Genomic DNA, 57,326 nt, shown 5'->3' with positions numbered 1-57,326 from the left:
GACGACATCTCGGGACGCTTCGTACGGGAGCACATGGCGCGACCGGGGGCGGAGACGGCGCTGGACGCCGCTCTCCGGCTGGACACGCACGTCATGCTCGTCGACGACCCCGTCAAGCGGGTCGACAACATGACGATGGCCTGGGGCCTGGAGGCCCGCGTGCCGTTCCTGGACCACGAACTGGTCGAGCTGGCGGCGGCCTGCCCGCCGGAACTCAAACTGGCCGACGGCGGCAAGGGCGTGCTGAAGGAGGCGGGCCGGAAGCTGCTGCCCCACGAGGTCGTCGACCGCCCCAAGGGCTACTTCCCCGTGCCGGCCATCCGGCACATGGCGGGTCCCGTCCTCCGCCGCGTGCGGGAGGCACTTCACGCGCCGGAGGCAAGGCGACGCGGGGTGTACCGGGACGCCTACGTGGCGGAACTCCTCAGGGCGCCCGACGAGCACCGGACCAGGCGGGGCGCGAACGCGCTGTGGCAGATCGCTGTGCTGGAGATATGGCTGCAGACCCACGGAATCAGGTGACCGACGACCGGGGCGCGCGGGCGGTGCACGGCCCGGCCGCCGTCATCCGCTCCGGACCACCGGGTCCGACCGGTCCGGTCCCCGTCCGGTCCCCGGACAGCCGTACCGGGGACCTTCTCGACGCTGCCCGTGCCGCCGCCCCCGCACCGGTGCCGCTGCCCGAGGCGGGCGGCCCGCGAGACGCGGTGACACGGCTGCGCGCGCACGGCTGCTGGTACCCGTCCGCGAACGCCGACGGCGGCGAGACGGCCTTCATCTGTGACCGAGGGGGCGTCCCCCAGCTGTGGGCCGGGCCCGTCCACGGCGACGAGGTGCGGCTGCTCGACTCCTCACCGGACCCGGTCAAGGAGGTCTCCTGGTCACCGGACGGCCGCTGGATCGCCTACACGACGGCGCCGGGCGGCGGTGAGCACTCACGGGTGCTCTGCGTGCGGCCCGACGGCACCGGCCGCCGCATCCTGGCGGGTGCCGATCCGGCCAGTTCCGCCTATCTGGGCTGCTGGGCGCACGACGGCTCGGCCGTCGCCGTCACGGTCGCGGCTCCGGCCGCCGCCTACGGGGGCCTCGCGAGGCAGGCGCTGACGGACTCCGGCCCGGCGGACGACGGGCTCGCCGGGATGCGCCCCGGGGCCGACTGGGCGGAGCGGGACGGCCACGCCACGCTCCTCGGCCCGCCCGCGTACGACGCCGCCTCGGGGACGGCGCCGGACGGGACCCCCACCGGCAGCACGGCTCCGGCGGCCCGGCCCGACGGCGGCCTGTCGGTCTACCTGATCGATCCCGACGGTCTGGCCTCGCCGGTCCTGCTCACCACCGAGACCCACGCCGCATCGCTGCGCGCCTGCGACCTCAGCCCTGACGGCGGCCTCGCGCTGCTGCGCCGGGGGCCGCGCGGACGGCGCGAGGCGGTCGTCCTGCGCACCGCCGACTCGGTGACCACCCTCGTCGTGCCGGTCGCCGACGGCGACCCGTGGATCGGCCGGTTCTCCCCGGACGCGCGGACGCTGTGGCTGCGCAGCAACGACGACCGTGAGTACGCGGCACTCCTCGCGGTGGCCCTGGACGCCGACGGCCGGCCGCATACCGTGTCGGTCGCGGCGGAGCGCGCGGGAAGCGACCTGGAACTCTTCGCCCTCGCTCACGACGGCCGCACCGCCGCGCTCGCCTGGAACGTGCGAGGCGCGAGCGAACTGGAACTCGTCGAGACCTTCCCGAGGGGACGGACCCCGGGCCCGACGGGGCAGGTCCCGGGCGTGACGGGGCAGGTCCCGGGCGTGACGGGGCAGGTCCCGGGCGTGACGGGGCAGGTCCCGGGCCTGACGGGGCAGGTCCCGGGCCTGACGGGGCAGGCCCCGGGCCTGACGGGGCAGGTCCCGGGCGTGACGGGGCAGGTCCCGGGCCTGACGGGGCAGGCCCCGGGCCTGACGGGGCGGACCCCGGACGTGACGGGGCGGACCCCGGACGGCACGGGTCCGGCGAGGGCCTTGCCCCTGCCCCACGAGGTCGTCACCCGTGTGACCGCCGCCGGTGCCGGGCGCCTGCTGCTCGCGCTGTCGGGGTCGCAGCGCCGCCCGGGTCTGTGGTGGGCCCACGAGGGCGTGTCGCTGCTGCGCACCCCGTGGTCCTCCCAGGACGAGGACGCCGTCCCGCCGGGCCGCCCACCGGTCCGCCCCGTCCCCGTCCGCCTGACCGCGCGGGACGGGCTGCCCCTGAGCGGCTGGTACTACCGGGCGCCGGGGCGCGCCCCCGACGAACCGGCCCCCTGTGTGATCCACCTGCACGGTGGCCCGGAGGAACAGGAACGCCCGGTGTTCAACCCGCTCTACCACGAGCTGGTCGGGCGTGGCCTGGACGTCTTCGCACCCGACGTCCGGGGCTCCCTGGGACACGGCCGCTCGTTCGTCGACGCCGACCTGGGCGCGGGCCGCTTCGCCGCCCTCGACGACGTCGCGGACTGCGCGGTCCACGCGGTCACCGCGGGCCCCGCCGATCCGACGCGGCTCGCGGTCATGGGCCGCTCGTACGGCGGTTACCTCACGTTCGCCTCCCTGGTGTGGCACCCGGACCTGTTCCGCACCGGGGTCGCGGTCTGCGGCATGTCCGACTTCCTCACCTTCTTCGCCGGTACCGAGCCGTGGATCGCGGAATCGGCGGCGCACAAGTACGGTCACCCGGAGCGCGACCGTGAGCTGCTGCGAGCCCTGTCGCCGATGAGCCGCATCGACGCGCTGCGCGTCCCGCTGCTGGCCGTCCACGGCGAACACGACACCAACGTGCCGCCGGGGGAGTCCCAGCAGTTCGTTCGGGCCGCGCGGGAACGGGGCGTCCACGCGGAACTGCTGACCCTGCGCGACGAGGGGCACGACTTCCTGCGTGCGGACAACCGGCGCCTGTTCCGCCGCGCCGCGGCCGACTGGATGCAACGGCACCTCCACGCGTGAGCCCACCGCCTCGTCAGGGGTGAGCGCAGGGCTCCTGAACGAGGCCGCGCTGGGCGCCGTATCTGAGCACGCGGGCCGCGCGGACGCCCTGGCCCGCGGGACGGAAGGAGAGCCAGGTGCCGACACCGCCCGACCCCGAACAGCCGCCGCCCGGACCGGTCCTGGAGCCCGTCCGGGTCGTGCGCCTGCGCCGCTTCGACGCCCTCGCGGAACTCATGCGGGAGATCCGGCCCGATCCGGTGACCCACGAGGACGACACCCAGGAACTCCCGCCCGTACCCGCCCCGGTCGCCCGCCCCTCGGCCGCCCCCGGACCGCACGCGGGCCGGGGTCCGCGCCGGGCCACGGTGGCCGCGGCCGTCGTGGCGGCGGCCCTCGCCGGCTTCGGCTGTGCCCTGCTCCTGCCCGGCCGTCAGCAGGCCGCCGTCACCGCCCGCCCGGCCCCGCCGGCCACGACCGCACCGCCGGCCGGTGCACCAGGCGGCCCCTCGCACCCCACCGCGTCCGCCGAACCGACGACCCCCACCACCGCGCCCGACCCCGACGGCCCCGGCACCCTCCGTCAGGGCGACACCGGGCCCGACGTCGCCGACCTGCAACAACGCCTGCTGCGCGTCCCGGACGTCTATCGCGACGGCTCCACCAGCGGCACCTACGACACCACGCTCACCGAGGCCGTGGCCCGCTTCCAGCTCTGGTACGGCGTCAGTGGTGACGAGACGGGTGTCTACGGCAACGACACGCGCCGCGCGCTGGAGTCCCGCACGGGCTCCGGCGACGATTCATGAGCGGCACACCGGGCACACGAGGACCACCGCGCGGCCCGCGCGGGCCGGCACCGGGCGGCGGACAGGAGCGAACGGCATGGCGGACGAGAGCGGCACGCGGGGCGGCCGGGCGCGACCGGACCTGGACGGCTTCTTCGACCGGCTCGACCCGGACATGTGCGTGGTGACCGCCGCGGCGAGCGGCAGGCGCGCCGGATGCCTGGTCGGCTTCGCCTCACAGTGCTCCGTCCAGCCGCCCCGGTTCGCCGTGTGGCTGTCCAAGGTCAACCAGACATACCGGGTCGCCCGCGCCGCGCAGTTCCTCGCCGTCCACCTGCTCACCCGCGACCAGCGGGACCTGGCGGAACTCTTCGGCGGCGAGACGGGCGACGAGGTCGACAAGTTCGCGGGGCTCGCCTGGCGGGAGGGGCACGGCGGCGCCGCCGTCCTGGAGGACACGGCGGCCTGGTTCGTCGGTGCCATCCTGCAGCGCACCGACGGCGGCGACCACGTCGGCTTCGTGCTCGACCCCGTCGAGTGGGGCGAGGGCCGCGGCGGGTCCCTGCTGCGCCTCTCCGACGCCGTCACCATCGACGCCGGCCACCCCGTGGACTGAGCACGGCCGCCCCTGGACCGAGGGGACACCAGCCGTCAGCCCTCCGCGGGCTCCGCCGCCTCCTGCACCTCTTCCAGGGGCATCCGGATGTCGAGCACACACACGTCGTCGCGCCGCTCGTCCGCCAGCATCGTCGCGAGCAGCGCGTCCAGCGAGCCGGACTCGCCGCGGCCGTGGGCGCGGACCGCCTCGGCCAGCCGGGCGAAGCCCGCGTCCAGGCCCTCGCCGGGGCGTTCGACCAGGCCGTCGGTGTAGAGCAGCAGCCGGTCACCGGGTTCCAGCCGCAGCTCCCGCGACTCGTAGGCGGGGGCGGCCGTCGCGCCGAGCAGCATGCCGCCGGGCCGGTCGAGGAAGCGGACCTCGCCCCGGCGCACCAGCAGCGGCGGGGGGTGTCCCGCCTGCGCCCAGGCGAGGACCTGCTGGTCGGGGTCGTAGCGGGCGAGGACCATGGTGGCGGTCATCTGGCTGTCGCGGGAGTGCAGCAGCAGCTGGTTGAGCCGCGCCAGCGCCCCGGTGAGCGAGGAGCCGGTGCTGACCATGCCCTTCGCGGTGAACCTGAGCTGGGCCATGGTGGCCACGGCGTCGATGCCGTGGCCCGCCACGTCACCCACCACGAACAGCGCGTCGTAGTCGGGCAGTTCGATGGCGCTGAACCAGTCCCCGCCGACGTGGATGCCGGCCTGCGCGGGCAGGTAGGCGACCTCGACGCGCAGCCCGGCCAGCCGCACCGGCTTGCTGGGCTGCGGCAGCAGGGCGTGCTGGAGCCGGGCCGCCAGTGCCCGTTCGGCCTGGAGGATGCCGCGCTGGAGCAGCATCGCGCGCTCGCTCTCCACCAGCGCGAGTTCCGCGCTGCGCTGCGCGGTGAGGTCCTGGACGAACCCGTGCACCTCCACCGGGGTGCCGTCGGCCGCCATGACGGCCTCGGCGACCATCCGCAGATGCCGGACCCCCTCCGGCGTCTCGACACGGAACGGCACGTCGAACGGGTGCCCGTGGGAGACGAGTTCGGCGATCGCATGGGCCAGCGGCCCCGTGTCGTCGGGCAGCACCAGGTCGGGCAGCTCCTCCAGGCGGACCGGCCGCTGCCCGGGGTGCAGGCCGAGCACGGTGTACGTCTGCGTCGCCCAGGAGGTTTCCTGGGTGATCAGGTTCCAGTTCGCCCAGCCCAGGTTGCCGAGCCGCTGCACGTCGGCCAGGCGCTGCTCCTGGCGTTCCACCGGGTCGTGCCGCAGCCAGGTCACCACCAGGCGCTCGCCCAGCGGGGCGGCCCGCACCGTGTAGATAGCGGTCACGGGCACCTCGCCGACCACGTCCTGGTAGGCGAACGGCTCGCCCTCGAAGGGAACTCCGGTTTCGAGGGCCTGCAGATAGCCCCGCCACAGCGGTTCGCCCGCGACCGACGGATAGCTCTCCAGGACACGCCTGCCGACCATGTCCCGGCCGGTGCGGCCGAACACGTCGACCGCCTCCGGGGTGGCGGCGTCGATGAGGTAGTCCTCCACCTCGCCGGAGGGGGCGCGCAGCGGGCTCAGCAGGATCGCCGCGCCCGGCAGCGCGTCGAACACCGCCTGCACGGTCTGGGAGATGTCCGCGGGCGCGCCGCCGCGCGGGTTGTCGAAGGCCCGCAGCCGGCCCGCGCACAGCCGGGCCACGGCCCGCAGCAGCTCCCGGTCGCGCCCCGCGAACGGCTCGGGGCGCCTGCGCAGCACCCCGAGGGCGACGTACGCGGTGTCCCCGGCCGGCACGGGCAGCCAGGCCCGGGTGAGCCACCGCTCCGGCGGATCGCCGATGAGCAGGTACCGGGTGCGGTCCAGGGCGACGTCCTCCAGCCAGCGCGGCTCCCCGGACTCCAGGGCGTCCAGCGCCGCCACGCTGGTCACCGGGGGGAGCTGGCGCCACTGGGCGGCGAGGGTGGGGTCGATGCCGGCGTACCCGATCAGTCCGAGCCCGCCCTCGGGCAGCCGCTCGTACAGCATCACCGCGTCGGCGCCCGCCTCGGTCGCGAGGTGGTCCAGCAGGCATCCGGCCAGCTCGTGCGGCGAGCCGACCCGGAGCAGGTCGCGGCCGATGTGTCCGAGGACGCCGGTCAGGTCCGTGGTGCCGGCGGGCACGCTCTCCCAGGGGCGTACGGCGGCGGCCGGGGCGGGCGGCGTCGCGGGCTGCTGCCGGGGCGGCAGGGCGCCCAGGGTGAGCCAGCACTGTTCGAGGAGGGTGCGGTTGCCGTCCTTGGCGCGCTGGACCAGCTCCTGGTGGGCGGCGTCCGGGGTACAGGAGGTGACGGCCATCAGTACGCCCTTGGCCCGCTCCAGGACCGCGGAGGTGGCGGCCAGGTCCCGCAGCCGTTCCATTTCGGCGCGCTGCCGGGCCACGACCTTGGCCAGCGCCGCGAGGTCGGCGCTGGTTCCGCGGTCCACCGGGGGCAGGGGCTCGCTCGTCACGCGATGAGCATTGCACATCCGTGCCCGTTCGATCACTCGTCTGCCGGGTCGGGATTCACACGACCGGTGGACAGGATCGACGGCTGGGAAACGGCTGGGAAACGGCGGGGAGGCGCCCGGGCCGAGGCAGGGCGAGGGAGTGGTGAGGGGGCGCCCCGGCCAGGTCAGCGGGCCGTGCCGCGGGCGGCCAGCGCCTCGCTGACCACGCGGACGCTGCGCGCGATGTGCTGCAACTGCAACACCTCCGCCGCGTACAGCTTGATCGTGTGCTCGATCACCGATTCGGGCAGTCCGAGCACGGGCAGTTCGGCCCGCGCGGTCTGCAGGGCGGTCCGCGCTACCCGGATCTCCTGCTGCACCTGGAGCTGCGCGTGCCGGGCCAGCAGCACCGGGTGCCGGATGAGGGCCGGGTAGCTGGCGTAGCGCGCGGGGATCAGCTCGCGCAGCCACCTGGTGGCCGAGCGCTCCCAGTCGTACGAGCCCGGCGTCTTGACCTGACAGGGCCAGTCTGGGCTGATGCGCGTGCTGGTCAGGGGCATCTTCATCGCTTCCGGTGTGCGGTGTCGGAGGGTGGCCGACGGGTTCGGGGCGGCCCCGGTCTAGGGGATGACCGGGGCCGCCACGGGCGCGCCGCGCAGACGGCGCACCCCGGTACACCCCGGGCGCCGGCGTGGGTAGGGACGGCGGCGGAGGGTGTCCGTGCGCGGGCCCCGGACGAGCGGGGGAGCCCGCCGAGCAGTATTTATATATGCCGACTACTTTGCAAGACGTATGAAAACATTCATGCGCGTTATGCGGTGAATCGTCCCCGTCCACGGCGCGGATGACCGCAAGATCTTCACGGATGCCCGGAGCCGGCGGAAGGATCGGCCGTACGGGGCTCGGTTCAGTCCTTGAGGAAGAACTGGTGCGCGTCGGAGAGCTGTTCGTACTTCTCCAGCCGGGCCTGGGTGCGCTCGGGATCGGCGTCGGTCATGGCCTGCAACAGCGCCGCGGCCAGCACACCGGGCGCGGCGTAGGAGTCGAACACCAGCCGGGAACCGGTGCCGGTGGCGAAGGTGACGTCGGCCTCGTCGGCCAGCGGCCCGAGCGCCAGGTCCGTCACCAGGGCGACCTTCAGACCCGCGCCGCGCGCCACCCGGACGGCGTGCAGCGTCTCCTGGGAGTGCCGGGGCATGGCGAACGCCAGCACCCAGCTACCGCCCGCCTCGCGGGACTGGAGCAGCGCGTCGTAGGCCACGCTGCCGCCGCGGGTCACCAGCCGCACGTCCGGGTGGATGCGGCGGGCCGCGTAGCCGAAGTACTCGGCGAGCGACACCGAGATCCGCAGGCCCAGCACGGTCAGCGGGGTGGAGCGGGACAGCTCGCGGCCGACGTGGATCACCCGGTCGGGGTCGGCGAAGTCCCGCCGCAGGTTCTCCAGGTTCTCGATCTCGGCGTCCACGGCCGCCTGCAGCTCGTTGGCCCGGTCCTCCTCGCCGGGCCCGCCGGCGAGGCTGCTCAGCGCGATCGACTGGAGCTTCTCCCGCAGCGCCGGGTAGCCGCTGAAGCCGACGGCGGCGGCGAAGCGGGTGACGGAGGGCTGGCTGACCCCCACCCGGTCGGCGAGCTCGGTGATCGACAGGAACGCGGCCTCGGTGATGTGCTCGATCAGGTACTGGGCGATGCGCCGCTGCCCCGGCGACAGACGCGGGCCGTCGAAGAGCTCCCTCAGCCGCGAGGTCGGGGCGGCCTCGGCCGCGGGCACCGCCTTGCCCGACGTGATCGCTGATGCCTGTGCGCGTGCCTGCTGCGGCGAGGGCACCGGTCGGCCTCCTTTGTCTGCCACGAGGACTCAACATAGCTCACCGACCGTCGTGACCAGGGGGTTGAGAAACCGGGCTCACCGCCGGTACAGGCCGATGGAATGGCCCACTTCGCCGATCGGCCGGCTGCTCGCCAGCAGCTGCGCGAGCCGGCCGCGCGCCTTGGCGGCGGCGGAGTCCGACACCACCAGCAGCCCGTGCACCCGCTCCGGCGGCACCGTGCGCGGATCCGTCGCGTGGATGCCGTAGTACGCCGGGACGCCGCTGCCCTTGTACACCAGCCACACCCGCTCGCCCGGGTACCGCTCCCGGAGCCGGTCGGCGAGCCGGCCCAGGTCCTGGCCCCAGTCCACGTTCGAGTCGTGCAGCAGCCGGTGGGTGCGCGCCGGACCGCCGAACGCCTCGTTGGCGTACGGCAGGTAGTACGGGAACGTCCGCAGCGAACCCACCGCCACCCACAGCACCAGGGCACCGGCCAGGAGCCCGCGCCACCGCCACCGGAGGGTGAGCACACAGGCCGCCGCCACCGCGAGGAACACCGGTACGAACAGCGCGTACCGGGTGCCCAAGTCCCGCGCCCCCGTCATCGCCGCCGCGAGCAGCACCAGCGGCGGCAGCAGCAGGTACGGCGCCGCGGGACGCAGCCGCCGTACCGCCACCACCGCGACGGCACCGGCCGCGCCCAGCGCCAGCAGCCCCAGCGGGGTCTTCACCAGCAGCGCGGCCGGCAGGTAGTACCAGAGCGAGCCGGTGTACAGGCGCCCGAACAGATACCCCTGCCAGGGCTGCTCCTCCAGCCCGAACTGCACCCGCATCCCCGCCCGGTACGCCGGCGGCACCGGCAGCAGCTCCACCAGCCGCGCCCGCGGCCCGTGCACGCCCGGCACCGGCTCGGCGGGCGCGAACCGCAACCGAGGGTCGACGACGAGATACGCGGCCCACACGACGGCGACGGCCACGACCGCGACGACGACGGCGGCCACCAGCGCCGACACCGCCGGCCGCCGCGCCCCGAGCCCGGGCAGGGGCCACCGCCCCGGGAGCCGCGCGGACCGGTGGGCGGTCAGGGCGGACAGCGCCGCCAGCGCCATCAGCACCGGTACCACGGGCAGGGCGCTCATCTTGGTCGCCGCGGCCGCGCCGAGCGCCGCCCCCGCGAGCGGCAGGTACAGCACGGGGCGGTGCCGGGCCCGCCATGCCAGCCAGGCCGAGGTCAGCACGCATCCGGCCGCCGGCAGGTCCAGCGTGGCCAGGGAACCGTGCGCGATCACGTCGGGCGAGAACGCGTACAGGGCGAGCGCGACCAGGCCGCCCGCCGTACCCGTCAGGTCCCGGGCGAAGGCGAACACCACCAGCCCGCACAGCAGCGTCACCGCGATCACCGGCAGCCGCGCCCACAGCATCAGCCGCCAGGGGTCGTTGCCCGACGCGTACAGCAGGTGCCGGCCCACCTGCCCCTGATCGCCGGTGTACGAGGGGTCGTAGCGCGGGTCCGCCACCGCCACCCCGGCCGCGATCAGCAGTTTCCCGAGCGGCGGATGCTCGGGGTTGTACCGCACCCGGTGCTCGCGCAGGTAGTCGGTCGCCGTGGCCACGTACACCGGCTCGTCGATGGTGGGGGTCTGCCGCACCGCCGTGGTGACCATCGCCGCGGCCATCTGCCCGAGGAGCAGGACGACCAGGACCGGCGGCAGCCACCGCCGCTGCCGGCGCAGCCGGGCCCACCGCCCGGACGGCCCCTGCCGTACCGGGACCGCGGCGGGAGCGGCGGGGGTGAGGACCAAGTGCTGTTCGCGCGCCATCATCCGTCCCGCGGCGGAAGGGGCCGTGCGGGGGCGGGCGGGCCCAGGGGCCTGATCATGGCCCTACCGTCGCACCGCCGCCCCCACGGCCGTCACCGCCGCACGAGTCGCACCGACAGACCTTCTGCCGTGTACACGGGTACGGCCCGCAGCCGGTCGGAGTTCACCTCGATCCGCTCGAACCGCCCGGCCAGCCGGGGCGCGGCGAGGACCGGCAGCGTGCTGCCCGCGGCCGGCGGCCGTTCGGCGTCCAGCCGCAGCGCCAGCGCGGCCGCGCCGCCGAGGACGGCCCGGTGCCCGACGGTCAGCGGTGCCTTGCCGCCGGCCCGCACGGTGACCTCCAGCGTGCCCGCGTCCTGGGCCCAGGCGCCGCGCACCCGCAGCCGCCCCGCCACCCGCAGCGTGCCGCCCGTCACCCGCACGTGCCCGTGCCCGAGCGCGTCCTCGGAGCCGGCCACCAGCACGCCCCCGGCCAGCACGGTCCCGCCCGTGTACCGGTTGCGGCCGGTCAGCGTCAGCGTGCCCGTGCCCCGCTTGGTCAGTCCGCCGCGCCCGCCGATGTCGTTGCGCCAGCTGTCGGCCGCCGAGAAACCGCCGCCCGCGGCGTCCATGGTGACGGTGACACCCGCGTCGAAGGCGCCGTACCCGTCCGCCGCGGCGAACAGGTCCAGCCGCCCCCACTGCTCGAACCCGTCGAGCAGCGCGTACCCGGAGGGCAGCGCGGTGGTGCGGAGCACCTCGCGGCGCTGGTCCGCGGTCAGGTACGGCAGCCGGGTCTCCAGCAGCACCTCCGCGCCCTTCGGCACGGTCAGCGGCAGATCGCGGCCCTGCCGGGGCAGGACGTACGTCAGCCGGTGCCGCACCGCCCGCCGGTTGGCGTCCCGGTCGGCGTACGGGTCGCCGGCCGGGTGGGCGTAGGCGTACAGGGAGTCGGCGGTCGTCCCGGTCCGCTTCGTGAGGTAGGCCAGGGCCTGGGCGCGGGCGGCGGCCTTCAGCCCGGCGTTGGCCGGGTCGGCGAGCGTGGCCGCGGCGAGCGCGGTGGCCATGATCCGGCCGCCGATGACGTCGACCGTGTGGTGCATGCCGGCCACGATCCGGGTGTGGCTCAGCTCGAACGCCCGCGTCACCAGCTCCTGGAACCGCTCGGGTACGGCGTACGCGTACGCCAGCGCGGCCAGGTGGAAGGCGTTGGTGTGACCGCTGGGGAAGCCGCCGTCGTCGGCCGGCGAGGTGCCGCGCTGGCGCAGCAGCTGCGGGGCCACGGCGACGGGGGAGTCGTACACCGGGAAGCCGAAGGCGTCCGTCCGGCCGGTGTCGACGACCTCGCTGTCCTCGGTCAGCCGCCAGGGCCGCGGGTACTGGTGGGCGTACTTGGCCGGGTTGCCGGAGGCGTACGGGCCGCGCACGGTGTCGACCAGTTCCGCGACCTTGCCCAGCGCCGAGTCGTGCGCGCCCGCGCCGAGGGCCGATCCCGCCGGTGCGTCCGCCGGAACGGCGTCGCTGACGGTGGTCGCCGGGATGCCGTCGGGCGCGCTCGTGATCGAGGTGACCGCCTTCGCGCCCGTCCGGTAGGGGCCGGCCAGCGGGCCCAGGCCGTCGATCAGGGCGTAGCTCTGGTGCCGGCGGTCGTGGACGAACGCCTCCTTGGCCTGCGCGTCGGTGCGTTCGGCCGTGACCTGGGCGCAGTAGCGCATGTCGGCGCGCAGGATCCCGGGGGACAGCGGGGTGCCGCTGTCCCAGGCGGAGCCGGTCTTCCACAGCCGGCCGAAGCCGCCGAGGACGCGGACGACCGCGTTGGTCTCGGGCGTCAGGTTGGCGAGCGTGTTCGTCCGGTAGTCGTCCACGAACGCGGCCGGCGCGGTCGCGGCCTCGGCGGCGGCCGCCGGCAGCCGGACGGCGACGGCCGGCGCGGCGAGCACCCCCGCCGACGCGGCCAGCGAGGTCGTGAGGAACCCGCGCCGGTTCAGTACGGGGGAGCGGTGCCCGGCGGATGACGGCATGCCTGTGCCTCTCGGAAACGGTCCGCGGGAAGGTCCCCGCCGATGTGCGGAGTTGTGCGATCCCGCGAGAAATGCAGACCGGGATGGTGAACGGGTGCATGTCTAGGGCCGGTTCGTGTCCCGCCGGGGAGGCTTCGGTGGCCGGTGCGTGTGCGGAGGGTGAACGCGCGGGCGGGGGCTCACAGGATCGAACGCGACCGGGCCACCACCCCACCGGCCGGCGGCGGTACGTCAGCTCACGGGAAGCAGCACACCGGCCGGTACCACCAGGTCAGCCCACCGCCGGGTCGTCGCCACCAGGTCGGCGTTGCGCTGGTCCGAGCCCAGCACCCAGGCCACGGCCGCCGCGTGCTCCTTGCCGAACTCCTCGTGCCGGGCGACCAGCCGTCGGATCCGCTCGTCCTCGGCGATCTCGCAGAACCACACCTCGTCCAGGCACGGCCGCACCCGCGCCCACGAACCCTCCCGCAGCAGCAGGTAGTTCCCCTCGGTCACCACCAGCCGGGCCTCCGGCGGCACCGGGATCGCGCCCGCGAGCGGCTGCTCCAGCACCCGCTCGAACCCCGGCGCGTACACCACCTCGTCGGTCTCCTCGCGCAGCCGCCGCAGCAGCGCCGCGTACCCGGCCGCGTCGAAGGTGTCCGGCGCGCCCTTGCGGTCCCGGCGGCCCAGACGGTCCAGTTCGGCGTCCGCGAGATGGAAACCGTCCATCGGCACGTGCGCCGCCCACGGCGGCCCCTCGCCGTTCAGCGCGTCCACCAGGCGCTCGGCCAGCGTCGTCTTGCCCGAGCCGGGGCTGCCCGCGATGCCGAGCAGGGCACGCCGGCCGTCCCGGGGCAGGGCGCGGGCACGGGCGAGGAGGTCGTCGAAGGTCAGTGGCACACAGAGAGTGTGACATCCCCCGTCCGCCAGGAGTGTGGCGTGCGCCACCCACTGGACGGCCGCTTCGCGGGGAACAGTCCGGATATGACTCAGCTCGGTCTGCCCGACACCATCCAGGCCTGTCTCTTCGACCTCGACGGGGTCGTCACCAAGACCGCCGTCGTGCACGCGGCGGCCTGGAAGGAGACGTTCGACGCCTTCCTGCGTGACTACGAGGGGGAACAGGGACGGCCGTTCGACGCCGTCACCGACTACGACGAGTACGTCGACGGCCGCCCCCGCGCCGACGGCGTCCGCGCCTTCCTCGCCTCACGCGGCATCCAGCTCCCCGAAGGCGGCCCGGACGACCCGCCGGACGCCCGCACCGTGCACGGTCTCGGCAACCGCAAGAACGACCTGCTGCTGGAGAAGATCCGCACCGGCGGGGTCGAGGCCTACGAGGGCACCCTGCGGTATCTGGAAGCGGTCCGCGACGCGGGGCTGCGCACCGCGATCGTCTCCTCCAGCGCCAACTGCCGGGACGTGCTGCGCGCGGTCGGCGCCGAGCACTTCTTCGACGTACGGATCGACGGCGTGGTCGCGGCCGAGCGGAACCTGCCGGGCAAGCCGCACCCCGACACCTTCCTCGCCGCCGCCCGGGACCTCGGCGTCGAGGCGTCCCGCGCGGCCGTCTTCGAGGACGCGCTGGCCGGCATGGACGCCGGCCGGGCGGGCGGCTTCGGCCACGTCGTCGGCGTGGACCGGGTGGGCCAGACCGACGCGCTGTACGCGCACGGCGCCGACATCGTCGTCAAGGACCTGGCCGAACTGGGAGGCAAGCAGTGATCACCGACCGCTCCTACGGCGTCGAACCGTGGGCCGTCCGGGAGACCGCCCTCGACCTCGACGTCCTCGCCCAGAGCGAGTCGGTGTTCGCCCTGTCCAACGGGCACGTCGGCTGGCGCGGCAACCTGGACGAGGGCGAGCCGCACGGCCTGCCCGGCAGCTACCTCAACGGGGTGCACGAGGTGCACCCGCTGCCGTACGCGGAGGCCGGCTACGGCTACCCGGAGTCCGGGCAGACCGTCATCAACGTCACCAACGGCAAGGTCATCCGGCTGCTGGTGGACGACGAGCCCTTCGACCTGCGCTACGGCCGGCTCGTCGCCCACGAACGCGTCCTGGACCTGCGCCGCGGCGTGCTGGAGCGGACCTGCGAGTGGACCTCCCCGGCCGGCTCCACGGTCCGGGTGCGCTCCACCCGGCTGGTCTCGCTGACCCAGCGGGCCGTGGCCGCCGTCGCGTACGAGGTGGAGGCCGTCGGCAGCCGCAGCCGGGTGGTGATCCAGTCCGAGCTGGTCGCCAACGAGAGCCTGCCCGACCCCGACGGCGACCCGCGCGCGGCGAAGGCGCTGAAGTCCCCGCTGGAACAGGAGGACGGCTTCGCCTCCGGCAACCGGCTCCGGCTGGTGCACCGCACCCGGCGCAGCGGTCTGCGGGTCGCCGTGGCCGCCGACCACGTCGTCACCGGACCCGAACGCACCACCAGTCGCAGCGAGAGCGGCATCGACGTGGCCCGGCTGACCGTCACCTCCGTGCTGGAACCCGGACAGACCCTGCGGATGGAGAAGCTGGTCGCCCACGGCTGGTCCGGCACCCGGTCGCTGCCCGCGATGGCCGACCAGGTCGACGCCGCGCTCGCCGCCGCCGGACACGACGGCTGGCAGGGCCTGCTCGACGACCAGCGGGCCTGCCTGGACGACTTCTGGGCCCGCGCCGACGTCGAGGTGGAGGGCGACGAGGAGATCCAGCAGGCCGTCCGGTTCGCGCTGTTCCACGTCCTCCAGGCCGGCGCCCGCGCCGAGCAGCGCGCCATCCCCGCCAAGGGGCTCACCGGCTCCGGCTACGACGGGCACGCCTTCTGGGACACCGAGATGTTCGTGCTGCCCGTGCTCACCCACACCGCCCCCCAGGCCGTCGCCGAGGCCCTGCGCTGGCGGTACAACACCCTGGACGAGGCCCGCGAACGCGCGGCCCAACTCGGGCTCGCCGGCGCCGCGTTCCCCTGGCGGACCATCGCCGGCCCGGAGGGCTCCGCGTACTGGCCGGCCGGCACCGCCGCCTTCCACGTCAACGCCGGCATAGCCGACGCGGTCGTCCGGTACGTCGAGGCCACCGGCGACACCGCCTTCGAGCGGGAGACCGGCGTGGAACTGCTGGTGGAGACGGCCCGGTTGTGGCGGTCGCTCGGCCACCACGACACCCACGGGGTCTTCCACCTCGACGGCGTCACCGGCCCCGACGAGTACAGCGCGGTCGCCGACGACAACACCTACACCAACCTGATGGCCCGGCAGAACCTGCGCGCCGCCGCCGACGCCGTCGAACGCCACCCGGACCAGGCGCGGCGGCTCGGGGTGGACGAGGAGGAGAGCGCGGCCTGGCGGGACGCCGCCGACGCCATGCACATCCCCTACAACGCCGAACTCGGCGTCCACGAACAGCACGCCGGTTTCACCCGCTACCAGCGCTGGGACTTCCAGGGCACCCGCCCCGACCAGTACCCGCTGCTGCTCCACTTCCCCTACTTCGACCTCTACCGCAAGCAGGTCGTCAAACAGGCCGACCTGGTGCTGGCCATGTACACCTGTGCCGACTACTTCGAGCAGGAGCACGACGAGGAGCAGATCGCCCGGAACTTCGCCTACTACGAACCGCTGACCGTCCGCGACTCCTCCCTGTCCGCCTGCTGCCAGGCCGTCATCGCCGCCCGGACCGGCCACCTGGACCTCGCCTACGCCTACACCGCCGAGGCCGCGCTGATGGACCTCCAGGACCTGGAGCACAACACGCGGGACGGGCTGCACATCGCCTCCCTCGCCGGCACCTGGATGGCCCTGGTCGCGGGCTTCGGCGGCCTGCGGCACGCCGGCGACCGGCTGCGGTTCGCCCCGCGCCTGCCCGAACGGCTGCGCCGCCTCGCCTTCAACGTCCAGTTCCGCGGGCGCCGGCTGCGCGTCGACATCGGCGCGGACAAGGTGACGTACGCGCTCCTGGACGGCCCACCGCTGACGCTCCGCCACCACGGTGAGCCGCTCACGGTCAGCACCGACGGCCCGGCCGTCCGCGCGGTACCACCGGCACCGCGCCGCCCCACACCGGAACAGCCGATGCACCGGGGGCCGGGCGGCGGGGAAGGGGGCGCTTTCGGGGGCTGAGCGGCGGTCCGGCCGGGGCGGGACGGGGCGGGGCGGGGGAGGCCAGGGAGCCGGGCGGGGCGGCGAGGGGGCCGGCTGGTGGGTGAGTGCTGTCGGGCACGGGGCGCCGGCCCGGGGGAGGGGGCTGGGCGCCGACGGGGGACCGGGCGCCGGACGGGGGCCGGATGCCGGTGGTGGCCTGGGCTCCGTGCTGGATGGCGGCCGGTTGTCCCCGGGTGTCGTGGGGTGTGCTGGGCATCGGTCACGGGCGCGGAGCGCCGCCGTGCCGGGCCCGCGTCCCTCAGTCGAGCACCCCGGACAGCAGACGCAGCAGGTCGCCGGTCGCGTCGGCGGCGAGCAGGGCCGGGAGGGCGCCGAGGGCGAGGACGGCCAGGGCCGCGGACCACAGACGCGGGGGCGGGTTCGTCTGGAGGGCCGCGATCCGGCGGGTGACGGCCCGGTCGGTGAACTGAAGGGCGCAGCCCACGCGCTCCCGGCCCGCGCTGAGCGCGGCCCGGGCCAGCGCCCGCGCGGTCACCCGCCGGTCCCCGACGACGGCCGCCGCCCGCTCGTCGGCCCACCGCTCCACGAGGAAGGTGACCGCCGCGCGCACCGGTCCCAGCAGCGGATCGGCCGCCGCAGCGAGCGTGACCGCCGACACCAACACCCCGTGCCGGTGGGTGAGATGGGCCCGCTCATGGGCGAGGAGCACCCGTCGCTCCGCGGGGCCCAGCGCACTCAGCATCGCGGAGGTGACCAGGATCCGGCCCGGCCGTCCCGGGATCGCGAACGCCCGCGGCACCTCCGAGGCGGCGACGATCAGCTCGGTGTCCGCCGGGTGCCCCGCGCCGAGCCGCCGTAGCGCGCGCCGCGTGCACCGCTCGGCGCGCACGGCCCGGTGGACGCGCACGGCGACGGCCGCCAGTGCCAGACAGGCGGCGAGCCCGATCACCGTGGGCACCGGGTCGGTCAGCGGGTGCCCGTCCTCGCGGGCCTCCCGGATCACCGGCGGCGCGTCCCCGAGCAGCGCGGCGGCCAGCAGGAGGAGCGACCAGGTGGTGGACGCCGCCGTCAGCACGGCGGCCGAGGCCAGCACGCGCGCGGCGAGCGCCGGCGCGGCCCGGCGGGCGAGCACGGGAGCGACGGCCGACAGCAGTAGCGACAGCGCCAGCGGGGCGTACACGTCGAAGATCATGCGCCGAACCTCATGAGCCGCGCCTCACGCGCCGTCCCCGGCGAGCAGCGCGCGCAGCGCCCGTTCCTCCTCGGCGCTCAGCCCGGTCACGAACTGCTGGAGCGCGGCGATCGGGTCCGGCCCCCGGTCCAGGGCCTCGTGCATCGCCTCGGCGGTCAGCTCGGCCGCGTTCTTGGCCGGCCGGTACGCGCCGCGCCGCCCGTCGGCGTCCCGGAGCACCAGCCCCTTGTCGTACAGCCGTTTGAGGATCGTGTGGACCGTGTTGTACGCGAGCCCGCCACCGATCTCGTGCTGGATCTCCACCGGGGTCAGCGGTCGCTCGGTGGCCCAGAGGGCGGCCAGTACCTCGCTCTCCAGCGCCCCGGCGCTGCGCCGCTCCGCCCTGCCGCGGGACCCTGTGCCAGCCATGCCCCAACCTTACAGCGCGTAGGGCCGTCGGCCGGATGGCCCTGCCTGCGGGCGCGGGCAGATCATTCGCGTTAGTTTGTCCGTGTTTTCCCCTACTCCCGTCTCCGGCCCTACAGGCCGTAGGGTGGCAGTGGGCCCTACGGGCTGTAGGGGGCGGGGACGGAGGGGTGGACATGGCCGGCAGCGCGCACGCGACAGTCGACGCGGCGAGCCGCGAGCACGCGCGCCGCGCGTCCGCCGGCTCCGGTCGCGCCGTCTGGCCGACGGCGGCCGTCGCCGCGGCCTTCACTCTGGCCCAACTGGTCCTCGTGCGCCCCGGTCTGGGGCTCGGCTGGGACGAGACGGTGTACGTCAGCCAGGTCAGCGGACACGCTCCCGCCTCCTTCTTCAGCGCACCCCGCGCCCGGGGCGTCTCCCTGCTGGTCGCCCCGGTGGCGGCGTGGTCGTCGTCCACGGCCCTGTTGCGGATCTACCTCGCCCTCCTCTCCGGTCTGGCCCTGTTCCTGGCCCTGCGCGCCTGGCGGGGACTGTTCCCCGTCCGGGTCCTCGCCTTCGGCGGCGCCCTGTTCGCCTCCCTCTGGGTGACCCTGTTCTACGGCCCGCAGGCCATGCCCAACTACTGGGTCGCCGTCGCCGCCCTCGCCGCCGTCGCCTGCTTCCTGCGCGCCCCCACCGACCGGGGCGCCCTGTGGGGCCTGGCGGGGAGCGCGGCGCTGATGGCGTGGATGCGGCCGGTGGACGCGGTCTGGGCGACCCTGCCGCTGCTCGCCCTCGGCCTGGCGCGCCGCCGCTGGAGGGCGCTGGTCGTGCTCCTGGCCGGGCTCGCCGCAGGCGCCGCCGAGTGGGTGATCGAGGCGTACGCGAGCTACGGCGGTCTGGCGCGCCGGCTGTCCGACGGCTCGGCGATCCAGGGCGGCCTGGGCCGGCACTTCGCCGTCGTCGACCAACTGCGCAGCCTGGGCGGGCGCACGCTGTGCCGGCCGTGCACCGGCGCCCTGCCGCATCCGCTGGTCACGCTCTGGTGGTTCACGCTGCCCGTGCTGGCCGTCCTCGCGCTGGTCGTCGCCCGGCGCGGACGGCGCCCGGCGGCCACGCTGCTGCCGCTCGTCTGCGCGGCGACCGCCGCGTTCCCCTACCTGTTCCTGATCGGCTACGCGGCACCCCGCTTCCTGCTCCCCGCCTACGCCCTCCTCGCGATCCCGGTCGCCGACGCGCTGGCCCACCTGACCACGAGGCCGCGCCACCCGGCCCGGCGCCCCGCGCCACGCCTGCCGCCGCGTCCGGCCCAGCACGTGCCGGAGCGCCCCGCCCGGAGTTCCGCCTCGCGCCTGAACCCAGACCCGAACCACCGCCCGCCCCTGGACTCGCCCCCTGCCCCGGCCGACTCCCGGCCCGTGGACCCGGCTCGTGCCCCGGCCGACTCCCGGCCCGTGGACCCGGCTCGTGCCCCGGCCGACTCCCGGCCCGTGGATCCGGCCCGTGCCTGGGCCGACTCCCGGCCCGTGGACCCGGCTCGTGCCTGGGCCGAGCCCCGGCCCGTGGATCCGGCCCGTGCCTGGGCCGAGCCCCGGCCCGTGGACCCGGCCCGTGCCCCGGCCGAGCCCCGGCCCGTGGACCCGGCCCGTGCCCCGGCGGACTCCCGGAGCCTGAATCCGACCCCCGCCCCCGCTCCCCACCCGTTCCCCGATCCCCCCTCGCGTCCGGCCCCGGACCGGTCCCGTTGGCCGGGCCCGCCGGCCGGCCGGCTCCCCTCACCCCAGCCGGCCCGGCGCCCCCTGGCCCTCCTGCTGGTCTGCGTCGGTCTCGCCGTCCACCTCGCCGTGCAACTCGTCGTCCTCCTGCATGTGGTCGGCGCGGCCACCGCCGCGCATGACGCCTGGGGGCGCACCGCGGCCGAGATGGGACGCCGCGGGGTGCGGCCGCCCTGTCTGGTCACCGGGCACGAGGCCATCCCCGTCGCCTTCGCCGCCGGCTGCTCCTCCGCCGCGACCGCCGGACCCAACGCCAACATCACCGAGGACGGCATCACCCGGACGGCGCGGCGGGCGCCGGTCGCCACGCTGGTGCCGGCCGGGTCCGCGCCGCCCCGGTACGCCCGGGACTGGCCGTCCGTGCCCGTCGGCGCGGTCCGGCTCTACTACGCCGTACCGGGCGCCGCCTCATGACCTCCCCGGCCGGGCTCACCGCCTCCCTCGGCCGCCGGCGCGCCCGCTGGCAGGCCGGCGTCTGTCTCGCCGTACTGCTCGGCGCGCTGTACCTGGCCCACCGGCACTGGCCCGCGGTCGAGAGCGGCGCCGGGCGGCTGGCGGTCGCCGACCAGGGCTGGCTGCTGGTCGGGGCCGCCGCGGCCACGGGCACCTGGGCGGCCTCCGCGCTGGCCCAGCAGGGCGCCGTCGTACCGCGGTTGCCCGGACCCCGCCTGGTCGCCGCGCAGTTCGCCGCCTCCGCCGCCAACCACCTGCTGCCCGCGGGGCTCGGCGCGGGCGCGGTGAACCTGCGGTTCCTGACGCGCTGCGGGCTCCCGGCCGGCCGCTCGGCCGGCGCGCTCGCCGTCAAGGCCGGCGCGGGCGCCGCCGTCCGTCTGGCGCTGATCGCGGCGCTCGCCCCGGCCTGCCCCGGGCTGCTGCGCCTCCCGCACGTCTCCCCGACGGCGGTCGCCGTCGTCCTGGGTGTCCTCGTCCTCGCGGCGGCCCCGCTCGCCACCCCCTGGTGGCCGCGCTGCCGGCGAGCCCTCGCCGGCCTGGTGGCCGACATCCGCGCGCTGCACGCCTGCCCGGCCCGCGCCGCTGCCCTGTGGGGCGGCTCCCTGGCCTTCGCCGGGCTGCACGCGCTGGTCCTGATCGCCGTCACCCGGGCCGTCGGTCTGCCGCTCGCGCCGCTCCAGGTGGCCCTGCTGTACCTCGCGGCGAGCAGCGCCGCCGCCCTGCTGCCCTCCCCGGGCGGCCTCGGCTCGCTGGACGCCGCCCTCGCCCTCGCCCTCACCGCCGCCGGCACCCCGGGTGCCGCCGCCGCGTCCGCCGTCCTCGGCTACCGGCTGCTGACCGTGTGGCTGCCGCTGCTCCCCGGCCTGCTGGTGCTCGGGCTGCTGGTGCGCCGCAAGGCCCTGTGAGGACGGGGGAGTTTCCCACCGGCCCGCTTCAGGTAGGACTCGGGTACTGCCGTGTGACACAGGAGGGGGAGTCATGCCGGGCAACGACGGCGCGGGCCTGCCGAGCGAGGCCTTCTTCACACCGGGGACGTCGTCCTTCACCGAGTTCCTGACCGCGCACCGCCCCGGGCTGCTGCCCACCGCGCCCCCGTTCCCGCCCGGCGTCAGCGTGCCGGCGGACCGTTTCCCGCACGGCACCACCGTGCTCGCGCTCACCTACCGCGACGGCGTGCTGATAGCAGGGGACCGCCGGGCCACGATGGGCAACCTCATCGCCCAGCGCGACCTGGAGAAGGTGCACCCCGCTGACGACCACACGGCCGTCGCCTTCGCCGGCACCGTCGGCCTCGCCCTCGACATGGTGCGGCTCTACCAGGTCGAGCTGACCCACTTCGAGAAGATCGAGGGCGTTCCGATGACGCTCGGTGCCAAGGCGACCCGCCTCGCGGCCATGATCCGGCAGAACCTCGCCCAGGCCATGCAGGGCCTCGTCGTCGTCCCGCTGCTCGTCGGCTACGACCTCACCGCGCCCGGGGGCGGACGCGGCCGGATCTTCAGCTTCGACGCGGCCGGCGGGCTCTACGAGAAGCGGCACTTCCACGCCGAGGGGAGCGGCTCCCCGTACGCCCGGGGCGCCCTGAAGAAGCTGTACCGGCCGGACCTGTCCCGCCGGGAGGCGGCCCTCGCCGCGCTCCAGGCGCTGTACGACGCCGCGGACGACGACTCGGCCACCGGCGGCCCGGACCTGAACCGCCGGATCTTCCCCGTCGTCTCGGTCATCACCGAGGACGGCTTCGAGCGGCTCCCGGCGACGGAGACGGAGGACCTGAGCCGCGAGACGGTCCGGCAGCGCGCCGGCCGCCCGGACGGCCCGCACGCCTCACCCTGACGGGCCCCGCCGGCACGCGGCCGGTTCTCCCCCCCCCGTCCCGGGCCGGCTTTCCCTCCCCATGGGCAAGGACTGCCGCGGGCTTTACTGCACACGGGTTGCAGGTACGGAACGATGCCACAAGGCTGTAGGACGCAGCCGCACCCGCACCACCGAAGGACATCGCCTCCCGAGACGGCCGCCCCTGATTCCACTCCGCACCTCCCCGCCCGGGCCGGCGACCCGGCCTCGGCCCGGCACCGCGTCCACGGCTCCATGACGCGGCGGGAGTGGATCAGGGTCGGCGGGACGGCCGGCTCCGTCCCTGCCGGACGCCATCGACGGCCCGTCCCGCCGGACGCCATCGACCGCACGCTCACGAACTCCGCCCGGCGGCTGGGCGTTCTCCAAGCGGCTCCGCGAAGTGGACGATCCGTCCGGGCACCGGCGGGGTTAATGATCCGGTCACGGGAAACGCGGACCAGGACCGCCCGCGAACCCGAAGGAGGCGACCATGAGCGACCAGCAGTCCGAGCAGACCCCCATGGCGGACGACGTCTACCAGCCCACGGGCAGCAACGAGGAACAGGAGGACGCCGGGCCCCTGGACCTGCAGGACGCGGTCGGTGAGCGCTCCTACGACGACATGCTCGACGAGGGCTACTCCCCGCCCGAGCGGCCCCTGGGCGTCACCAAGCACGGCACGACCGCCGCCGAGCAGCACGAGGGGGAGACCCTGGACGAACGGCTCGGCCAGGAGGTCCCCGACGTGACCCCGCCGGCCGGCGACGAGCTCGGTGACCTGCCCGGTGGCGAGGGCGAGCCGGTCGACCCCGAGGCCGGCGCGTCCCGCGCGGGCCGACTGGTCGCGCCGGACGAGGGCGCCCACGCCGACACCACCAAGGAGGAGATCGCCGAGGACGTCGGCATCGACGCGGGAGCGGCCGGCGCGGAGGAGGCGGCGATGCACGTCGTACCGGACGAGACCCGACTGCCGGAGTGAGCGGGGAACGGCGACTCTCCGCAGTCGGACGGTCGCCTTCTGTGTGACACCCCGCGCACAGGGTACCGGCCGGGCGTGCGTCCGGCCGGTCTCCCCGTTCGTGACCCTGTGCTCCCCGGACCGCCCTAGGGCAGCAGCTTCTCGATGGCCGCCGTGCCCTCCGACTCCAGCTTGCGACGCGCCCAGTCGAGGGTCTTCGGTGTGACGTCCCTGCCCGCCGCCATCACCAGGTCCTCAGGGGTGACGTCCTGTGCGGGCGCGGAGTGGAGCAGGGCGTCCGGGGTGCAGACGTCGTCCGACGAACGGGACTCTTCGGGTGTGGATGTCGACATGATGCCTCCTCCTCGGTCCGGATGACCGCATCCGTGCCGGTGCCCCCGAACGGGGGACACTCTCACCATTGCCCTCCCCGGCGCACCCTGCATCCGGAAGCGCCTCGGGAGCGGGTGAGGACCGCCTGCCCACGCCACGGCGAACCACTCGCCTAAGCTGGAAAACACTCGCAACAGGCGCATACCGCCCGCACCGCCCCGCTCACCGGGAGGCCGCCGATGGCCGAATCGCCGTTCCACCGGACCGCACCGCGCGACCACCGCTACCTGCCCATCGCCGAGCACGGACTCATCGGCGACCTGCGCACGGTGGCCCTGGTCGGCAGCAACGGCACGATCGACTGGTACTGCTGCCCGGCCTTCGACTCCCCGAGTGTCTTCGCGGCGATCCTCGACGCCGAGCGCGGCGGCCGATTCGAGCTGGCCGCCGCCGTGCCGGCCCGCACCAAGCAGTTCTACTTCCCCGACACCAACGTGCTGATCACCCGGTTCTTCACCGAGGAGGGTGTCGGCGAGGTGCAGGACTTCATGCCGATCACCGGAGAGGAGCCCGGGGACGTGGGCAGGCACCGGCTGATCCGGCGCGTGGTGTGCGTCCGCGGCACCGTCCCCTTCCGGCTGCTGGTCGCCCCCCGCTTCGACTACGGCGCCGTCGCGCACACCGTGCGCCCGCTGGACGGCATGCTGGTCTTCGAGTCGCCCGCCCAGTCACTGTCGCTCACCTCGACCGTCGTCCTGGAGTGCGACGGGCGGGACGTGGGCGCCGACTTCAAGCTCGGCGAGGGCGAGTCCGCCGTGTTCGCCCTCGACCAGGTCGACGGCGAGGTGTCCCCGCGCGGCTGCGCCCACGAAGAGGCGGAGCACCAGTTCAACGCCACGGTCGCCTACTGGCGGCGCTGGCTGCACCAGTCCCGCTACCGGGGCCGCTGGCGCGAGATGGTGCACCGCTCCGCGCTCACCCTGAAGCTCCTCAACTACGCCCCCACCGGCGCCATCGTCGCCGCCCCCACCACCAGCCTGCCCGAGCAGCTCGGCGGCGAGCGCAACTGGGACTACCGGTACGTGTGGGTGCGCGACGCCGCCTTCGCCGTCTACGCGCTGCTGCGGCTCGGCTTCGCCGGCGAGGCCGAGGCGTTCATGCGGTTCCTGACCACGCACATCAGCCCCGGCTGCGGCGACGGATCCGGCCCGTTGCAGATCATGTACGGCATCGACGGCCGCACCGAACTGCCCGAACGCGAACTGCCGCACCTGGAGGGCCACCTCGGCTCCGCCCCGGTCCGTGTCGGCAACGCCGCCGTCGGCCAGCTCCAGCTCGACATCTACGGCGCCCTGATCGACTCCATCTACCTCTACGACAAGTGGGCCCAGCCCATCTCCAGCGGCCAGTGGGACGACGTGTGCCGCCTGGTCGACTGGGTGTGCGACCACTGGGACCAGCCGGACGAGGGCGTGTGGGAGACCCGCGGCGGGCGCAAGGACTTCACGTACTCGCGGTTGATGTGCTGGGTCGCCATCGAGCGGGCCATCCGCCTGGCCACCCACCGCGGGCTGCCCGCCGACCACCGCCGCTGGCGCCAGGCCCGCGACACCATCTACCGGCGGATCATGGAACGCGGCTGGTCCGAGCGCCGGAACGCCTTCGTGCAGTACGAGGGCGGCGACGTCCTCGACGCGTCCCTGCTGATGATGCCGCTCGCCAAGTTCATCGCCCCCACCGACCCCAAGTGGCTGTCCACCCTGGACGCCCTCACCGAGGACCTCGTCTCCGACTCGCTCGTCTACCGCTACGACCCGCAGGCCAGCCCCGACGGACTCCGCGGCGACGAAGGCACCTTCTCCATCTGCTCGTTCTGGTACGTCGAGGCACTGGTCCGGGCCGGCCGGCTGGACGAGGCCCGGCTGGCCTTCGAGAAGATGCTCACCTACGCCAACCACCTCGGTCTGTACGCCGAGGAGATCGGCCGCACCGGCGAGCAACAGGGCAACTTCCCGCAGGCGTTCACCCACCTGTCCCTCATCAGTGCCGCGTTCAACCTGGACCGCGCCCTCGGCTGAGGCCGCCCGCACGCCCCGGGTCGGGCCACGTCTGTCACCGCCGTGTCACAGCGCGTCCGCGCGCCACAACCACCCCCGCCCCCGCCGGGTCGAACCGTGCGCCGGCACCGACCAGCCGGCCGACGGATCACCGATCACCCTCGGGGGTAAGGGACATGACCAGCAACACCCGACGCACCGCAGGTTCCGCCGCCGTCGCCGCGGCCTCCTTCCTGCTGCTGGCCTCGGCCGGCATCCTCGCCGCCCCGGCCGCGTTCGCGGGCGTGCCCGGCGGCACCACGGCCGCCGACCGCAACAGCGACTTCAACGGCGACGGCTACACCGACCTGCTCACCGGCGTCCCCGAGGGCACCGTCGACGGCAGGGAGGGCGCCGGCTACGTCACCGTGCAGTACGGCGCCCCGAACGGCATCGGCACGAACACCACCGTCCCCAAGGGCCGGGTCCAGGTCATCAGCCAGTCCACCCCGGGCGTGCCCGGAAGCTCCGAGGCCTGGGACGACTTCGGGCAGGCCGTCGCCACCGGGGACCTGGACGGCGACGGCTACGACGACGCGGTGATCGGCGCTCCCGGCGAGGACGAGGGCACCGTCGCCGACGCCGGCCGGGTGACCGTCCTGTACGGCTCCGCGAAGGGGCTCGGGGCGGAGCAGAACGCCTCCGTCACCGCCGCGAAGCCCGCCGCCGGCGCCCGCTTCGGACTGTCGGTGGCCGCCGCCCGGTTCACCGGCGACGTCGACTCCGACCAGCTCGTGGTCGTCGACCAGAACGTCGGCCTCACCGTGTTCACCTGGCACGCCGGCGTCCTGCGCCAGGTCGGCGCCCCGCACTCCACCGGCCACCGGCTCCAGCCCGGCTACGTCACCACCGGCGACTACGACCGCAACGGCTTCGCCGACCTCGTCGTCTCCGGCTACAGCCCCGACGACGACTACGCCAAGGGCTGGTCGGCGTACTACGCGGGCGGCCCCGACGGCCTCGCCTACCGGCGGGACCTGCACGGCGGCCTCGGCTCGGCCTCCGGCGACATCGACCGCGACGGCTACGACGACCTCGTGCTGGGCCAGCTCAGCGCCGCCGACGAGGCCACCGGCGACGCCGACGCACCCGGCGGCCTGGTCGGCGTCTACTACGGTGGCGGCGACGGCCCGGCCGGCACCCAGGGCCCCGGCACCGCCCCGCAGTGGTGGTCCCAGAACTCCCCCGGCGTCCCCGGCACCGCCGAGGACGGTGACGCGTGGGGCGCCGACCTGTCCGTGGCCGACGTGAACGGCGACGGCTACGCCGACGTGGCGGTGGGCGCGCCCGGCGAGGACATCGGCACCGTCGCCGACGCCGGCGCGGTCTGGCTGCTGCCCGGCTCCCGCACCGGCCTCACCGGCAGCCATGCCCGGTCCTTCGACCAGAACACCCCGGGCGTCCCCGGCACGGCCGAGGCCGACGACGCCTGGGGCGCCCAGGTCCGGCTCGCCGACACCGACGGCGACGGCCGCGCCGAGCTGGTGGCCGCCGCGCCCGGTGAGAACGCGGGCGACGGCGCGGTGTGGCTGCTGCCCGCGAGCGGCGGCGGACTGCTCGCCGACGGCTCCTGGTCCTACGGTGCCGCCGCACTCGGCGGCACCGCCCACGGCGCCCGCTTCGGCGCCGTGATCGACGAGTAGGGACGGTCCGATCGGCCGGTGTGCCCGCAGGTCGCACGGGTACCCGGCGTGACGGCAAGCGGAATCGACGCAGGGTCGACAGAAGGAGGAGACCCCGGATGACCAACACCAGCGAGACCGGCGACGTCACCGGCACCCGCGACAAGGACTACAACCTGATCTGGTACGTCGAGGCATGCCTGAGCAACGCCCTGCGCCTGGAGCAGTACATCCAGGACGCCGAGCGCGACAAGGACAACGAGGTCGTGGAGCTCTTCCGCAAGGCACAGTCCGACAGCCGCAAGGGCGCCGAGCTGGGCAAGCAGCTGCTGCGCTCGCGGCTCGACGGCGGCTGACCGCCGCCTCGCTCAGGCGAACCGGGAACCCGGGACCGGCCCGGCGGACCGCACACGCGCACGTTCGCCGCGCAGCCACGTGCCCTTCACGGCCGCGGCGAACGCGGCGAACTCCGTGTCGCCGTCCGCCGGGCCGTCGCCGTCCCCGGGATCGGGCGTCGGGTCCGCCGCGGTGATCCCGGCGGCGATCTCCGCCTCCGGCCGGTCGTCCGCCGGCCCCCGCTCCACCCCGCCGTCCGCTGCCAGGCGCAGCCCCTCACCCCACGGCGCCATCACCGACTGGTGGAGCAGGGCGGCGCTGTCCGGGGTGATGGCCGGCGGGTCCGTCCAGCAGCACGCGTGCGCGTGCAGCACCTGCCCCGGTGCGCGTTCGAACAGCTCCCCGATCAGCTCCGGCCCGCCGTCGTGGGCCGCGAGCCCGTCCAGGTCGTACGCCACGACCACCGTGTCCGCCCGGCCCGGCGCGAACGGCTCCGCCCGCAGGCCCAGCACCTCGGCCGCGGCCAGCCCGAGGATGCGCGAGTCCCGGTCCGGCAGCAGCGACACCGACCGGGGCCGCACCCCGGTGGCCGCCAGCAGGTCCCGCAGCCGCAGCAGGCCCCGAAGACACTGGTCCGGGGTGTCCTGCAGCCAGGCGTAACGGCCGTTCATGCCCGCGTCGTAGCCGTACGGGGACAGCGTGCCGAGGACCGTGCCGCCGAGCACGTACTGCCAGCCCCGCAGATCGGCCGTGTCGAGCCGGCCCGCCCGCTCGGCGTCGGCGGCCCGGGCGAGCATCCGGTCCTGCCGGTCCCGCGCCGGCCGCCACCGCTCGTCCTCCGGGTCGGGCAGCAGCGCGTGCTGACGCCGGGCCAGCTCCAGATCGCCCGCCAGCACCGCGTTGTACACCAGCAGATAGCGGTCCGGCCAGTGCGCGAGACGGTCCTCGTGGCGGGCGAGTTCGGCCACCGCCTCCCGGTGCCGGCCCTCGTCCTCGTACGCGGACACCAGCTCCCGCAGCACCGGCAGCGCCCCGCCGCTCAGGCCGAGGGCCGCGCGCAGCGCGGGAATCGCCAGTCCGGACACCCCGCGTTCGACGCACGCGTACCCGAAGTCGTAGAGCGCCCGGGGATCCTCGGGGGCGGCGGCCAGCGCGGCCGAGGCGTCGACGAGGTCGTCGAACCCGGCCGAGCCCGCCGCCCGCCCCACCACCAGGGCCACCTCACCGAGCGGCTCGTCCTCCCCGGCCGCCCGCACCTGCCGCAGCGCACCGGGTACGTCCCCGGCGTCCAGGGTCTCCCAGGCGGCACGGAGTGCGGGGGAGGTGGGCCGGGCGGTACGGCGATTCCTGCGCGAGAACATGCCGGAGATCATCACCCGCGGGACCACGGGCCCTCAAACGATTTCCCGCGCCCCGCACGCTCAGGGAAGCGGCTGCTCCGCCCAGATCACCTTGCCGTGCGGGGTGTACCGGGTGCCCCAGCGCCCGGCGAGCTGGGCGACCAGGAACAGGCCCCGGCCGCCCTCGTCGGTGCTCGCCGCGTACCGCAGGTGCGGCGAGGTCGTGCTGCGGTCGGACACCTCGCAGATCAGCGTGCGGTCGCGCAGCAGCCGTACCCCGATCGGGCCGCGCCCGTAGCGGATGGCGTTGGTGACCAGCTCGCTCAGGATCAGCTCCGTCGTGAACGCCAGCTCGTCCAGGCCCCAGTCGGCCAGCCGCCGGGTCACCGAGGCCCGCACCTCCGACACGGCCGCCGGGTCGGACGGCACCTGCCACTGCGCCACCCGGTCGTCGCCCAGCACCCGGGTGCGGGCGACGATCAGCGCCACGTCGTCGCTCGGCCGGGCCGGCAGCCGGTCCAGCACGGTACGGCAGGTGTCCTCGGGGGAGGCGCCCGGTGCCCGCAGCAGCGCGTCGCGCAGCAGGCCCAGTCCCTCGTCGATGTCCCGCTCCCGGTCCTCCACCAGACCGTCGGTGTACAGCACCAGCCGGCTGTCCTCCGGCAGTTCCAGCTCGGCCGTCTCGAACGGCAGCCCGCCCAGGCCCAGCGGCGGTCCCGCGGGTACGTCCAGGAACTCCACGCCGCCGTCCGGCCGCACCAGCGCGGGCGGCGGATGACCGGCACGGGCCATCGTGCACAGCCGGGACACCGGATCGTAGATCGCGTACAGACAGGTCGCGCCGGTCACCACGGACGCGCCCGTCACCGGTGTCTCGTCGTCCTGGTCGAGCCGGCCGACCAGCTCGTCCAGCAGGCTCAGCAGTTCGTCCGGCGGCAGGTCCAGGGAGGAGAAGTTGTGCACGGCCGTGCGCAGCCGGCCCATCGTCGCCGCCGCGTGCAGCCCGTGCCCCACGACGTCCCCGACGACGAGCGCCACCCGGGCGCCGGACAGCGGCAGCACGTCGAACCAGTCGCCGCCCACCCCCGACTGGGCCGGCAGATACCGGTAGGCGAGGTCCAGGGCGCCCTGCTCGGGCAGGGTGCGCGGCAGCAGGCTGCGCTGGAGGGTGACCGCCATGCTGTGCTCGCGGGTGTACCGGCGGGCGTTGTCGATCGACACCGCCGCCCGCGCCACCAGCTCCTCCGCGAGGGCCAGTTCCTCGGCGTCGAACGGCTGCGGCTTCTCCGCCCGCCAGAAGTTCGCCACGCCCAGCACCAGACTGCCCGCCCGCAGCGGCACGGTGATCAGGGAGTGGATGCCGAACGCCAGCACCTGGTCCGTGAGCTCCAGGTCCTGCGCCCGCCAGCCGGGCTCGTCGCGCAGCCGCGGCACCACGACGGACTGCCCGGTCGTCAGGGCGCGCGCCTGCGGTGAGGTGGTCACGAACCGGATCCGGTCACCGAGCGGATACAGCGGGGCCTCCTTGCGGATGCCCGCGCAGGCGGTCCGGCGCAGCGCCGTCCCCGGCCGCGGCTCCTCCCCGCCCAGCACCGCGTCGAACAGGTCCACCGTCGCGAAGTCCGCGAACCGGGGCACCGCCAGGTCCGCCAGCTCCTGCGCGGTCCGGGTCACGTCCAGGCTGGTGCCGATGCCCACCCCGGCCTCGTACAGCATGTTCAGCCGCTCCCGCGCCACCTCCGCGCGGCCCGACAGGGCGCGCAGCTCGGTGGAGTCGCGCAGTGTGGTGACGCTGCCCGGCGGGCCGCCACGCAGGTCCGTGGGCCGCTGGTTGATCGCCAGCAGCCGGTCCTTGACCAGGTGCACCTCGTCCGTGGCGACCCGTCCCGAGGCCAGCAGCCCCGCCGTCTCGTCGTCCAGCCCCAGCTCCAGCACATGCCGCCGCTCGGCGTCCGCGGGCAGGTCCAGCAGGCGGTGGGCCTCGTCGTTGGCGAGCAGCAGCCTGCCGTCACCGCCGACGATCAGCACGCCCTCCCGGACCGCGTGCAGCACCGCGTCGTGGTGCTCGTACATCCTCGTCATCTCGTACGGCCCGAGGCCGTGCGTCTGGCGCAGCAGCCGTCTGCTCACCAGGGCCGTGCCCGCGGTCGCCAGCGCGAGCGCGGCGGCCGCCGCGGCGAGCAGCAGCGGCAGCTGCTGATCGGCGGCCCCGCCCACGTGCGCGGTGGTGATCCCGGCCGCCACCAGCCCCACCACCTGGCCATCGGAGTCCTTCACCGGCACCACGACCTGCACGAGCGGGCCGATGGTGCCGGTGACGTGCTCGGTGACCGTGCCGCCGGCCACGGCCGGGGCGATCGTGCCGACGAACTTCTTGCCGATGCGGTCGGCCTGGGGGTGCGTGTAGCGGATGCCGTCGGTGTTCATCACGACGATGAAGTCCACGCCGGTCGCCTTGCGGGCCGCCTCCGCGCGCGGCTGGAGCACGGCCGTGGGGTCCGGGGAGCGCAGGGCGGCGACCGTGCCGGGCGCGTTGGCGAACGTCTCGGCGACCGCGAGGGAACGGTTGCTCGCCTCGGTGTCGCTGTCGTGCCGCACCTGGAGCACCTGGGCCACCACCGCCGAGACGACCAGCAGCAGCACGATCACCACTTGCAGGACGAACACCTGCCCGGCCACGCTGCGTCCGGTCACCGCCGACCGGAGCACCCCCGGCCGGCTGCCGCCCGCGCCGTGGTCCGCCGCCGGCGGGCTGTGCGGTGCGCGCGGGTACCCGAAAGATCGGGGCGGCCGGGTGACGGGCCGGCCGGGCAGTCGCACCATGTGCCCATGTCTACACTGCCCGGCGCCGTCAGGCGAGACCATCACCCGAGGCGGCGACGGCCGTGCGCCGGGGAGGAGGCGGGCTCGGGTGAGCGGGGTGGTCGGTCACCGGCCGGGAGCGGGCGGCGGGCGGCGGGCGGCCAGCAGGAGGGCCACGTCGTCCGGGCGGTCCGTGGCGTGCCGGGCGGTGGCCGTCAGCCGGTCGGCGACCCCGGACAGGGACCGCCCGCCGCCCCGGCCCGCACCGGCACCGGCCCGGGCGAGCGCCAGCCGCAGCGACGCGATGCCGTCGTCGATGTCGGCACCGGGCCGCTCCACCAGACCGTCGGTGTACAGGGCGAGGATCGCGTCCGGCTCCAGCCACAGCTCGGTCACCGGGTACCGGGCGTGCGGATCCACGCCGAGGACGACGCCCCCCGAGACGTCCAGCAGCCGGGTCCGGCCGTCCGGGCAGCGCAGCAGCGGCGGCGGATGGCCCGCCCGCGCGATCCGGACCCGGCCGGTGGCGGGGTCCAGGCGCAGGTAACAGCAGCTGGCGAACTGGCCGGGGTCCAGGTCGATCAGCAGGTGGTTGGTGCCGCTCAGCACCTCGTCCGGCGGCCGGTCGCCCAGCGCGAACGCGCGCACGGCGCTGCGGAGCTGGCCCATCGTGGCCGCCGCCTGCACCCCGTGCCCCTGCACATCACCGATGACCAGCGCGAGCCCGTTCCCGGCCTCCACCACGTCGTACCAGTCACCGCCCACGTCCATGCCCTGCGTCCCCGGCAGGTACCGCCCCACGGTCTCCACCCGCGGATGCCTCGACAGCCGCCGGGGCAGCAGGGCCTGCTGCAGGCCGCGGGCGAGGGCGGCCTCGTCGTCGTAGCGCCGCGCCCGCTCCATCGCGTGGGCGATCAGCCCGGCGAGCGCGGTGAGGACCGTGCGTTCCTCCGTGCTGAAGGCACGCTCGCGGTCGAAGCCGAGGATGCAGGAGCCCACCGGCCTGCCCGAGGCGATCAGCGGCAGGAAGGCACGCGAGCCCTCCTGCGCGTCGAGGGCGATCCCCGGATAGGCCGCCGCGATCTGTCCCATGTCCTCGAAGAACAGCGGCCGGCCGGTGGTCAGGGTCTCCACACCGGGCAGGTGCGCGTCCAGGCCGACGCCCTCGAACGCCGAGAGGAAGCCCTGCGGGAACCCCGTCTCCCAGGCCAGGTACAGATGCCGGTCCTGGAGCAGGTAGATGGCCAGCCGCCGGCCGCCGAACGCGGGCAGCAGCTCCTGCATGACCACCGCCGACACCTGCCGGGCGGTCACCGCGTCCGTCAGCGCGATGGCCAGCGCGATCGGCCGGTACAGCGGCGTCATCGAGTGGGCGCCCGCCACCGTGTCCTCGGGGGCCCCGGCCTCGGCCACCGGCCCGCTCGCGGCGTCCACCCGGCTGGCCGGGACGAGCACGCAGGTCAGCAGGTCCGTGCCGGGGTGCACCGACACCGCCAGCCAGTCCCCCTCACCGGACTCGTCACGGTCGCCGGCCGGCCGCCGGGCGTGGAAGTGCACCGGCTCGGGGCAGAGCAGGGCCCCGCGCAGATGGTCGTCGTACGGCGGCCCGGTCAGCCAGGGCAGCGCGTCCCACAGCGCCTGCCCCAGCAGCCCCTCCCGCGCCCGGCCCGTGAGCCGGGCCGCCGCCGGGTTGGCGTACACGATCTGCCCCAGCCGGTCCAGGCAGAACACGCCCTCCGGCAGCAGGTCGGCCGCGCCGTCGGCGGAGGCGGCCGTACCCGGGTCGAACACCACCCCGTGGACCGCCGTCCCGGCGCGGTCCGGGCCTTCCTCGCCGACCGGCCACAGGTCCAGCAGCCGCGGCGTGCCGTCGTGGGCGCGCAGACTCAGCGGCGCGCTCGGCGGTTTCCCGGCGGCCGTGTCGCGCAGCGCGGCCAGGACCCGGTGCGCGTCGGCGGGGGCCACGGCGTGGGCCAGCGCCGTCATCGTCCCCGCGAACTCGCCGGGGCCAAGCCCGAGCAGGGTGTGCAACCGGTCGTCCGCACGGACCAGGGAGGTCGCCGGGTCACAGCTGAAGCGTCCCACGGCGGCCCGGGCGGGCCGGCTCGCGGGCGGCCGTACGCACAGCGGTTCGCCGTCCCAGACGATCGTGCTCTCGTCCCCGTCGGCCAGACCGAGCAGTTCGGTGCCCAGGCCCTCGGCCAGGCGGCCGAGCAGTTCCCGGTCGAGCAGGTCGTCCACGGTGTCCGTCACCGCCGGGTGCAGGACCGTGAGCACCCCCAGCGGCTCGGTCCCGCCCGGCACCGGCACGTGCACCGACCCGAACGGGAAGGGCAGACCGGCCGCGAACTGCGGATACCGGCGCATGGTCTCCGTGGCGTTCGGCAGGACGACCTGGACGCCGAGCCGGTAGGCGTCGGCGACCGGGAACGGCCGGCCGACGTGCAGCCGCCACCAGGACCTGAACAGCGGACCCGGCAGCCCCGTGAGCACCGCCAGGCGCAGCAGGCCGGGAGTGCGGGAGCGCAGGTACACGCCCGCCACCCGGCCGCCGGCCGCGGTGAGCGCGCCGGTCGAGACGTCGGCCAGCAGCGCGGTCAGCCGGGCCCGCGTACGGACCGCCTGCTCGTCGCTCCCGGCCATCGGCCCCACCTCGTCCCGTGCGGCTCCGGGTGGATGACACAGCAAGAATGCGCCACCGGACGCGCGGACCGCACCTGGGCGGGGTGGCGAGGGGAGGGACGGGCGGCTAGCGGCCGGAAGGCACCGGGCCGGCTCACACCAGTGCCCCGCCCGAGTGGCGGGCTCCGGGGCCCCCTCCTAGTAATGGAGTCCGTGACACGGCGACCGCAGACGGGGCGCGGGTGCGGTCGCACCCTTCTCCAGGAGCCGAGATGACGACCTGCTCTTCATCCCCTCGTCCCGACGACTCGGTGATACCCACGGCACCGGCCGCCGCCGGCGCCCCCACCCCGTCCCCGGACCTCCTCACGCGGCCCGTACTGCCGCTTCCCCCGGAGGAACCCGCGCACGGCGACCCCCTGCGCAGCCTGGTCCGTGCGGCCGTCGCCGACCGCCCGGTGGAGGACGTGGTCCGGCTCATCACGCTGCTGGAGAGCTCGCCCGAGCCGGCCCGGATGACAGCCGACGTGTTGCGCGCGGCCGCGGTCGACCGGTCGGTCGAGGACGTCACCCGTCTGGTCACGCTGCTGACCGAACCGCCCCGGGACAGCGGCAGCGCCGACGAGGCGATCCGGGCGGCCGCTGAGCGCCGCCCTCTGGAGGACGTCTCCCGGCTGGTGCAACTGCTGCACCGCGGCCCGGTGGAATCCCACTGCGCGGAAGCCGCCGTGCGGGCGGTGGCGGTGCACCGGCCCGTGGAGGAACTCGCCGAGCTGATCGGCCGGCTGGCGGCGGAACGGCAGACGCGGGAGGCCGAGGAGCGGTCGGCGGCCGCCGCCGCGGCACCGGCGGTCGTATGGGAGGTGGGGTGGTCGGCCCCGGAGGCATCGGCGGAGGCGGGGCGGTCCGTCACGGAAGAGCCGGCGGCGGGACGGCCGGCCGCCGCAGGGCCGGTGAAGCCCCGGCGCATCATCGTCGAAGGGCGGACGAGGACACCGCGGTCCCTCGCGGAAGGGCGGGCGGAAAGACGACGGGCGGCCGAGGACCGGGCCGGGGACGACCGGACGCCGACGGCCTGCCTGTGGGCCGCCCGGTCCGCCGCGCTCCTGGTGTTCCTGTGTGGGACGGCGCATGCCCCGCGCTACTGGACCGGGCTCTCCCACGGCGCCCTCGGGGCCACCCTGCTCGCCTCGGCGCTGTGCGGCCTGCTGGCGCTCGCCCTCACCGCGCGGGCGGCTCCGGCCCGGCTGGTGGCGGCGACGGCCGCGGTCGGGGTCACGGCGCTGCTCGCCGCCGGACACGTGCTCGGCGGACGGTTCAACCTGCCGGACCCGGCCCGGCTGCGCGCGGCGACGCTGGCACCCTCATGGCTGGCCGGTCCGACGGCAGCGGCCGCGGCGCTCGGCGCGCTGGTGGTCCTGCTCACGGCCCTGACCATGGGCAAGGCCCAGCGGGACGGCGCCGGTTGAGACGCCCCCCCGGGTCGGGCCCGCCGGCGGGTGCGTGTCCGGACCGAGGCCGCGGCACTCCCGCTATGCCCACGGGGCAGGGCCCTCGGGGGGCGCCCATGGGCGCAGCACCAGGTGGCCGTCCTCCCGAGCGGCCGCCATGGCCGACGGGAACGTGTCCGTCTCCAGGCACACGGCCACGTCCTCGGGATCGACACCGGCCCACCCGCGCCGCACAGCGTCGGCCAGCCGTGCGGCGGCGGTGGAGCGCCGGGCCCGCGCCAGATAGGGGACCGCGTCTGCGTCGTCCGCCCGCACGCGTTCCGCGATGTACTCCGCACAGGCCAGATCCTCCTCGGCCCGTCCGCCGTCCCCGGTGACCACGAAGGTCACCGCCTCCGCCCGTACCCGTCGCAGCGCCCCTGCGGTCGCCCCGGCCACCGCGAAGCTCGCGCACAGCAGCAGCCCGGCGTCCGCCACGGCCAGCGCCCCGGCCGTTCCGGCGGTGGTCCTCTGGACGACCGTACGGCCCCGCAGGTCCAGCGCACGCAGCCGGGCGGGCGAGTTGACCAGGTCGAACCCCGGCATCGGCGCCCCGTCCTGACAGGCGAGCCAGTCCGGATGACGGGCCTTCAGCGCCAGCGCCTCCCGCCGCGTGCGGGCGAAGACGATCCGCTCGGCGCCGCGCCGGAACGCCCAGGCGGCCACGGTGAACGCACGCATCACGTCGACGACCACGGCCACACCGGGGGCCGCCGGGGCACCGGGTATGCCGGTGAACACGGGGTGCATCGCCCCATGGTGCGGCACACCCCCGGTGCGGTACACCCCGCCCGGCCGGTCAGGGCTCGGTCGTCCCGCGCGGCAGCGGCCGGGCGGCGCGCAGGCTGCGCAGGGCGAGGAGCAGGACGCCGATGTCGTCCAGGTAGACCGGGTCGGGCAGCAGATCGGTGGGCAGCACCAGATAGGCGACCGCGCCCCAGAACACCCACCGGGGCCCCGTCGGCAGTCCCGCCCGCCGCAGCGTCCGCCGCGTCCGCACCAGCCGCACCAGCAGACGGACCGCGACGGCGAGCAGCCCCGCCGCGACGACGGCGGCGAGCACCAGCAGGGTCGTGGTCGTGTCCATGTGCGGCTCCTTGTCGGAGTGGGGCGCCTACGAACGGTACGACCGTCCCAGTACCCCGACGAACTCCTACGATGAACGGTCGTCCGCATCGCCGCCGGCGCCCGTGGCCCCGGCGCCGTCGTCCGCCGGCGCCGCGCCGTTCGGCGAGGAGTCCGCGGCGGGCCCCTGCGGCCGGCCCTTGGCCGTCAGCCTGAGCCGTTCGAACGTCCGCGTCAGCTGCTGCAGCGCGCCCGGTGTCCGGGAGGCGGGCCGCTGCTGGGGGAGGGCGGGCGCGGGCACGTCGCGGTACGCCGCCAGGGCCTCCAGCGTCTGCTCGGCGGCCTGCTTGTACAGGTCCCGGGACTTCGTCATCGCCTCCAGCGCCTCGGCGTACATGGCGACCAGCCGCCGCTCGCGCTCCAGCTCCTCCTGAAGGGTCATCAGGGTCCAGTTCTCGCGCAGGTCCGTCAGCGCCTCCTCGGCGTCCCGCGGCAGCGGCCGGGGCAGGGCGACGAAGTGCCGGAGCGTCTCGACGAGTCCGGCCGGTTCGGAACCGTCCAGGAAGACCGTGCGTACGCTGTGCTCCCGGCCGTCGTACCCCTCCGGCGCCGGATCCGGTGGCAGCAGCACCGCGCCGCCGCGCGGCACCTCGACGCCGAGGTCCTTCAACGCCCAGTTGACGGCGCGCAGTTGCTGCGGTGTGGCCCGGTGCTCGATCACCCGGTGCCGCAGGCCGGGCGGCAGCAGCCGCGCCAGCGGCAGCCGGCCCCGCTCGTCGGGTGTCATCGCCTCGTGGACGACGACATGGACGCACCACGCCTCCCGGGCCGCGTCCCGCAGCCGGCGCCGCATGTCCTTGTCGTCCTCCGGCAGCGCGTTGACGTGCCGGTAGCGCAGGCCCGCGACCGTGGGGTGATGGTCCCAGGAGCCGTCGTCGTCCTCGCCCGAGCCGTCCTCGGGCCAGAAGAGCGTCGCGGGCGACGGCCAGGTGTCGTCCCACGGACGCTCCGCCTCCGCGACCAGCCGCCACTCGTGGCCCGGCAGCCGGCCCTCCGATGGTACGAGGGTGAGCCGGGCCCGCACGGTCACCGTGCCGCCGGCCCGCCAGCGGGCCTCGAAGACCCGCCGGGCCGGATCCCCGGCCGCGGGCGGCTCGGCGAAGTCGTCGATGTCCCCGCTCTCCTTGTGCCGTCGCAGGGTGCGGCGGACGACGTTCTCGGGGGCGGGACCGGTGTGGCGGCCCCGGGCCGCCCAGAGGGTCTGCGGGGTGGTGGCGCGGTCGCCGGCGGAGTTCGACATGAGCCAATCTGCTGATGGGGGCGGGTGTGCCTCCCAGTATCACCGTTGGGCGGGGCGACACGGCGGCGGGGGCCCGGCCCCGCGCGTCGCCCGGGGGTGCGACCGGAGCGCGGGGTGTGCGCCGTACGCCCGGGGTGTGCGCGGTGCGCGTCAGATGACCGTGCTTCACCCGTGCCCGGCCGGCGGTCGCGACGCCCACAATGTCCGGCGAACGGGGCCCGCCCGTCCATCCGCTCGGGGCGGACCCCGTTCACCCCGGCCGGCACGCACCGGAACACCACGCACCCTGGCGCCCGCCGCGGCGCCAGGGGCCGGCTGCGGTGGTTGCCCGGGGCGCGGACCGCCCGCTGGTTCCTGGGGCGGACGGTGCCCCGTCTGACCGTGGAGGGCGGCGAGTTGAGCACCCAGGGTGCGGTCCGGGCGGGCAGGCGCGGGTACGGCCCCTCCACCCGGCTGCCCCCACCGGTCCCGTCGCACGAGCTGTTCGCCCGGGACGGCGCGGCACTGAACGGGGCGGGGGCCGGCGCACCGGCGCCGGCCCCCTGGGACCCGGAGGGAGGGGAGGTTACGCCCCGCTCTCCCGCAGCATGTCCTCACGCTCGACGAGCTTCACGCGCTCGCGGCCCTGCGGCTCGCCCAGGGCACGCTCGGCGGCGTCCAGCCTGTACCAGCCCTCCCAGGTGGTGAAGCGGACGTTCCGCTCGGCGAGGAAGGCGTCCACGGCCTCCGGCTCGGGCGAGGCGGGGGTGTGCAGACGGCCGCCGGCGTAGTCGTCCAGCAGGTTGGCCACGGTCTCGTTGGCGTCGCCCTTGGTGTGGCCGATGAGGCCCACGGGGCCACGCCGGATCCAGCCGGTGACGTAGGTGGACTGCAGGTGGGTGCCGCCCTCCTCGATCACCCGGCCGCCCTCGTCCGGGACGGTTCCGGAGTCGATGTCCCAGGGGAGCTTGGGCAGCTTGTCGGAGAGGTAGCCGACCGCGCGGTAGACCGCCGTGACGTCCCAGTCCTTGAACTCGCCGGTGCCCTTGACGTTGCCGGTGCCGTCCAGGGCGGTGCGCTCGGTGCGCAGGCCGACGACCTTGCCGTCCTCGCCGAGGATCTCGGCCGGCGACTCGAAGAAGTGGAGGAAGAGCTTGTGCGGGCGGTCGCCGACATCGCGGATCGCCCAGTTCTCCAGCGTCTTGGCGACCATGTCGGCCTGCTTGTTGCCGCGCCGGGTCTCGATCGAGCCCTCGTCGTAGTCGATGTCCTCGGGATCGACGATGACCTCGATGTTCGGGGAGTGGTCCAGCTCGCGCAGCTCCATGGGGCTGAACTTCGCCTGCGCCGGGCCACGGCGGCCGAAGACGTGGATCTCCACGGCCTTGTTGGCCTTCAGACCGTCGTGGACGTTCGGCGGGATCTCCGTCGGCAGCAGCTCGTCGGCGGTCTTGGCCAGGATGCGGGCGACGTCCAGGGCGACGTTGCCGACACCGAGCACGGCGACCTTCTCGGCGTCCAGGGGCCAGGTGCGGGGCACGTCCGGGTGACCGTCGTACCAGGAGACGAAGTCGGCGGCGCCGTAGGAGCCGTCCAGGTCGATGCCGGGTATGCGCAGCTCTCGGTCGGCCATCGCGCCGGTCGAGAAGATCACCGCGTCGTAGAAGGCGCGCAGGTCGTCCAGGCTGATGTCCGTCGGGTAGTCGACGTTGCCGAACAGACGGATCTGCGGCTTGTCGAGCACCTGGTGCAGGGCGGTGATGATGCCCTTGATGCGCGGGTGGTCGGGCGCGACGCCGTACCGGATCAGGCCGAACGGGGCGGGCATCCGCTCGAAGAGATCGATGGAGACACCGGGGTCGGCGGCCACCTCGGACTTGAGCAGGGCATCGGCGGCGTAGATCCCGGCGGGGCCGGCTCCGACGATGGCTACCCGCAGGGGGCGCGGCATGATCAGGTTTCCCTTCGAGCGTGAATGGGCGACTTGATCAGGAAGCCTAAACTAAGGGTGTCCTAAGTCGGTACGTGGGTCCCGTCTATGACCTCATAAGCTGATCTTATGCCTGGCCCAGAGGTGACTTATGGACGGGGGCGTATCTCATGGGCGGGGGCGGAGGCGGGGCACGGCGACCCTCGGGTACGTGGCGGCACGCTGGTGCACTGCCTCGACCGGCAGTCGCTCGGCCGGTTCCTCGCCGACGACGTCGCCGCACCGCTGGGCCTTGATCGGTGGACAGAAACCTGGGACCTCGCGGCGGGCCCCCGTCAGGACGGCCGGATGATCCGGTGGATCGCTGCCTCGCCGGCGCCGTAGATCGACTCCTCGCGGATGGACGACCCCGGTCCGGGGGCGTGGACCATCATTCCGTCGCCGACGTACAGGCCCACGTGCCGGTCGTCCTCGAAGAAGAGGACGAGGTCGCCCGGTTCGAGCCCGGCGGTCGTGAGCGGCGTTCCGGTCAGCGCCTGCTCGTGCGCGGCCCGTGGCAGCGTGACACCGGCCGCCTTCCACGCGGCCTGGGTGAGGCTGGAGCAGTCGTAGGAGCCGGGCCCGGTCGCACCCCACACGCACGGCTTCCCGAGCTGTGCCCGGGCGAAGGCGATGGCCTTCGCGGCACGGAGAGCGCGAGGCGAATCCACCGAGGCGGGTGTGGGCAGGGGGAGGGACTGGGTGCCGGTGCCGGTGCCAGTCACGGGAACGGTGGTGTCGGCCGGCAGCGCGCCTGCCGTCGGCGCTGCCGAGAGGGCGGGTTCCGCGCCGTGCTGCTGCCATTGGGCCGTCGAGGTCATCGCGGGTTGCGTCGTCTGCCGCACCCCCGCCGACCAGTCGGACGGTACCGGTACCGGTACCGGCTGCACGTCGGTGTCCGGCGGGCCGAGTCGGTCGGTGCGCCCGGACAGCTGGTCACGCGCCCTGCCGAGCTTGCGCCGCATTCCGGCCTTCGACGCAGCGGGGGACAGGCGAACGAATCCGGCGGTCCCGGGGAGTGTCCGGGGCAGCCGCACCGCCGCCGGCTGAGCGACGGGCTGCGCGGCGACCGGCTGAACGGCAGGGCTCGCCGTTCCTGCGGTGGCCCAGTCGACCGGTTGCGCCGTTTCCGTCGCCCAGCCGACCGGTTCCGCTGTGTCTGTCGTGCCCCAGTGGCCCGGTTGTGCCGTTTCCGCCGTGGCCCAGCCGGCCGTGTCCGTCGTACCGCTGCTCAACGCCAGGGCGGGGTTTGGAAGTTCCAAGCTGCCCGCGGCATCGACCAGCGCCGTCCGCCCGGTCTCCAGGGTCGACGGGAGCCCGGCCGGCAGGGACTCCGCCTGCAAGGACCCGGCCGGCAGGGACCCGCTCGTCGGGTCCGCCGCCGTGCCCGTCGTCAGTTCGGCCACCGGCTGGCCGGTGCCGAGTTCCAGTGCCACGGGCCGCTGTTGGGGCAGTCCGCCCGTCTCCAGCGCGGCGGGCCACTGTTGAGGCAGGCTGCCCATGCCCAGCGCCCGCCGCTCGCCGCCCGGAAGGGCACGGCTCTCCCCGCCACCGCCCGGGAGACGGGGGAGACCGAGGTCCTCGCTGCCACCCCTCGGGAGACCGAGGGGCTCACTGCCGCCACCCGGCAGGGCGTGGGTCTGCCGTTCGCCCCCCGCGGGCGGAAGCCCGTCCACCCGCTCTCGCGAACGCGCCGACGCGGCGGACCTGTCGGGCAGCCGGTCCGCGGGCAGTACGGCGGGGACGGTCGGGCCGATGTCGGCGCGTACCGCGTCGAACCACTGCCGGGTGATCCCGTCCAGCGCCGGGTCCGGACGCCGGCCCGCCCGCTTGGCCAGCGGTACGCCACGTGACCGCGTCCGGGCGGCCATGGCCCGGGTCGCGTTGAAGTTGCCGGTGTCGTTCTCCGCCCGGTCGTAGAGGGATGCGATCCGCTGTCGGACCTCGTCGCGGCTCTCCGGCGCCATGGAAGACGTGCTCCTTCCTTGCCCCGCAGGGCAGTTGGGCGGCTCGCCGGGGCAGAGCCGGGCGGCGGCCTCGCGTCAACCTAGCCAACGTGTGTACCTCGTGTGAAGGTTGAGGTGTGAAATGTCCGATACATATTCGTGATGTTCGCGACGGCGTTCGACAGGGAAAGGGTGGCGACCATGGTTTCCTGTGAGGTCCCGGTGAATTCCTGATTCGGTTGAACGCAGTGGCTCCGCCCGCCGTATGAAGCCGGGGAACTCCATGCCCGACCACCGGCCACACCCACCGGCGGTCAGACCACCGGCGATCACACACAGGGGACGACCTTGGTACGCAACAGGCGCAGACGCCCGACCGGCGCACGACGCGCGACCCTCGGCGCGGTCGCCCTGATGCTCGGCGGAGCCGGGCTCGTCGGGGCGAACGTGTATGCCTCGGCCACCGAAGGCTGGGGTGACGGATCCGGCGCGGACGCATCCGGACGCGTGCTGTCCTCGGGTATGGCGACCATCGACTGCCCCGATGTCGGCAGTCGGCTGACGGCCGTGCCGGACGCGGCGCGTCCCGATGTCGACCGCGAACTCGCGGTGCTGGACCAGCAGATCGCCGCGGCGTACCAGCAGGTGCAGCAAGCGGGGCGGACCGGCGGCCAGGACGCCGGTTCCCCCGAGGAGACGATCGTGAAGCCGCTGGAGGAGAAGCGGTCGGAGTCCATCGGACGGATCGCCGACGCGATCGGCCGGGCGGGGGAACGCCCGCGGGGCCTGGACGATCTGGCCGCCTGCACCCTGCGCCCCGGCGACAACGGTCAGGCCACCGGCACCCCCGGCGACGACGGCCGGCAGGACGGCACCGGTCAGGGGCAGGACAGTGCCGGCGCGGACCAAAGCGGCAGCGCTCAAGGGCAGAACGGCGCCGGTCAAGGGCAGAACGGCGCCGGTCAGGGCGGCAACGGGCCCGTCGTCTCGGACTACGCGGACATCACCGCCGTACCGCCCGAGGCGCCGGCCCCGCCGCCGCAGGCCGACGCCTCGCGCGGCACGTTCACCTCCGACTGCGGGGTCAACGCGGGCGGCCTGTTCAACTCCGACAACGTCATCGTCGCCCCCGGTGTCACCAACGGCGCCCACCACTTCCACGACTACGTCGGCAACCAGGGCAACAACGCCTTCGCGAGCGACGAGGACCTGGCCAAGGCCGGTACGAGCTGTGCGGACCAGGGCGACAAGTCGTCGTACTACTGGCCGGTGCTGCGCCTGCAGAACGGCACCCGGGAGCGGGACGCCGGAGCCCCGGGCGGCGGTACGGAGGGCAACGCGGGCCAGATCGTGACGCCCGAGCAGGTCACGCTGACCTTCGTCGGGAACCCGCGTGGCAAGGTCACCGCCATGCCGCGCCTGCTGCGCATCATCACGGGGGACGCCAAGGCCTTCGTCAACGGCCCCGGCAACGCCAACGCGTCCTGGAGCTGCACCGGTTACGAGAACCGGCAACTGAAGGACAAGTACCCGCTGTGCCCGCCGGGCAGCGACGTGGTGCGCACCTTCCGCTTCCAGAGCTGCTGGGACGGCCGCAACATCGACAGCGCCAACCACCGTACCCACGTGGCCTTCACGGCCCCCGACGGTTCCTGCCCGGCGGGCTTCGAGCCCATTCCGCAGCTCGTGCAGCGCATCGTCTACGACATCGACGCGCCGAGCATCGCGGACGGCGGTCGTACCGTCCCGCTGTTCGCGGTGGACTCCTTCCCCGAGCAGCTGCACAAGCCCGTCACCGACCACGGCGACTTCATCAACGTCTTCGACGAGAAGTTGATGGGCGAGATGGTCGACTGCATCAACTCCGGCCGCGCCTGCGGTTCCTCCGCCGCCGACGACCCCGACACGACGCCGAAGCCCACGGCGAGTTCCAGTGCCACGGCGGCGCCGGGTGGCGGCTCCGGCGCGGAGAACGGCGGGAGTGCCACCTCCCCGGCCGCGCCGTCGGCGTCCCGATCCGCTGAGGTGCCACGGCTCGACGCGACGACGTCGCCCGCCCGCACCACCCGGCACGACACGGACGACAAGGCGGCACCTGCCGTGTCCGCCGAACCCCGGTCCACGCCGGCGCGTTCGGCACCGGCCCCGTCCGCGGCCGCGCCGGGTCGGGCCGCCACCGCCGCCGCGTACGCCCCGCCGACGGCCGCGCGGACCGAACCCCAGGCGAGCAGGGGCGATCTGGCGGAGACGGGCGCCCACCTGTGGCCCGCGGCCATCGGCACGCTGCTCGCCCTGTCGGGTCTGTTCATGCTCCTGCGGGCCAGGCGCATGCGCTACTGACCGTTCGCCCACGGCGGCGGCCACCTTCGAGGCGGTCGCCGCCATCCGCTCACGAGCCCTTGTGGGAGCGCTCCCAAGAGGGTGAGGATGGGGCCATGCCGTCCCACGAGCCGAACCCGCTGATCCGGCCCTACCGCCCCGCCGACCGCGACGCCGTGGCCGACGTCTGCGTCCGCACCGCGCACAACGGGGGCGACTCCCGGGCCCTCTACCCCGACCAGCGCCTGATGCCGTCGCTCTTCGCCGAGCCGTACTGCCACTTCGACCCGGACCTGGCCTTCGTACTGGACGACGGCACGGGCCGGGCCGTGGGATACATCGTCGGTACGGCGGACACCGAGCGCTTCGTGAAGGACTTCCGGCGGAGCTGGATCCCCCGGCTGGCCGGCCGCTACCCGGAGCCCGCGGCACCGCCCCGCACACCCACCGAGGAGATGATCCGCCTCCTGCACCACCCGGAGCGGATGCTCGTCCCCGAACTCGCCGCCCACCCCGCCCATCTGCACATCGACCTGCTGCCGCCCTGGCAGGGGCAGGGCCACGGCCGCCGCTTGCTGCACACCTTCCTCGACGCCCTGCACGCCAAGGGCGTCGAGGCGGTCCACCTCGGCATGGTCACCGCCAACACCGCCGCCCGCGCCTTCTACGACCGGGTCGGCTTCCACGAGATCCCGGTCGCCGACGCGGGCCCCCTCACCTACCTGGGCCGGGCCACGGCCCGTGGCTGAGCGGCGTCCTCAGCCGAGCGTGAGCGTCTGCTTGGCGAGGTCGTAGGCGGGCCGCATCTCCTCGTGCTCCTGGGTGTCCATGCCCCCGAGGTGCAGGACGACGGGGCCCTCGGGCGTGCTGACGGCGAAGGCGCTCTCCTTCTTCGTCTCGTCCAGGAGCTTGCTCGTGTAGAGGTACTCCACCTCCACCGCCGAGACGCCGCCGCCGGTCTTGAAGGAGTGGTACTTCGCCTTGCTGACGTTGTCCTCGGCGGCGACGAACGCGCGCAGCACACCGCCCGCGTCCGCGTCGCCGCCCTTGCCCTTCCACACGCGCAGGAAGCCGATGTTGCCCGCCGGCTTGGCGTCGATCTCACAGGCGGCCGTGACCGGGCCCTGCCGGAGGAAGGCGTCGGCGAGCGCCCCGCCGAGGTCGCCGTCCTCGCCCTTCGAGGACTTGGCCAACTCCTTGTCGGCGTCGATCGACTTGGCCTTCCAGTGCCGCGCGATGCCGAACGTCACGGGCAGTTCACAGGCAGAACCGGCCGCGCCGATCGTGCCGCCGCGGGCCGCCGCCGCACCCTTCGCGCCCGTGCCCCCGGCCGCCGCGCCCTTGGCGCTCGCCGACGCGCTCGCGGACTTCTCCCCGCCGCCGTCCGCGGACTCGGCACACCCGCCGAGCACCACGGCGAGCGTCGCCGCCACGACGATACGGCCTCCGACCGCCCCCACCCCGACCTGCACTGTTGCCTCCCCTTCGATTCAGAGCCGTCACTGTAACCGAGGGCACCGACAACGCCCCGACCGCGATGCGGCTCACCGGCCGCGTCTCACCCGGCCTCGCGCGCACAGTGCAGGAAGAGATGCGGCTCGGGTCCCGCGTCCGGGGTGTTCGGGGTGAACACGGCCCGCTCCTCGGCCAGGACCGTCAGGCCCGCGCCGACGGCCAGTCGGGTGAAGGCCTCCGCGGTGAAGCTCGTGATCCGGACCGGCTGTCCCATGAAGAGACCCTCGGTGTCCTCCAGGTCCAGCGGCACGGTGGCCAGCGCGACGAAGCCGCCGGGCCGTACCGCACGGGCCAGCTTCCCCACGACGGCCGTCTGCTCGGCGCGGGACATCTGCAACAGCGAGAAGTACGCGCACGCGGCGTCGAACGCGTCCTCGGGCAACGGCGTCTCCCGGATGTCGGCGAGCCGGAACTCGGCCCCGGGCACCTGCCGCGCGGCCAGGTCGACCATGACCGGTGAGATGTCGATGCCCAGCACACGGTGTCCGGCCCCGGTCAGCGTCCGCGCGGTCGGGCGGCCCGTCCCGCTCCCCACGTCCAGCACCGTGCTGCCCGGCGCCAGCCGCTCCACCAGCCAGCGCAGCGACGCCCGGTGCGGTGCGGAGCCGGCGAACGCCTGCTCGTAGGCGAGCCCCAGCGCGTCGAACACCACGGCGGCCTGCGCCCTGCGGTCCTCGTCGACCACGGCTGATCCTCCTGTCTCGGTCCGGCCGCGCGTCCCGTCCCCGGCAAGCCGGTCGCGTGGCCGTGAACCACGCCTCGAAGTGTGCCTCGAAGTGTGCCTGGAAATGCGCCTGGAAGCCGCCGTTTGCGAGGGACGGTACGCGCACGGCAGGGTGCCGGATGTGCCTACCCTGCTGATCATCCACCACACCCCTTCGCCGAACTGCCAGGCCCTGTTCGAGGCGGTCGTGTCAGGAGCGACGACACCCGAGATCGAGGGCGTGCGCGTCGTACGCCGGGCGGCCCTGTCGGCCACCGCCTCCGACGTGCTGGAAGCCGACGGCTACCTGCTCGGCACGCCCGCCAACCTCGGCTACATGTCCGGCGCCCTCAAGCACTTCTTCGACCAGATCTACTACCCCTGCCTGGACGAGACCCGCGGCCGCCCCTTCGGCTTCTACGTCCACGGCGGCAACGACGTCACCGGTGCCGTCCGCGCCATCGAGACCGTCACCACCGGCCTCGGCTGGCGCAGGGCGGCCGAGCCGGTGACCGTCACCGGCGAGCCGGGCAAGGCCGACATCCAGGCCTGCTGGGAGCTGGGGGCCACGGTGGCGGCGGGCCTGATGCCCGACGCCTGAGCCGCCCGGACGCCCCCGCTGCGCGGTCGCATGAACGCGGGGTGCCGGTCGCGCGGCCACGGGAGAGGTCTTCGTGCGCCGTACGACGTCCGGGTGAGGGACCAAGGCCTCCCGGACGCCGGCGTCCGCTGTCCCGGCGGCGGAGCAACTGCGCACCGCCGCCTCGGCGTTGCCCGCGCACGCACGAGCCGGAGGCCGAGCCCGCTCGCCCGGGCACCTCGTCGGCGATCCGCGCGGTCAGCCTCCGCACCCGGGGCGCGTCCTCGGCGGCGAGCGTCGCTGCCCTTACCCGCGCTTCCTCCCGTGCGCGTCGGCGCCGTCCCGGGCCAGGGCGAAGGCGCCCCGAGCACGTCCTCCGGCGCCGGTCCGAACACCTCCACGGGAACGTCCCGGGCACACCCGGCGGTGCGCGCAACCCGGCGGAAGGGCCGCCCTGCCGGTCGCCAGGGCGATCGGGTCGTACGCGGCGAGAACGTCCATGGCGGCCATTCACCCACCGGCCGGTGGACACCACCCGTCAAACGGGCATTCGGGGCAGAATGGGCGTGCGCGGAAGCGCGGTGCCGGTGATGATCGGCACGGGGGAGACACAGCGGAGAGGAGGGCCCGATGCTGTCCGCATGGGCCGGGGCCCTGGTGCCCGTCTTCAGCGACACCGACGTGAGCGGCACCCGGCACCTGGTGCGGCCGTCCGGTACCGGATACGTCCTCGCCGCCAACCACACCTCGTTCTTCGATCCCGTCCTGCTCATCGGCACCCTGCACCGGCTCGGCCTGCGCCCCGCCGTACTGGCCACCGCCGGGCTGTGGCGGGTGCCCCTGCTGGGCCAGGTGCTCACCCGGGAGGGCCATGTGCCCGTCCACCGGGGCAGCCGCCGCGCCCCGGACGCCCTCCGGGCCGCCGCCGACGCCCTCACCGCCGGGCGCGGCGTGCTCATCTACCCCGAGGGCGGCCTGCCCCGCTACCGCGCCTCCCACGACCGCCCGCCCGGACGCCTGAAGTCCGGGGTGGTCCGTCTCGCACTGTCCACGGGCGCCCCGGTGCTGCCGGTCGGGCACGCGGGCGCCCGCCGGGTCTCCTCCGGCAGCCTCGCCAGACAGCTCGCCGGCTGGGCCACCGCGCCCGTACGCCGCCCCCGCGTCCACGTGCACATCGGCCCCGCCCTCCGGCTGGACACGTCCGAACACCCACTGGACGACCTGGAGACCGCCCTCGCCCAGGCATGGTCGATCGCGGTCAGCGCCCTGGAGGACGGGGAGGGGGAGGAAGCGGCCGAGGGGGAGGACCGGGCCGACGGGAAGCAAGGCCCCTGAGGGCGCGGCAGGTCATCGGGCGGGGGTGGCGGGTCCGAGGAGGACGGGCCCGGCGAGGGCTGGCCCGGCGAGGACGGTGGGTCCGGGGCCACGCCATGGGGGAGCGGGCGGGGCGGTGGGCCCGGTGTGCACACAACCTCCACCCCGCCGACCCCGCCGGCGCCCGGCACGGCGTGCTCACCGGCCGGCTCGACGCGGGCGCCCGCCTGGTCCGCAGGTTCGAACACCCCGGCTGGCCCTACGGCCCACGGTGGCCGGACCCGGACCCGGACCCGGACCCGGACCCGGACCGTGCGGCCGGGCGCCGCCGGGACGATTCCTGACGGTCGCGGCAGCGCGCCGGCGTCCCGGTGTCGTGCCGGTGCCAGACGGCGTCCACCACGCGGCCGTCGGGCAGGGTGTGGCGGCGCGGGCCCTGGTCGGGGACGAAGCCCGCGTGGGTCAGGGCACGCCGGCTCGCGGTGTTCCCGGGCTCGGCCCCGGCCCGGACCGTGGCCAGTCCGAGGTGGGTGTGGGCCAGTTCCAGGCCCGCGCGGAACAGCTCCGCACCCAGACCCCGCACACGGCAGCCCGGGGCCGGCCGGCCGCCCATCTCGCCCGCCAGGTGCTGTAGTTCGAGGGCACCGGCGCAACTGCGGTCGGACCGGCGCACGCAGACCAGCAGGAGCGGGTCGTCCGGGCCGGGGGTGAACGGCTCGGCGAGCTCGCGGGGGATCCGCCGGCCGTCCTCCCCGGCGGGCCGCCAGGCCAGCAGGGCCCGGCGGACAGCGGGGTCGGGCAGCACCTCGTCCGCCTTGGTGCCGAGCCATCGTTGCGCCTCCGCGTCCGCGCTCGCGGCGAGCGCCGCCGCCACGTCCAGGAGGGTGCGCGGGGTGAACAGCAACAACCGCTCGGTGCCCAGCACATGCCGCCCGGGTCCGCACCGCCCCGGCACCGGAAGCCCCGACGCCATCCGGCTACGGCGGAACAGCGACCAGCCCATGAGACCCCCGGCACTCCGGCACACACGGCGGACAGGGCACCGATCCACCGACAGCACGGACGCTCCGCACCGGCGGCGAATCCAGCGGGTCGCGGGCGGGGATGCCGTACCGCCGTGGGGTGCGGTCGAAGGCAGGGGCGCTGCTGAGGGTGCGGGCCCGGGTCAGTCCGCCTGTTCCTGGGAGCGGGGCTTGGGGCGGGTGCCGGTCCAGGAGGGGTCGGCGGCCGGGGTCGCGGTCGCGGTTGCGGTGGGGGTGGGGGTGACGATGTGGTGCATGGCTGTCCTTCGGACGAGTGGGGGGTGGTCCGGGGGCGGTGTGGTGCTTGGTACGCGGGGTCCGGTGCGGCGTCCCTCCCCGTCGGCGCAGGAGAGACCTCCCACCCGCGGCGGTGTTCTTCAGCCGACGGCCGGGGCGGGACGTATGGCCCCGGAGGCGAGGTGGTCGGGGCCGTGGGGCCCGGGGAGTCGACCGGGTTGCTCGCCTCCGGGTGGTCCAGGGGCGCCGGCCGGGGCCGGCAGCCGGTGCGGAGCGGTCATCGACGAGGACGACGGCCGTTCCCGTACGGCGAGTCGTCCGTCCTGGTCGGTCGGTCGAGGGAGCCGTCGGTGGAGGGAGGGCGGAGCCATCGCCGTGCGCCTTTCGTCCGGCCTCTGGGGTGAGGGTGCGGGCGTCGGCCGACCGCTCGGGCAGCAGACGTCCCACCGCCTGCCGGCAGGCCGTGGTGGCGGCCGGTCTCCCCGAGCCGGCCGCGCCGCCTGCTCCATCGGTCGGCCGGAGCAGTGCGTCCACTCTGGCACCCGCCAACCACGCTCCGCAACCGACAAGTTGAAATTTGCAAGCGGCGAAGTGCATGCTGCATCCGCCGGAACGTGATCGAATGGGCGGCGCGCACGGATCACGTGCGAGGGTGTCCGGTGACCTGACGAGGGGGTGGGCGTGACCGCGGAGACCGACTGGGGCGGCGCCCCGTCCGTGCTGCGCATGATCCTCGGCAGACGGCTGGAGGAGCTGCGCACCCGGGCCGGCCTCAGCTACGCCGAGGCGGGCGCCGCCATCGGGGTGAGCCACTCCACGATCCGCCGCATGGAGGCCGCCAAGGTGTCCCGGCTGCGGCTCGCGGACGCCGAGAAGCTCCTCCAGGTCTACGGCGTCACCGACCGGCAGGAGATCGACACCTTCCTGCAGTCCGTGCGCGAGGCCAACAAGCGCGGCTGGTGGCACACGTACCGCGATGTCATGCCCGACTGGTTCGCCGCCTACCTCAGCCTGGAACAGGCGGCCCTGCACATCCGCGCCTACGAGAACCAGTTCGTGCACGGCCTGTTGCAGACCGAGGACTACGCCCGCGCCCTGCTCACCGCCGCCGGCCCGCACGTCCGCGCGGAGGCCGTCGAGCGCCGCGTCGCCCTGCGCATGCGCCGCCAGCAACTGCTGACCAGAGCGACGCCGCCACGGCTGTGGGTGGTGATGGACGAGACCGCGCTGCGCTGGCCGGTCGGCGGCCCCGAGGTGATGCGCGCGCAGATCGACCACCTCATCGAGGTCAACCGGCTGCCCCAAGTCACCGTGCAGCTCATGCCGTTCGCCAACGGCCCGCACCCCGCCCTGACGGCCGGCGCCTTCCACCTCTTCCGGTTCCGGGCCCGTGAACTGCCCGACATCGCCTATCTCAGCGGCCTCCTCGGGGCCGTCTACCTCGACAAGGCCGACGAGGTCGTGGTCTACCGGGAGGCACTGGACCGGCTGAGCGCCCAGGCCGCGTCCGCCAGGAAGACCGAGACCCTGCTCGCCACGCTGCGCAAGGAGTGGTGACCCGCCCCGACACCTGCCCGCCCCGCCCTCGTACCTGCTGACGCGAAGCCCCGAGCCCCACCTGACCGAATGGGAGACACGGCGTTGCCCGACAACGGATGGCCGGCCGACCGGATCGACACCGAGAACGCCCACTCCGCCCGCATCTACGACTACATACTCGGCGGCAAGGACTACTACCCCGCCGACAAGGAGGCGGGTGACGCCATGTCCCGGGAGTGGCCCGCGCTCCCGGTGCACATGCGGGCCAACCGCGACTTCATGAACCGTGCCGTGCGCTGGCTCGCCGAGGAGGCGGGCATGCGCCAGTTCCTGGACATCGGCACCGGCATCCCGACCTCGCCGAACCTGCACGAGATCGCCCAGGCCGTGGCCCCCGAGTCCCGGGTCGTCTACGTCGACAACGACCCGATCGTCCTCACCCTCTCCCAGGGCCTGCTGGCCAGCGCCCCCGAGGGCCGGACCGCGTACATCGAGGCAGACTTCCGTGACCCGGCGGCCATCCTGGACGCCCCCGAGCTGCGCGAGACCCTGGACCTGAGCCGGCCCGTCGCCCTCACCGTCATCGCGATCGTCCACTTCATGCTGGACGCGGACGACGCGGTCGGCGTCGTACGGCGGCTGCTGGAGCCGCTGCCGTCCGGCAGCCACCTCGCGATGTCCATCGGCACCGCCGAGTTCGCCCCCGAGGAGGTGGGCCGGGTCGCCCGCGAGTATGCGGCCCGCAACATGCCGATGCGGCTGCGCACCCTGGACGAGGCCCACGCGTTCTTCACGGGCCTGGACCTGGTCGAGCCCGGCATCGTCCAGGTGCACAAGTGGCACCCCGACGGCAGCGGCGAACAGGGCATCAGGGACGAGGACATCGCGATGTACGGCGCGGTCGCCCGCAAGCCGTGACAGACCCGGGGCCGAGGTCCGACCCACCTCCCGGACCTCGGCCCCGCCTCCCGTCGTACGACGGCGCGCTTTCGGGCGGGAACCGCCCGCACCGCAATGACCGGAAAGACCTGCACCGCAATGACCGAAAAGAGTGGAGTGGGGAGCGGAACCGGGAAGCGGGAAACGCGGTCTTAGGGTCTGTCGACGGCCGGTATCGGACCGGTCGCGAAGAAACCGGGGGAATGGGACACATGTCCATGCGCAGCCGTAAGACCCTCCTCACCGCCGCGGCCCTCACGGCCGGCCTCACCCTGGCCGCCGTCACGCCCGCCCTGGCGGGGGCCTCCGCGAGCGGCACGACCCGTGCCGCCGCCGTGTCGTCCGCGCAGGGCGACCCGCGGAACGTCACCCAGCACGTGGCCGACTTCTACGGCGCCTACGTCGACGCCGTCTGGGCCACCGACGACCCCACCGCCTCGGCCGCCGCCAAGGCGCTGAGGGGCTTCTACCTCTCCGCCGCCGCGCAGAAGAAGGTCACCGCCTTCGAGAAGAAGGAACACGCCGACGGCATCCTGTTCGCGCAGAACGTGCCGGTGAAGTGGAAGGTGGCCTACACCGGCTCCGGCGCCGGTCACGCCACCAGCAGGGTCACGCTCACCTGGGGGGACGGACCGCACCCGCAGGTCAGCCGGATCGACGTCCAGTCCGACCTGAAGACCCTGAAGATCACCGACCTGAAGCCGGCCGGCTGACCGGGGCCCGGGCGCGGACCCCGCCCCGCCCCACTCGGAGCGGGGCCCGCGCCCGCCGGGCCGTTCCTCTGCCGGGCCGTTCCTCAGCCGGGCCGCCCGGCACCGCTCGGGCCGGGGCGGGGGCGTGCGCCCGGGGTCAGGCGTTGGGGTCGAAGGGGATGCCCGACGGCATGGAGTGCGCCAGCGCGTACTGGAAGTCGCCGTCGTCGATCTTGATCGTGGCCGCCCCGAAGTCCGCGCTCAGCAGCTTCTCGCGGTAGCCCGCCGGATAGCCGTTCCAGCCGACCAGCCGCGGGTAGAACCAGCCGCCCGTCACGTTCTCCGGCGGCTCGTCGTTGGTGTTGGCGAACCGGAAGCAGTGGGTCGAGACGCCGTCCTTGTGGTAGACGATCTTCGGGTGGGTGCCGTCGAAGCGCACCGAGGAACGGGCCGCCACCTGGTAGCCGGAGTGCTGCGACACCGAGACGTACTGGACGGTGTTGTCCTTGATCCACACCACGACGTGCTCCCAGTCGTGGGTGTGTCCGATGGCGGCGGGCCCGAGGGTCGCCTGGTCCTTCTCGAAGTAGCTGGCGTACATCACCGCGCACCAGCCGTTGTTGCACTTCTCGCGCGAGTAGGTGTTGGCGTTGGCGAGCTGCGCGTAGTCGTGGCAGTGGCCGTTGACGTCACCCCCCAGCTTCAGGCCGGGGTTGATGGTGCCGTCGCTGCCGATGGCGGCGGTGGCGTAACAGCCGTCACCGTCGTAGTCGTAGGCGGGGGAGAAGCTCTGTTCCAGGCCGTCGGCGTTCTGCGGCAGCAACTGCAGCACGCTGGCGCCGGCGGTGCCGGGCGAGGTGAGGACGAGGGCGAGCGCGCCGAGGGCGGCGGCGAGCGCGGAGGTCAACTGACGCACGTGGGCTCCCTGTTGTCGAGGCGCCGCAGATTCTCGCAACGCCTCGGCGGGAGGGGCCACCCTCCGAACTGAACTTTGCCGCAAGGCCAGTTGAACGTGGCGGCCGAAGCCACCCGAGTGGGTGCTGTCGTACCGCTATCGGCCGGAAGTCAGGCGTTCGCCCTGACTCCGGCGTAAGACACGGTTCGGGCCGGTGCCCCGACGGTGCTTCGGCGGTGTCCGCGCCGGGCGCTCACCCGTGGCGGGCCATCTCGCCGCGGCCGTGGTGGCGGCGGCGCTCGACGGGCGTGCGGTGCACCGCGATCAGCGCCGCGTCGTCGCCGAGCCGGCCGCCGACATGGGCGAGCAGATCGCGCCGCAGGTGGTGCATCAGCGCCTCGGGGCTGTCCTCGGTCCACCGCGCGACCCGGTCGGCGAGCGGATAGAACCGGCCGTGCTCGTCCCGGGCCTCCATGACCCCGTCCGTGTACAGCAGCAGCGTGTCACCCGGCTCGAAGGAGAACACGTCCAGGATGTGCTCGGCACCCGCGTGCACCCCGAGCGGCGGCGACGGGTGCAGGCTCGGGACGGTCACGACGTGACCGGGGCTCAGCAGCAGCGGCGGCGGATGACCGCAACTCGTCATCCGGGTGACCGGGTCGCGGTCCGGGATGTCCACGAGCAGCGCGGTGGCGAACCGCTCGCCCATCTCCTCCGGGCTCTCCAGATCAGCCGCGTAGCGGGTGACGCTCTGGTCCAGCCGGGTCGCCAGCTCGGACAGCGGCATGTGCCGGTGGGCGCTCTCCCGGAACGAGCCGAGCAGCAGCGCGGCCTCGCCGATGGCGGGCAGCCCCTTGCCGCGGACGTCACCGATGAGGAGGCGGACCGAGCCGTCGGACACGGTCGCCGCGTAGAGATCGCCGCCGATCTGGGCCTCGTCCTCCGCGGCCAGGTACAGCGAGGCGATCCGCAGCGGGCCGATCTGCTCGGGCAACGGCCACATCAGGACGTGCTGCGCGGCCTCGGCGACCGTGCGGACCTGGGCGAGCTGGGCCTGCCGGCGCTCGCGCAGAGTGCTGTACAGGACCGTGAGCACCACGAGGATCACGAGGGTGACGAGCTGCACGACGTGATTGGTGGTCGCGAGCCCACCGCGGTGGATGCCGATGAGGAACTGCGCGGCCACCGCGAGTGCCCCGATGCCCGCCGTCGCCCGGGGGCCGGCGAAGGACGGGGTGAGCGCGGGCGCGATCACCAGGGCCGGCCCGAGATGGATGTCCCAGGGCAACCGCAGGTCCGCCACCGTGATCACCACGATGAGCGCGATCGGGAGCACCAGCAGCGCGTGGACCGACTGCCACCGCTGCCGGAGGCGGACGCGCGCGGCCCCGGGTGCCATGCCTACCAGCGTGCTCCCGGCCTGGTCGACCGGCCACTCGCTGAGCGCCGCCGCCTCACGGCGACCGCCGTCGCCGCGCGGCCGCCCCGCCCGCCGGTGCCGGGGCCTGCGGCGGCCCGGCGCTCGTCATCGAAGGAGTGAGGCCTTCCGGTGACGCCGTGTCGCCGGCGGCGCGCCGGGTACCCGTACGCACCCCGGGGCCGATCCGGCCGCCCCGGGACGCAGGGTGCCGAATGGAGAGGTCATGACGCACAACGGGGAGGACACCGCGCCCCTCCGGCGACCGGAGGTCACCGAACTCCGTCTCGCCTCGGACGGGGCCGGCCTGGAGTTCACGTCCGCGCCGGAGCCGGCGCAACTGCCGCACGACCGCAGCCAGGCGATCCTGGAGGCCGCCAAGGAGATCGGCTCGCTCCTCAAACGCGCGGGCCACCCCTTCGCGCTCGCCGGGAGCGTGGCCGTCTACGCCCACGGCGGCAGCCGCTACCTCCAGCACGACGCGGACTTCGCCATCCTGCCCGACGACGCCGAGGCGGTGGCCGCCACACTCAGCGAGGCCGGCCTGCCCGTGCGGACCCCACCGGAGGACTGGCTGCTGAAGACCACCTGCCACGGGCAGAACGTCGACATCATCTTCGCGCTGGCCCACCAGCCCGTCACCCGCGACATGCTCGACCGGGCCCATGTCCTGCCGGTCGACTCGGTGCTCATGCCGGTCCTGTCGCCGACCGACCTGATCCGCAGCCTGATCAGCGCCTTCTCCGAGCACTACTGCGACTTCGGGTCGGTCCTGCCGGTGGCCCGCGCCGTCCGCGAGAAGGTCGACTGGGACGAGGTCCGCACGACCTGCGGCGGCCAGCCCATGCCGGCCGCCTTCCTCTTCCTTCTCGAACGGCTGAACGTGATCGACGCCCAGGAGGGGCAGCCATGACCGACACGAGCCCGCCGCCCTCGTCGGCGGCAGGGAGCCTCGACTACCGCGTCGCCCACCTCGCCGAGCACCTGGCCTGCGGAGACCTCGCGGAACTCGGCGTACGGCTCGAACTGCGCGGCGACGCCGTCCTGCTCACCGGCACCGTGCCGTCCACCCAGTGCCGGGACGACATCCTGCGCATGGCCCGCGAGGAACTGGCGGGGCACCCGGTCCACAGCGACCTGCTCATCGCCGGGACCTCCTCGCCCGACCACGGAGAGGACCTGACATGATCCGCGTCGCGGCCGTGGGCGACATCCACATGGGCCCCGAGAGCCAGGGCACCCTGCGGCCCTCCTTCGAGACACTGCCCGCGTGCGCCGACGTCCTGCTGCTCGCCGGCGACCTCACCCGCCACGGCACGCCGGAGGAGGCCGCGATCGTCGCCCGCGAGATCAAGGACCTCGGGGTGCCCGTCGTCGCCGTACTGGGCAACCACGACCACCACGACGAGCGGCCCGAAGAGGTCACCGCGATCCTCCGGGACGCGGGCGCGCACGTCCTCGAAGGGCAGGCGGCCGTCGTCACCGCCGACGGCGCCCGGATCGGGGTCGCCGGGACCAAGGGCTTCGGGGGCGGCTTCGTCGGCCGCTGCGCGGGGGAGTTCGGCGAACCGCTGATGAAGGAGTTCGTCCGCTACACCCGGCGGAGCGCGGACGGCCTGCACAGCGCCCTGAAGAACCTGGAGGAGTGGGACTGCGACGTGCGGATCGCGCTGACCCACTTCTCACCGGTGCCGGACACCCTGGCCGGGGAACCGCTGGAGATCTACCCCTTCCTCGGCAGCTACCTGCTCGCCGAGGCCATCGACACCGGCGGCGCCGACCTCGCCGTGCACGGCCACGCCCACGCCGGCACCGAGCACGGCATGACCAGCGGGGGCGTCCGCGTACGCAACGTCGCCCAGCCGGTGATCGGCCAGGCGTTCCACGTGTACCACCTGCCTTCCCGGCACGGGTGACGGGACGGGGCACCGGACGGTGCCGGGCGGGCGGTCCCGGGCCGGGCGAGCCGCCCGGCGCGGACGGCGTCGGCGGGGGCCAGCCGGCGGACACCGGACGCGGATGGCATGGGCCGGGGCCAGGCGACTGACACCCGACGAGGCCCGCCCCCGCCGGAGCCGTGGGCCCGCGCGGGCACTCCGCCCGGGATTCGTCACGCCGCCGTGCTCAGTGCCTCGCTGCCGGTGGTGTCGCCGTCCTCCGTGGGGAGTGTGAGCCGTACCGGTTGGTCGCGGCTGATGCCCGGT

The 57,326-nt window shown here is 74.7% G+C and carries 45 protein-coding genes and 1 pseudogene (1 of these 46 running past the window's edge); 24 read left to right on the top strand and 22 right to left on the bottom strand.

Annotated elements, in window-relative coordinates:
• The 4 genes from ACH4LD_RS31520 to ACH4LD_RS31505 form a co-directional block, all read left to right on the top strand.
• Positions 1-522 carry the final stretch of an N-acetylglutaminylglutamine amidotransferase gene (locus ACH4LD_RS31520; RefSeq protein WP_398057389.1) on the top strand. Its footprint begins 1,263 nt before the window's first position, so only the last 522 of its 1,785 coding nucleotides appear in the window; its start codon lies beyond the left edge, outside the window; its stop codon occupies positions 520-522.
• A complete protein-coding gene (locus tag ACH4LD_RS31515; protein WP_398057390.1) occupies positions 519-2,963 on the top strand; it encodes a prolyl oligopeptidase family serine peptidase in 2,445 nt (814 codons plus the stop codon). The genes ACH4LD_RS31520 and ACH4LD_RS31515 overlap by 4 nt, the downstream gene beginning before the upstream one ends.
• 116 nt (positions 2,964-3,079) lie before the next feature.
• A complete protein-coding gene (locus ACH4LD_RS31510) occupies positions 3,080-3,751 on the top strand; it encodes a peptidoglycan-binding protein (protein WP_398057391.1) in 672 nt (223 codons plus the stop codon).
• 76 nt (positions 3,752-3,827) lie between these two features.
• Positions 3,828-4,346, top strand: coding sequence for a flavin reductase family protein (locus tag ACH4LD_RS31505; RefSeq protein WP_398057392.1), 519 nt, complete (start codon positions 3,828-3,830; stop codon positions 4,344-4,346).
• 35 nt (positions 4,347-4,381) lie between these two features.
• Here ACH4LD_RS31505 and ACH4LD_RS31500 read toward each other — a convergent pair whose 3' ends face one another.
• The 6 genes from ACH4LD_RS31500 to ACH4LD_RS31475 all read right to left on the bottom strand — a co-directional run bounded on the left by ACH4LD_RS31500 (position 4,382) and on the right by ACH4LD_RS31475 (position 13,273).
• Positions 4,382-6,802: a SpoIIE family protein phosphatase gene (locus tag ACH4LD_RS31500; protein WP_398057393.1), complete on the bottom strand. Its 2,421-nt coding sequence runs from the start codon at positions 6,800-6,802 to the stop codon at positions 4,382-4,384.
• 146 nt (positions 6,803-6,948) lie between these two features.
• Complete coding sequence (locus ACH4LD_RS31495; RefSeq protein ID WP_181140462.1) at positions 6,949-7,329, bottom strand: hypothetical protein; 381 nt, start codon at positions 7,327-7,329, stop codon at positions 6,949-6,951.
• Between the two features lie 341 nt (positions 7,330-7,670).
• Positions 7,671-8,588 (bottom strand): MurR/RpiR family transcriptional regulator, encoded by a 918-nt coding sequence (locus ACH4LD_RS31490; protein WP_398057395.1) that lies wholly within the window; start codon positions 8,586-8,588, stop codon positions 7,671-7,673.
• A 78-nt stretch (positions 8,589-8,666) separates the two neighbouring features.
• A complete protein-coding gene (locus tag ACH4LD_RS31485) occupies positions 8,667-10,394 on the bottom strand; it encodes an ArnT family glycosyltransferase (RefSeq protein ID WP_398057397.1) in 1,728 nt (575 codons plus the stop codon).
• Positions 10,395-10,483: 89 nt separating this feature from the next.
• Complete coding sequence (locus tag ACH4LD_RS31480; protein WP_398057398.1) at positions 10,484-12,391, bottom strand: phosphatase PAP2 family protein; 1,908 nt, start codon at positions 12,389-12,391, stop codon at positions 10,484-10,486.
• Between the two features lie 231 nt (positions 12,392-12,622).
• Positions 12,623-13,273, bottom strand: coding sequence for a nucleoside/nucleotide kinase family protein (locus tag ACH4LD_RS31475; protein ID WP_398057399.1), 651 nt, complete (start codon positions 13,271-13,273; stop codon positions 12,623-12,625).
• An 84-nt stretch (positions 13,274-13,357) separates the two neighbouring features.
• Between ACH4LD_RS31475 and ACH4LD_RS31470 the strand changes: the two genes are divergently transcribed.
• Together ACH4LD_RS31470 and ACH4LD_RS31465 are read left to right on the top strand one after the other, a co-directional pair.
• Positions 13,358-14,098, top strand: a complete 741-nt coding sequence (locus ACH4LD_RS31470) for an HAD family hydrolase (RefSeq protein WP_398057400.1) — start codon at positions 13,358-13,360, stop codon at positions 14,096-14,098.
• Positions 14,095-16,470: a glycoside hydrolase family 65 protein gene (locus ACH4LD_RS31465; protein ID WP_398057401.1), complete on the top strand. Its 2,376-nt coding sequence runs from the start codon at positions 14,095-14,097 to the stop codon at positions 16,468-16,470. The genes ACH4LD_RS31470 and ACH4LD_RS31465 overlap by 4 nt, the downstream gene beginning before the upstream one ends.
• Before the next feature lie 280 nt (positions 16,471-16,750).
• Here the strand turns inward: ACH4LD_RS31465 and ACH4LD_RS31460 are convergent, their stop codons facing one another.
• Both ACH4LD_RS31460 and ACH4LD_RS31455 read right to left on the bottom strand, forming a co-directional pair.
• Positions 16,751-17,644 (bottom strand): M56 family metallopeptidase, encoded by an 894-nt coding sequence (locus ACH4LD_RS31460; protein ID WP_398057402.1) that lies wholly within the window; start codon positions 17,642-17,644, stop codon positions 16,751-16,753.
• A gap of 24 nt (positions 17,645-17,668) precedes the next feature.
• A complete protein-coding gene (locus ACH4LD_RS31455; protein WP_398057403.1) occupies positions 17,669-18,052 on the bottom strand; it encodes a BlaI/MecI/CopY family transcriptional regulator in 384 nt (127 codons plus the stop codon).
• 173 nt (positions 18,053-18,225) lie between these two features.
• Here ACH4LD_RS31455 and ACH4LD_RS31450 point away from each other — a divergent pair.
• From ACH4LD_RS31450 to ACH4LD_RS31435, 4 genes and pseudogenes are all read left to right on the top strand, one after another.
• A pseudogene (locus ACH4LD_RS31450) lies at positions 18,226-19,311 on the top strand (hypothetical protein); the annotation flags it as partial.
• A 902-nt stretch (positions 19,312-20,213) separates the two neighbouring features.
• Positions 20,214-21,161 carry a lysylphosphatidylglycerol synthase domain-containing protein gene (locus ACH4LD_RS31445; RefSeq protein WP_398057404.1) on the top strand — a complete coding sequence of 316 codons (948 nt, stop codon included), beginning with the start codon at positions 20,214-20,216 and terminating at the stop codon, positions 21,159-21,161.
• Positions 21,162-21,234: 73 nt separating this feature from the next.
• Complete coding sequence (gene prcB, locus ACH4LD_RS31440; protein ID WP_398057405.1) at positions 21,235-22,089, top strand: proteasome subunit beta; 855 nt, start codon at positions 21,235-21,237, stop codon at positions 22,087-22,089.
• 493 nt (positions 22,090-22,582) lie between these two features.
• Entirely contained in the window at positions 22,583-23,071 is a 489-nt protein-coding gene (locus ACH4LD_RS31435) for a DUF5709 domain-containing protein (protein ID WP_398057406.1), read from the top strand.
• 125 nt (positions 23,072-23,196) lie between these two features.
• Here ACH4LD_RS31435 and ACH4LD_RS31430 read toward each other — a convergent pair whose 3' ends face one another.
• Positions 23,197-23,403 carry a hypothetical protein gene (locus ACH4LD_RS31430; protein ID WP_030640810.1) on the bottom strand — a complete coding sequence of 69 codons (207 nt, stop codon included), beginning with the start codon at positions 23,401-23,403 and terminating at the stop codon, positions 23,197-23,199.
• Positions 23,404-23,622: 219 nt separating this feature from the next.
• Here ACH4LD_RS31430 and ACH4LD_RS31425 point away from each other — a divergent pair, with 219 nt between their 5' ends.
• The 3 genes from ACH4LD_RS31425 (at position 23,623) to ACH4LD_RS31415 (ending at position 27,457) form a co-directional block, all read left to right on the top strand.
• A complete protein-coding gene (locus ACH4LD_RS31425; protein WP_398057407.1) occupies positions 23,623-25,461 on the top strand; it encodes a glycoside hydrolase family 15 protein in 1,839 nt (612 codons plus the stop codon).
• 155 nt (positions 25,462-25,616) lie between these two features.
• A complete protein-coding gene (locus ACH4LD_RS31420) occupies positions 25,617-27,122 on the top strand; it encodes an FG-GAP repeat protein (protein WP_398057408.1) in 1,506 nt (501 codons plus the stop codon).
• A 98-nt stretch (positions 27,123-27,220) separates the two neighbouring features.
• Complete coding sequence (locus tag ACH4LD_RS31415) at positions 27,221-27,457, top strand: hypothetical protein (protein ID WP_398057409.1); 237 nt, start codon at positions 27,221-27,223, stop codon at positions 27,455-27,457.
• A 12-nt stretch (positions 27,458-27,469) separates the two neighbouring features.
• On the opposite strand, the gene ACH4LD_RS31410 is transcribed toward ACH4LD_RS31415, so the two are convergent.
• From ACH4LD_RS31410 to ACH4LD_RS31400, 3 genes are all read right to left on the bottom strand, one after another.
• The gene (locus ACH4LD_RS31410; protein ID WP_207928386.1) at positions 27,470-28,798 is read right to left on the bottom strand and encodes a hypothetical protein; all 1,329 of its coding nucleotides are present in this window, start codon (positions 28,796-28,798) and stop codon (positions 27,470-27,472) included.
• Between the two features lie 60 nt (positions 28,799-28,858).
• A complete protein-coding gene (locus ACH4LD_RS31405; protein ID WP_398057410.1) occupies positions 28,859-31,600 on the bottom strand; it encodes a SpoIIE family protein phosphatase in 2,742 nt (913 codons plus the stop codon).
• Between the two features lie 105 nt (positions 31,601-31,705).
• On the bottom strand, positions 31,706-34,222 hold the full coding sequence (locus tag ACH4LD_RS31400; protein WP_398057411.1) for a SpoIIE family protein phosphatase: 2,517 nt from the start codon (positions 34,220-34,222) through the stop codon (positions 31,706-31,708).
• 251 nt (positions 34,223-34,473) lie between these two features.
• Here ACH4LD_RS31400 and ACH4LD_RS31395 point away from each other — a divergent pair, with 251 nt between their 5' ends.
• On the top strand, positions 34,474-35,670 hold the full coding sequence (locus ACH4LD_RS31395) for a hypothetical protein (RefSeq protein ID WP_398057412.1): 1,197 nt from the start codon (positions 34,474-34,476) through the stop codon (positions 35,668-35,670).
• Between the two features lie 63 nt (positions 35,671-35,733).
• Here the strand turns inward: ACH4LD_RS31395 and ACH4LD_RS31390 are convergent, their stop codons facing one another.
• The 5 genes from ACH4LD_RS31390 to ACH4LD_RS31370 form a co-directional block, all read right to left on the bottom strand.
• Complete coding sequence (locus ACH4LD_RS31390; protein WP_398057414.1) at positions 35,734-36,441, bottom strand: 2-phosphosulfolactate phosphatase; 708 nt, start codon at positions 36,439-36,441, stop codon at positions 35,734-35,736.
• Positions 36,442-36,490: 49 nt separating this feature from the next.
• Positions 36,491-36,778, bottom strand: coding sequence for a DUF1232 domain-containing protein (locus ACH4LD_RS31385; protein ID WP_398057415.1), 288 nt, complete (start codon positions 36,776-36,778; stop codon positions 36,491-36,493).
• Positions 36,779-36,844: 66 nt separating this feature from the next.
• On the bottom strand, positions 36,845-38,056 hold the full coding sequence (locus ACH4LD_RS31380; RefSeq protein WP_398057416.1) for a hypothetical protein: 1,212 nt from the start codon (positions 38,054-38,056) through the stop codon (positions 36,845-36,847).
• Between the two features lie 565 nt (positions 38,057-38,621).
• Positions 38,622-39,986, bottom strand: coding sequence for an FAD-dependent oxidoreductase (locus ACH4LD_RS31375; RefSeq protein ID WP_398057417.1), 1,365 nt, complete (start codon positions 39,984-39,986; stop codon positions 38,622-38,624).
• Positions 39,987-40,300: 314 nt separating this feature from the next.
• Complete coding sequence (locus ACH4LD_RS31370) at positions 40,301-41,971, bottom strand: C40 family peptidase (RefSeq protein ID WP_398057418.1); 1,671 nt, start codon at positions 41,969-41,971, stop codon at positions 40,301-40,303.
• A gap of 393 nt (positions 41,972-42,364) precedes the next feature.
• Here ACH4LD_RS31370 and ACH4LD_RS31365 point away from each other — a divergent pair, with 393 nt between their 5' ends.
• Together ACH4LD_RS31365 and ACH4LD_RS31360 are read left to right on the top strand one after the other, a co-directional pair.
• Positions 42,365-44,290, top strand: coding sequence for a DUF1996 domain-containing protein (locus tag ACH4LD_RS31365; RefSeq protein ID WP_398057564.1), 1,926 nt, complete (start codon positions 42,365-42,367; stop codon positions 44,288-44,290).
• A gap of 95 nt (positions 44,291-44,385) precedes the next feature.
• Positions 44,386-45,018, top strand: a complete 633-nt coding sequence (locus tag ACH4LD_RS31360) for a GNAT family N-acetyltransferase (RefSeq protein ID WP_398057419.1) — start codon at positions 44,386-44,388, stop codon at positions 45,016-45,018.
• 9 nt (positions 45,019-45,027) lie between these two features.
• On the opposite strand, the gene ACH4LD_RS31355 is transcribed toward ACH4LD_RS31360, so the two are convergent.
• Positions 45,028-45,741 carry a lipoprotein gene (locus ACH4LD_RS31355; protein ID WP_398057420.1) on the bottom strand — a complete coding sequence of 238 codons (714 nt, stop codon included), beginning with the start codon at positions 45,739-45,741 and terminating at the stop codon, positions 45,028-45,030.
• A gap of 86 nt (positions 45,742-45,827) precedes the next feature.
• On the bottom strand, positions 45,828-46,469 hold the full coding sequence (locus tag ACH4LD_RS31350; protein ID WP_398057421.1) for a class I SAM-dependent methyltransferase: 642 nt from the start codon (positions 46,467-46,469) through the stop codon (positions 45,828-45,830).
• A gap of 160 nt (positions 46,470-46,629) precedes the next feature.
• On the opposite strand from ACH4LD_RS31350, the gene ACH4LD_RS31345 reads away from it, so the two are divergent.
• The gene (locus tag ACH4LD_RS31345; RefSeq protein ID WP_132785763.1) at positions 46,630-47,088 is read left to right on the top strand and encodes an NAD(P)H-dependent oxidoreductase; all 459 of its coding nucleotides are present in this window, start codon (positions 46,630-46,632) and stop codon (positions 47,086-47,088) included.
• A 609-nt stretch (positions 47,089-47,697) separates the two neighbouring features.
• Positions 47,698-48,402, top strand: a complete 705-nt coding sequence (locus ACH4LD_RS31340) for a lysophospholipid acyltransferase family protein (protein WP_398057422.1) — start codon at positions 47,698-47,700, stop codon at positions 48,400-48,402.
• 238 nt (positions 48,403-48,640) lie between these two features.
• On the opposite strand, the gene ACH4LD_RS31335 is transcribed toward ACH4LD_RS31340, so the two are convergent.
• Positions 48,641-49,354, bottom strand: a complete 714-nt coding sequence (locus ACH4LD_RS31335) for a GNAT family N-acetyltransferase (RefSeq protein ID WP_398057423.1) — start codon at positions 49,352-49,354, stop codon at positions 48,641-48,643.
• Between the two features lie 967 nt (positions 49,355-50,321).
• Here ACH4LD_RS31335 and ACH4LD_RS31330 point away from each other — a divergent pair.
• The 3 genes from ACH4LD_RS31330 to ACH4LD_RS31320 all read left to right on the top strand — a co-directional run bounded on the left by ACH4LD_RS31330 (position 50,322) and on the right by ACH4LD_RS31320 (position 52,831).
• On the top strand, positions 50,322-51,197 hold the full coding sequence (locus tag ACH4LD_RS31330) for a Scr1 family TA system antitoxin-like transcriptional regulator (RefSeq protein ID WP_132785765.1): 876 nt from the start codon (positions 50,322-50,324) through the stop codon (positions 51,195-51,197).
• 84 nt (positions 51,198-51,281) lie between these two features.
• On the top strand, positions 51,282-52,097 hold the full coding sequence (locus ACH4LD_RS31325; RefSeq protein WP_103813294.1) for an SAM-dependent methyltransferase: 816 nt from the start codon (positions 51,282-51,284) through the stop codon (positions 52,095-52,097).
• A gap of 239 nt (positions 52,098-52,336) precedes the next feature.
• A complete protein-coding gene (locus ACH4LD_RS31320; RefSeq protein WP_398057424.1) occupies positions 52,337-52,831 on the top strand; it encodes a hypothetical protein in 495 nt (164 codons plus the stop codon).
• 136 nt (positions 52,832-52,967) lie between these two features.
• On the opposite strand, the gene ACH4LD_RS31315 is transcribed toward ACH4LD_RS31320, so the two are convergent.
• Complete coding sequence (locus ACH4LD_RS31315; RefSeq protein WP_132785767.1) at positions 52,968-53,726, bottom strand: NPP1 family protein; 759 nt, start codon at positions 53,724-53,726, stop codon at positions 52,968-52,970.
• Between the two features lie 232 nt (positions 53,727-53,958).
• A complete protein-coding gene (locus ACH4LD_RS31310) occupies positions 53,959-55,104 on the bottom strand; it encodes a PP2C family protein-serine/threonine phosphatase (protein ID WP_398057426.1) in 1,146 nt (381 codons plus the stop codon).
• A gap of 244 nt (positions 55,105-55,348) precedes the next feature.
• Here ACH4LD_RS31310 and ACH4LD_RS31305 point away from each other — a divergent pair, with 244 nt between their 5' ends.
• From ACH4LD_RS31305 to ACH4LD_RS31295, 3 genes are read left to right on the top strand one after another with little or no spacing between them, the layout of a single operon-like run.
• A complete protein-coding gene (locus ACH4LD_RS31305; RefSeq protein ID WP_103813154.1) occupies positions 55,349-56,035 on the top strand; it encodes a hypothetical protein in 687 nt (228 codons plus the stop codon).
• Positions 56,032-56,310, top strand: coding sequence for a BON domain-containing protein (locus ACH4LD_RS31300; protein ID WP_398057428.1), 279 nt, complete (start codon positions 56,032-56,034; stop codon positions 56,308-56,310). Before ACH4LD_RS31305 ends, ACH4LD_RS31300 begins: the two co-directional genes overlap by 4 nt.
• Positions 56,307-57,038 carry a metallophosphoesterase gene (locus ACH4LD_RS31295; RefSeq protein ID WP_398057429.1) on the top strand — a complete coding sequence of 244 codons (732 nt, stop codon included), beginning with the start codon at positions 56,307-56,309 and terminating at the stop codon, positions 57,036-57,038. The genes ACH4LD_RS31300 and ACH4LD_RS31295 overlap by 4 nt, the downstream gene beginning before the upstream one ends.
• The last annotated feature ends 288 nt before the right edge of the window (positions 57,039-57,326 follow it).

This window comes from Streptomyces sp. NPDC017676 (assembly GCF_044329325.1).
Taxonomy (GTDB): Bacteria; Actinomycetota; Actinomycetes; order Streptomycetales; family Streptomycetaceae; genus Streptomyces.
The sequence above is the reverse complement of the archived record's forward strand: the minus strand, read 5'-3'. Positions and strand labels throughout refer to the sequence as shown.

Excerpts from the sequence above, each read along its gene's own strand:
- ACH4LD_RS31430 (WP_030640810.1), bottom strand. The coding sequence starts at position 23,403 with ATGTCGACATCCACACCCGAAGAGTCCCGTTCGTCGGACGACGTCTGC.
- ACH4LD_RS31505 (WP_398057392.1), top strand. The coding sequence starts at position 3,828 with ATGGCGGACGAGAGCGGCACGCGGGGCGGCCGGGCGCGACCGGACCTG.
- ACH4LD_RS31335 (WP_398057423.1), bottom strand. The coding sequence starts at position 49,354 with ATGGCGTCGGGGCTTCCGGTGCCGGGGCGGTGCGGACCCGGGCGGCAT.
- prcB (WP_398057405.1), top strand. The coding sequence starts at position 21,235 with ATGCCGGGCAACGACGGCGCGGGCCTGCCGAGCGAGGCCTTCTTCACA.
- ACH4LD_RS31495 (WP_181140462.1), bottom strand. The coding sequence starts at position 7,329 with ATGAAGATGCCCCTGACCAGCACGCGCATCAGCCCAGACTGGCCCTGT.
- ACH4LD_RS31410 (WP_207928386.1), bottom strand. The coding sequence starts at position 28,798 with ATGTTCTCGCGCAGGAATCGCCGTACCGCCCGGCCCACCTCCCCCGCA.
- ACH4LD_RS31370 (WP_398057418.1), bottom strand. The coding sequence starts at position 41,971 with ATGGCGCCGGAGAGCCGCGACGAGGTCCGACAGCGGATCGCATCCCTC.
- ACH4LD_RS31390 (WP_398057414.1), bottom strand. The coding sequence starts at position 36,441 with ATGCACCCCGTGTTCACCGGCATACCCGGTGCCCCGGCGGCCCCCGGT.
- ACH4LD_RS31310 (WP_398057426.1), bottom strand. The coding sequence starts at position 55,104 with ATGGCACCCGGGGCCGCGCGCGTCCGCCTCCGGCAGCGGTGGCAGTCG.
- ACH4LD_RS31375 (WP_398057417.1), bottom strand. The coding sequence starts at position 39,986 with ATGCCGCGCCCCCTGCGGGTAGCCATCGTCGGAGCCGGCCCCGCCGGG.
- ACH4LD_RS31500 (WP_398057393.1), bottom strand. The coding sequence starts at position 6,802 with ATGTGCAATGCTCATCGCGTGACGAGCGAGCCCCTGCCCCCGGTGGAC.
- ACH4LD_RS31320 (WP_398057424.1), top strand. The coding sequence starts at position 52,337 with ATGCGCAGCCGTAAGACCCTCCTCACCGCCGCGGCCCTCACGGCCGGC.
- ACH4LD_RS31420 (WP_398057408.1), top strand. The coding sequence starts at position 25,617 with ATGACCAGCAACACCCGACGCACCGCAGGTTCCGCCGCCGTCGCCGCG.
- ACH4LD_RS31435 (WP_398057406.1), top strand. The coding sequence starts at position 22,583 with ATGAGCGACCAGCAGTCCGAGCAGACCCCCATGGCGGACGACGTCTAC.
- ACH4LD_RS31295 (WP_398057429.1), top strand. The coding sequence starts at position 56,307 with ATGATCCGCGTCGCGGCCGTGGGCGACATCCACATGGGCCCCGAGAGC.
- ACH4LD_RS31480 (WP_398057398.1), bottom strand. The coding sequence starts at position 12,391 with ATGCCGTCATCCGCCGGGCACCGCTCCCCCGTACTGAACCGGCGCGGG.
- ACH4LD_RS31415 (WP_398057409.1), top strand. The coding sequence starts at position 27,221 with ATGACCAACACCAGCGAGACCGGCGACGTCACCGGCACCCGCGACAAG.
- ACH4LD_RS31455 (WP_398057403.1), bottom strand. The coding sequence starts at position 18,052 with ATGGCTGGCACAGGGTCCCGCGGCAGGGCGGAGCGGCGCAGCGCCGGG.
- ACH4LD_RS31400 (WP_398057411.1), bottom strand. The coding sequence starts at position 34,222 with ATGGCCGGGAGCGACGAGCAGGCGGTCCGTACGCGGGCCCGGCTGACC.
- ACH4LD_RS31460 (WP_398057402.1), bottom strand. The coding sequence starts at position 17,644 with ATGATCTTCGACGTGTACGCCCCGCTGGCGCTGTCGCTACTGCTGTCG.
- ACH4LD_RS31365 (WP_398057564.1), top strand. The coding sequence starts at position 42,365 with ATGCTCGGCGGAGCCGGGCTCGTCGGGGCGAACGTGTATGCCTCGGCC.
- ACH4LD_RS31405 (WP_398057410.1), bottom strand. The coding sequence starts at position 31,600 with ATGGTGCGACTGCCCGGCCGGCCCGTCACCCGGCCGCCCCGATCTTTC.
- ACH4LD_RS31380 (WP_398057416.1), bottom strand. The coding sequence starts at position 38,056 with ATGTCGAACTCCGCCGGCGACCGCGCCACCACCCCGCAGACCCTCTGG.
- ACH4LD_RS31300 (WP_398057428.1), top strand. The coding sequence starts at position 56,032 with ATGACCGACACGAGCCCGCCGCCCTCGTCGGCGGCAGGGAGCCTCGAC.
- ACH4LD_RS31470 (WP_398057400.1), top strand. The coding sequence starts at position 13,358 with ATGACTCAGCTCGGTCTGCCCGACACCATCCAGGCCTGTCTCTTCGAC.
- ACH4LD_RS31445 (WP_398057404.1), top strand. The coding sequence starts at position 20,214 with ATGACCTCCCCGGCCGGGCTCACCGCCTCCCTCGGCCGCCGGCGCGCC.
- ACH4LD_RS31360 (WP_398057419.1), top strand. The coding sequence starts at position 44,386 with ATGCCGTCCCACGAGCCGAACCCGCTGATCCGGCCCTACCGCCCCGCC.
- ACH4LD_RS31305 (WP_103813154.1), top strand. The coding sequence starts at position 55,349 with ATGACGCACAACGGGGAGGACACCGCGCCCCTCCGGCGACCGGAGGTC.
- ACH4LD_RS31485 (WP_398057397.1), bottom strand. The coding sequence starts at position 10,394 with ATGATGGCGCGCGAACAGCACTTGGTCCTCACCCCCGCCGCTCCCGCC.
- ACH4LD_RS31340 (WP_398057422.1), top strand. The coding sequence starts at position 47,698 with ATGCTGTCCGCATGGGCCGGGGCCCTGGTGCCCGTCTTCAGCGACACC.
- ACH4LD_RS31385 (WP_398057415.1), bottom strand. The coding sequence starts at position 36,778 with ATGGACACGACCACGACCCTGCTGGTGCTCGCCGCCGTCGTCGCGGCG.
- ACH4LD_RS31425 (WP_398057407.1), top strand. The coding sequence starts at position 23,623 with ATGGCCGAATCGCCGTTCCACCGGACCGCACCGCGCGACCACCGCTAC.
- ACH4LD_RS31395 (WP_398057412.1), top strand. The coding sequence starts at position 34,474 with ATGACGACCTGCTCTTCATCCCCTCGTCCCGACGACTCGGTGATACCC.